The following is a 55,996-nucleotide window of genomic DNA, read 5'->3' on the forward strand; positions in this document are numbered from 1 at the left end:
GGCTGCTGGAGGAGTTCGTGGTCTTCTGGCGCGAGCACGGCGAGGTGCTCATCCGTCAGGAGAACTACCACGAGGCCGCCTGCCAGATCATCCTCATGGCCTTCCTGCACCGCCTGGTCAACGGCGGAGGCTATCTCGATCGCGAGTACGCCGCCGGCACCAAACGCCTGGACGTACTCGTCCGCTGGCCCTACACCGGCCCCGGCGGCGAGCGGCTGATGCAGCGCGAAGCGATGGAGCTCAAGGTCTGGCGAGCTGGCAAGGACGACCCGCTGACCGAAGGGCTGGCCCAGCTCGACGGCTACCTGGACCGGCTCAGCCTCACCACCGGCGTCCTGGTGATCTTCGACCGGCGCCCCGAGGCCCCGCCGTGGAACCAACGAGGCGCCTTCGAGGAGGCGACCACCCCGTCCGGCCGCCAGGTCACCGTGCTGCGGGCCTAGGACGTGCTCCGCGATCACATCGCCGAGCCGGAGCGGCGCGTCGCCCGCGCACAGGCGGCCGAGGACCTGATCGAGCAGGCGCTCGACTGCCCGCTCCCGATCGACGAGTACCCGCGAGCGCATCGAGGCCTGGGTCCCTCCTGCCCGGTCAGTCGGGGCGGGGTGACGGGTCGGTGGTGACCGCCACCAGCAGCGGCCTGCTCAGCGCCCCGGCCCCGAGCACGCCCGCGAAGCCCAGCGCCACGCAGATCCCCAGCATGACCGCCCCGCTCAGGTTCGGGGCGCCCAGCATGAACGGCGTCGCGCAGAACACCCCGGCCGCGATCGTGCCGCCGCCCATCACGGTGAGCGGGATCAGCGTCTCGGCCCGCCGTGCCCGGTCCAGCACGGTCAGCGGGGTGCCGGCCAGCCGCAGCAGTCCGTACGTCTGACGCCGGTCGAGGACCGACGAGGCCGCGGTGATGCCCGCGCTGGCGATGGCCACCAGGAACGACACCGACAGCACCACCACCGTGCCCACCCGGACGTCGTCCAGCAACTGGAAGCCGAACCGCTGGTCGTCGGCCTCACTGGTCGGCGTCCGCCCGGGAACGAGCCCCGCCAGAGCGGTCCGCGCCCGATCGACGACCACCACCCCGACACCGCCCCCGTCACCGGCGACCGCGTCGCCCTTGCCCGCGTCACCGGCAGCCGCGTCACCTGCGGCCGGGGCGGCGTCGCCGGTCACCGTCACCGTGACGAGCTTCTCCGAGTGCTCGACCCGGGCGGCGAGCCCGGCGTCCCGCATCTGCTCGCGCGCCTGCTCGGCGACCACCGCCGGCCGCCCCTCCACCACGGCGAGCCGGAACTCCGCGTGGGACGCCCCGCTGGAGAACGCCCCCGGGCTGAGCATCCCGAGGAACCCGGCGACGAACCCGGTGAGCGCGACCCCGCTGACCGTCCGCCAGGCCGAGCGCGGATCGTCCACGAGCCTGCGCCCCGCCAGCAGCAGAGCGGGCGTCCGGGCGAAGGCGGCGGCGACGCGGCCGATGAGGCCGACCACCCACGGCCCGGCCAGGTTGAGCGAGAGCAGGGCCAGCGCGATCGCGACCGCGATGACCGTCACACTGGCCTCCAGGCCCAGCAGGGGGAAGGCTGCCAGCACCACCAGCAGCGCGAGCACCCGCAGCGCCCGCATGCCGGGCGGCGTCTGGCGCCTGGCCACGCCCAGCGGGCTGACCACCACCCGCCGCAGCCCGGCCACCGCCGACAGCCCGACCAGCAGCGGCACCGCGACGAGCGCGCCGGCCAGCACCAGCGGGTGCGGCCACAGGTCGGCGGCGAACCACGGCCCGCCGCCGATCTCGATCCGCGTCAGCAGCGGCACGGCCGCCGCGTACGCCGCGGTCCCGGCGACCGCGCCGGCGAACGCCACGATGACCGCCTCGGCCACCGTCATCCCGACGACCTGCCCGGGCGTCGCGCCGACCAGCCGCAGCGCGGCCAGCCGCTGGTCGCGCCTGGCGACCGTGAGCCGGGCCGCGGCCCCGCCGAACACCAGCAGCGGCACCACCATGAGCACGCTCGCGATCAGCGCCAGCACCTGGTACGCCTCCGCGTCCTCCGACACCCTGCCGGTGAAGTCCGCGACGGGGGTGGGCGGCCGGCCGGCGATCCAGTCGTCGCTGCGCTCGGCGGTCATGACGGGCGCGTCCGGCCGGTGCCCGACGACGGCCACCAGCTCACCGGGGTAGGCCAGCGCCTCCTCGCCGAGCACGCCGGTCACGGCGGGAAAGCGGGCCGCGAGCTGGTCGGCGGGCAGTTCGCGAGCCAGCTCGGCCAGCGCGGGCGACAGCCACGCCTCGCCCGGCGCGGGGAAGCGGTCCAGCCCCGGCGGCGGCGCGGGGGCCTTCCCGGGCAGCGCCGCCACGTCCACGACCGTCATCCGCTCGTCCCGTACGTAGTCGAACCGGGCGGCCTCCACGGCCGTCGCGCCGCTCCCCGCCGCCACCGGGTTGCGCCACGCGTCCCGGTCGCCCCTGGCCTGGAAGGCGAAGTTGGCCGTCACCGCGAACAGCAGCAGCGCCGTGGCCACCGCGACCGCCCCCAGCGTCAGCCAGGTGCCGAGCAGGCCGCGGCGACCGCCGCCCTTGAGCAGCCGCCACGTCAGATCGAGGTTCACGCCGGCACCCCGCCCGCCAGCAGCCTGCCGTCGCGGACCTCGACCGTGCGGTCGCACCAGGCCGCCACGTTCGGGTCGTGGGTGACCACGATCAGGGAGGCGTCGTTGTGCTTGGTGGCCTCCACCAGCAGCCGCATCGTCTCGTGGCCCGTGGCCTGGTCGAGCGCCCCCGTGGGCTCGTCCGCGAACACCACGGCCGGCCTGGTCACCAGCGCCCTGGCGATGGCCACCCGCTGCGCCTGACCGCCGGACAGCTCGCCCGGCCGCCTGCCCTCCATGCCGCCCAGCCCGAGCGGGCCGAACCACTGCCGGGCGGTCCGCACCGCGTCCTGGCGGGCGACGCCGCCGAGCATGAGCGGGAGCGCCACGTTCTCCTCGGCGGGCAGCTCCGGCAGGAGCTGGCCGAACTGGAACACGAACCCGAACCGGGTGCGGCGCAGCGCGCTGCGCTTCCGTTCGCCCAGGTCGTCGATGCGCTGACCGAGCAGGTGGACCTCGCCCGCGTCCGGTTTCATGATCCCGGCCAGGCAGTGCAGCAGCGTCGACTTGCCGGAGCCGCTCGGCCCCATGATCGCCACCGCCTCCGCGGCGCGCACCGCGATGTCCACCCCGCCCAGCGCCACCGTCTGCCCGAACCGTTTGGCGAGAGCCCGCCCCACAAGCACGTCGTTCATGGCTCCGAGCCTGCCGGGACGGACGGGGGCGGCGGATCGGCCATGCGTACGGTCCGCATCGGCCGTTCGGTTGACTCTAGAGTTTGGGCGTGACTATTCGGGTTCTCATCGCCGATGATCAGGAATTGGTACGCACCGGATTTCAGATGATTCTGGATGCGCAACCGGACATGGAGGTGGTGGCGGCCGTCGCCGACGGCGCCGACGCGGTTTCCGAGGCCAGGCGGCTGCGCCCGGACGTGTGCCTGCTCGACATCCGGATGCCCAGGCTCGACGGCCTGGAGGCGACCCGGGCGCTGGCGGGACCCGGCGTCGAGAACCCGATGCGGGTGGTCATCGTCACCACCTTCGACCTGGACGAGTACGTGTACGGGGCGCTGCGGGCGGGCGCCACCGGGTTCCTGCTCAAGGACAGCGGGCCGACGCTGCTGGTGGAGGCGGTCAAGGCGGCGGCCGGCGGCGAGTCGCTGGTGTCGCCGTCGGTGACGGTGCGGCTGCTGCGGCACCTGTCCGGGCCCCGCCGCTCCCCCGCGCCCCTGCCGGAACCGCTGACAGACCGCGAGCTGGACGTGGTGCGGCTGGTCGCCAGGGGACGCACCAACCAGGAGGTGGCGGCCGAGCTGTTCGTGTCGCTGTCGACGGTGAAGACGCACCTCGGGAGCATCTTCACCAAGCTGGGCACCAGGAACCGGGTGGAGATCGCCGCGTGGGCCTGGGAATCGGGTGTCGTGAGCTGATTAGCGGGTCAGCCTCCGGGATACAAGTGAATCAGAACCCACCGTATGGCCCGGGGGAGAACATCGTGCGCTTTGCCCAGGCACCGCCCACCAAAGCCGCTACCACGTCCGCCAGCAAGGTCGTCGGCAAGGCCGCCACCACCGTCTACGTGACACTCGCCGCGCAGGTACTCTCCCTGGGCGCTCTGGTGGTCTTCGAGCAGGTGCGCGGCAGACAGCTGGCCGCCGAGCTGGCCGAGTTCGGCGGGCGGCCGTCGGGCCCCGACGCCGACGCGCTGGCCGGCGCGGCGACGGTGTTCGCGGTGCTGCTGCTGATCGCCCTGGCCACCACGATCGCCGCCGCGGCCGCCCACACCACGTGGCTGGTGCGTGTCCGCCAGGCCGGCGCCCTGCCCGCGGCCCGGAGCACGGTCGCCGCCGCCTGGCTCATCCCGGGCGTCAACCTGGTAGCGCCGGCGGTGCTGGTGTACGAGACGTGGCGGGCGACCGGCCCGGCGGAGGAGAGCCGGCGCGGCCGGGTGGCCCTGGTGACGGGCTGGTGGCTGAGCTGGCTGGCGACGCTGGCGGTGTTCACCATCGTCCTCCCGCTCGACGCGCTCGACAGCCTCACCGGGCTGGGCTTCCTGGAGCTGGCGTGCCTGGCCCTGTCGGCCGCCCTCTGCGCCGCCACGGTCCGCCGCGTCACCCCGCAGCGCTCCCCCGCCGTCCGCCCCAGCGCCGGGTCCTCCGGCCGACCGGCCCCCGTCACCGCGGTCACCCGCCTGGGCCGGGCCTCCTGACGAGGATCAGGCCGCGGTGGGGCCGGAGCTGCCCGGGCTGGCGTGCCAGAGGCGGCGGGGCGGGTCGGTGACGGCCGGGCCCAGGTCGGCGTAGGGCGACAGGCGGAAGCCGTTGCCGTACTCGATGGCGCGGCCGCCCACCGGGCCCTGGTCGGCCGGGGGCCGGGCGAGCTCGGCGCGGACGGCGTCGAGGCCGCGGGCCCGCCACAGCGCGTCCAGGTCGGCCAGGTTCCAGCAGTCGAGGGCGCGGATCGAGACCGCGCGGGCGCCGGTGCGGCGGACCGCGCCGCGCACCAGCAGCAGCCACGACCCGAACACGGTGGCCGCGCACCGCCCCTGCACCGACTCGAAGAAGGTCAGGTCGACCGGCCCCGTCGAGTCGTCCAGGGTGGCGAAGATGATGCGCTGGCCGGAGCGGATCGCGGGCGTCTGGGTGGCCACCTTGACGCCGGCCACCAGCACCTCGGCCCCGTTGCGCGGGCCGAGCAGGTCCTTGGCGCGGGTCACGCCGAGCGCGTCCAGCAGCTCGTCGTGGAAGCTGACGACGTGCCGGCTGATGTCCATGCCGAGGATCTCCAGCTCGGCCTCGACCATCTCCGCGTCGGTCATCTCCGGCAGCTCGCCGGGGGTGACGTGCTCGGTGAAGCCGAGGGGCAGCTGGACGGCCGCCAGGTGGCGGCTCTCGGCGGGCGGCGCGGGCGCGTACCGCCTGCCGCGGCGCGGCCCCGCCCGCACGCCGATCGACGAGGCCCGCTCCAGCGCGCCGACCTGGGCGATCAGGTCGCGCCTGGTCAGCTCTCCGGGCCGCCACCGCTCGCCGTCGCCGGGCCGCAGCCCGTGCACCGCGTCCAGCCCGCCGACCTGCACGATCCGTTCCATCGTCGGCCGGGACGGGCGGGCCCGGTCCCAGAAGTCGGCGAGCGAGGTGTAGGGCCGGCCCGCCACCATGCGCTCCACCTCGGCCTCGCTGACCCCCTTGACGGCCGAGAACGGCACCCGCAGCGCGTACCCCTCGCCGATCTCCCCCGCCTCGAACGCGCGCCGGGGCCGGCCGGAGCCCTCCAGCCGGGCCGGGTCGACGCGGACCCGCACCCGCGGGCCGAGCCGTTCCACCCGCCAGTCCTTGGCCGACTTGTTGATGTCGAGCGGCAGGATCCGCACCCCGCACTGCCGCGCCTCGTCGATGATCACCCGTGCCGGGTACATGCCGGGGTCGTGGGTGAGCACCCCGGCGAAGAACGCGGCCGCGTGGTGCCGCTTGAGCCACGCCGACTGGTAGGTGGGCAGCGCGAACGCCGCCGCGTGCGCCTTGCAGAACCCGAACCCGCCGAACGCGTCCAGCACCTTCCAGGCCCGCTCCACCTCCTCGTCGCCGAACCCGTTGGCCCTGGCCAGCGGCACGAAGTGGTTGCGCACCCGGTCACGGCCCTCGGGCGTGCCGAGGGTGCGGCGGAGCATCTCGGCGAACGACAGGTCGCGGCCGGTCATCACCTGGATGATCTTCAGCACCTGCTCGTGGAAGACGACCACGCCGTGCGTCTCCTTCAGCGCCTCGCGCAGCCGCTCGTGCGGGTAGTACGGCTGCCGCCAGCCGTGCCTGGCCTCCAGGTACGGGGTCACCATGTCGGAGTTGACCGGCCCCGGCCTGAACAGGGAGATGTCGACGATCAGGTCGTGCATGGTGCGCGGCTCCAGCTTGGAGACCAGCTCGCGCTGGCCGGGCGACTCGATCTGGAAGCAGCCGAGTGTCCGGCCGGCCCGGATCATGTCGTACGTCTCCTGGTCGTCGTGCGGGACGTACCGTACGTCCGGATCGTCGCCGCTCTGGGCGTCGAGCTCGACCGTGACGCCGTCGACCCGCTTGATCTCGCCGAGCGCGTACGCGAGCGCGGACTGCATCCGCACCCCGAGCACGTCCAGCTTGAGCAGCCCGGCCTCCTCCACGTCGTCCTTGTCGAACTGCGACATGGGGAACTCCAGCAGGCTGCGCTCGACCGGGGTGAGGTCGCGCATCCCGGAGTTGCCGACCAGCACCCCGCACGGGTGCAGCGCGATGTGCCTGGGCAGCCCGTCGAGCTTCTCCGCCAGCCGGAACACCCGCTCCAGACCGGCGTCGCCGAGCCGGCTCTCGCGCAGCTCGGGCAGGTCGCGCAGGGACGCGGTGATCTGCATGGCACGGATGTGCGGGAACGCCTTGGCAATGGCGTCGATCTCGTGCGGCGGCAGCCCCATCGCGCCCGCCACGTCGCGGATGGCGCTGCGCGCCCGGTAGGTCTCCATCATGGACACGCACGCCACCCGCGACTCCCCGTACCGGTCGAAGATCGCCCTGTAGCAGTCGAGGCGGCGCGCGGACTCCACGTCCACGTCGATGTCGGGCAGCCCGATCCGGCCCTCCGACAGGAACCGCTCCATGAGCAGGCCGTGGTCGATCGGGTTCACCTCGCCGATGCCGATGAGGTAGTTGACCAGGCTGCCCGCGCCGGACCCGCGGATGGCGCAGCGCACCCCCATCCCGCGGATCATGTCGGTGATGCCGGACACCGCGACGAAGTAGCCCGACAGCCGCTTGCGCTCGATGACGTCGAGCTCGGCGGCCGCCCGTTCCCTGGCCTCGCGGGAACGGCGCAGGCCGCGCTCGGCCAGGCCGTCCGCGACGCGGTGGCGCAGCAGCGGCACCGGGTCGCCGCCGATCTCCGGGAGGTGGAGGCGGGGCGGGCTCTGGCGGAGCGCGAGCAGCTCCACCGGGTCGGCGGCGCACGCCTCGGCGATCTGCCGGGTGGTGCGCAGCAGCCTGCCGATCCGGTCCCCGTCGTGGCCGCAGATCTTGGCGGCGACCTGGGCCATCTCCTTGCCGCTCTTGAGGTAGGCGTGGGAAGTGGTGCGTTCCAGGTGGCGCGGGTGCAGCGGGACGAGCTGGCGGGCCGCGTCGAGCACGTCGCCGACCTGGTGGTCGGCCGGGTCGAGGTAGCGGACGGCGTTGGTGAGCACGGCGGGCACGTCCATGGACTCGGCCAGGGCGAGCATCCGCAGCGCCGTGGCGGCGTCGTGGAACGCGTACTGGTCGACCAGCTCGATCACCACGCCCGGCAGCGCCTCGCGCCACCGGCCGAGCAGTGTCCGGGCGTGGTCGTCGCGCCGCTCGGCCACCGCGCGGCCGACGTCGGAGCGCGGGCCGAGCAGCACCGCCAGCCCGCCGTCGCCGGCGGCGTCCCACTCGGCGGCCAGCCCGCGGGTGATGCGGGGGTCTCCGCGCTCGCCCGCGTAGTGCGCGGCCGTGACCAGCCGCGCCAGCCGCGACCAGCCGCGCGAGCGCGCGAGCACGGTCACCCGGTCCTGCGCCCCCGGCCCGGTCCGCGGCCGGGCGTCACGCCCGCTCGTCCGGCTCGGCGGGGCGATCGGCCACATGTCCGGTTCCGGATCGCCGAGGGCCAGGTTGACGCCGAACACCGGCGCGATCCCGGCGGCCGCGCACGCCTGCGCGTGTTTGACCGCGCCGTACAGCCCGTCGCGGTCGGTCAGCGCCAGGATGTCCATCCCGTGTTCGAAGGCCCGCTCCGCCAGCGCCTTCGGGAACGCGGTGCCGTAGCGCATCGAGTAGGCGGAGCTCACGTTGAGGTGCGGGAACGGCCCCGCCGTCCGGCCGCCCATCAGTCCCACGCCCGCAGGAGCAGCCAGCCGCCGCTGGCGGTGTCGAACCTCAGCTCGTACGTGCCGGCCTCGCGCCCGGGGCTGGCCTCGACCCGCCAGAACCGGCGCTCACCGGGGTCGCTCTCGCTGATCTTCCACCATTCGCGGGCCACCACCCAGTGATCGAGCACCTGGCGGACGAGATAGAGCCGGTCACGCCAGACGAACTGGGTCGGCTCCCCGTCTCTGGTCCACACCTCTATCGGATCGCCATAGAGTCTGCTCAAGTCGCTTCTCCCCGCGGCTCTGGTGCCTATGCTGAGCCACCCGGGGGAAGGCGGGCGCTATGACTCGAACATATGTTCTTACGCGCCGAAACGCAAGTCGCCCGCGTGCCGCACGAGCGGGTTCGCCCCGATCGAGTTGCGGATGCTGAAGGCCACGCTCCCCGCCCGGTAGCGGTCGTCCGAGCACTCCACCGCCCTGCCCTCGTGCGTGGTCGTCACCCGGCGCTGGCGCAGCAGCGGGCTGCCCCGCCTGACCCCGAGCAGGCGCGCGTCCCGTGTGCTCGCGGGCACCGCGTCGATGAGGTGCTCGCCGTAGGCGAACACCAGCCCCGCCGACTCGTACAGCGCCTCGGTCACGGACCCGCAGCCGGGCGGCAGCCTCTCGACGGCGCCGGCGATCCACTCCGCGTACGCGGTCCGCTCCAGCAGCACCGGCTCGTCCTCCAGGGTGCGCAGCCGCAGCACGTCGAGCACCTCGCCGGAGCCGAGCCTGGCCGCCTCGGCCGGGGTGGGCGGGCGGCGGCGCTGGGCGATCACCTGGCCGCCGTACCGGTAGCCGTTGGCCCGCGCCCACTCGGCGAAGCTGTGCAGCTCGGCGAAGCTCTGGCTGCGCGCGGTGCCGAGCACGATGCGCCTGGCCCCCTGCCGCGACCCGACCAGGCCCTCGGCGGCCAGCACGGCGACCGCCTGACGGACCGTCCCCCTGGCGGCGCCGTGGCGGGCGGCCAGCTCCGACTCGGACGGGAGCTGCGAGCCCACCGGGTGCACGCCCGAGAGGATCTCGCCCCGCAGCTCATCGGCGATCAGTTCATAGCGCGCAACCATTACCGACCACCCCAGTTCATGAAAGAGCAACGTATATGCGACTTACTGGTGCTCGCTTGTTTGTACAAGTTCCCCTACATTCCTCCCACACCCCCGGAGTGGAGGCCACGTGTTCACACCTCGCGCTCGTGCGGCAGGCGTCATCGCCGCCCTTACGGTAGTCACCGCGGCGTGCGGCGCCGCGCCAGGAACCCAGACGTCGACGGCCGCCGAAGGCGGGGTGGACGCGCGCACCGCAACCTCGGCGGCCGACTTCGGCGGCTTCGACAAGCTCGTCGAGGCCGCCAAGAAGGAAGGCGACCTGCACGTCATCGCCCTGCCGCCGGACTGGGCCAACTACGGCGAGATCATCAAGACCTTCGAGGCCAAGTACGGCATCAAGATCGAGAGCGAGGACCCGGACGCCGCCAGCGCGGACGAGATCAACGCGGTCAAGACCCGCAAGGGCCAGGACCGCGCCCCCGACGTGCTCGACCTGGGCCAGTCCTTCGCGATCAGCGGCGCCGCCGAGGGCCTGTTCGCCCCGTACAAGGTGCAGACCTTCGACAAGATCCCCGAGGGCCAGAAGGAGCCGACCGGCCTCTGGGTGAACGACTACGGCGGCTACATCTCCATCGGCTGCGACGCCAAGAAGATCACCACCTGCCCGAAGAGCTTCGCCGACCTGCTCAAGCCCGAGTACAAGGGCAAGGTGGCGCTCAACGGCAACCCCACCAAGTCCGGCTCGGCCTTCGCCGGCGTGTACGCCGCCTCGATCGCCAACGGCGGCTCGTTCGACGACATCCAGCCCGGCATCGACTTCTTCAAGAAGCTGAAGGACGCGGGCAACTTCAACCCGGTCGAGACCACCCCCGCCACGATCGAGAAGGGCGAGACCCAGATCAGCATCGACTGGGACTACAACAACGCCGCCTATGCCCCGCAGATGGCGGCCAAGGGCCTCGACTGGCAGGTCAACGTGCCCTCCGACGGCCAGTACTTCCAGATGTACGCCCAGGCGATCAACAAGGACGCCCCGCACCCGGCGGCGGCCCGCCTGTGGCAGGAGTTCCTCTACAGCCCCGAGGGCCAGAACCTCTACCTGAAGGGCTTCGCCCGCCCGGTCCTCATGCCCGCCATGCAGGCCGACGGCAGCATCGACAAGGCGGCGGCCGAGGCGCTGCCGGCCGTCGAGGGCGAGCCGGCGTTCCCGACCACGGAGCAGGTCGACGCGGCCAAGAACAAGCTGGCGAGCGGCTGGGACGCCGCGATCTCCGGATGAGACGGTCCCCGGGGTGGCTCGGCACGCTGCCCCTGCTCGCCTTCTACGCGTTCGTGTTCGGCATCCCGCTGGCCGCGCTGCTGGCGGGGGCCTTCACCTCGCGCGGCGAACCGACGCTGGCCAACGTGCGGCAGAGCCTGGAAGGCGGCAACCTGACCGCCATGGCCGGGAGCGTGCAGGTCTCGGCCGTGGTGGCGCTGTCGGGGGCCGTGCTCGGCACGTTCCTCGCCTACGCGGTGGTCACCTCCCGGTCCACCGCGCTGCGCAACGCGGTGCTGACCGCCTCCGGCGTGCTGGCCAACTTCGGCGGCGTCCCGCTGGCCTTCTTCTGGGTGGCCACGCTGGGCAACTCCGGCGTGGTGAGCGGGCTGCTGGGGCTGCCGTCGGGGTCGCTGTACTCGTTCTGGGGCCTGGTGATCGTCTACCTGTACTTCAGCGTGCCGCTGATGGTGCTGGTGATGGCGCCGGCCCTGGACGGGCTGCGGCCGCAGTGGCGGGAGGCGGCGGCCAACAACGGCGCCACCGCCTGGCACTACTGGCGCTACGTCGGCCTGCCCGTGCTGACGCCCGCCCTGCTCGGCGGGGTGGTGCTGCTGTTCGGCTCGGCCTTCGCCGCCTACGCCACGGCGGCGGCCATGGGCGCGGGCACGGTCGTGCCGCTGGTCACCCTCAAGATCGCCAACGCGCTCACCAGCGACGTGCTGATCGGCCAGGAGAACGTGGCGCTCGCCCTGAGCCTGGACATGATCGTGATCGCGGGCCTGGTCATGCTGATCTACCTGCCGCTGCAGAGGAGGACCACCCGATGGCTGCAGTGACGGGCCTGGAGCAGCCCCTCGTCACCGCCCCCGCCCGGCCGGCCCGCCCGCGCGCCTGGCGGGCCGCCGTGTTCGTGATCGCCGGGCTGTACTTCCTGGTGCCGCTCGGGGCGTCGCTCTGGTACACGATCTACACGCCCACCACCGGACTGTCCTTCGAGCCCTACGCCGAGTTGCTGACGGCGGAGGGCTTCGCGTCCAGCCTGTCGCTGTCGCTGGCGCTCGCCCTGGCCACGATCGCGCTGGTGCTGCTGCTGACGCTGCCCGCGATGCTGGCCGTCCGGCTGTTCGCGCCGGGGCTGCGGCCCCTGATGGAGGTGCTCTGCACGCTCCCGCTCGTGGTGCCGCCGATCACGTACGTGGCCGGGCTGAGCACCTCGCTGCGGGTCGGCGCCGACGTGCTCGCGCCCACCCCGTTCTGGGCCACGCTCATCGCCGTCCAGGACCCGGGCTTCCCCGTCGTGCTCGTGCTCGCGTACGTGGTCCTCGTCCTGCCGTTCGTCTACCGCTCGCTGGACGCGGGGCTGCGCACCATGGACGTGCGGACGCTGGTGGAGGCCGCGCGCAGCCTCGGCGCGTCGTGGCCGCACGTGATGTTCCGCGTGATCATCCCCAACCTGCGCTCGGCCCTGGCCAGCGCCTCGTTCCTCACGCTCGCCCTGGTGTTCGGCGAGTTCACCGTGTCCAGGCTGCTCGGCTACCAGCCGTTCGCGGTGTGGATCGTGACGATCTCCGGCTCGCGCGGTCAGGTGTCGGTCGCGGTCTCGATCCTCAGCCTGCTGCTCATCTGGCTGCTGCTGCTTGCGGTCTCCACCGCTTTCGGGAGGGAGAAGAAGTGACGTCCAAGGTGGAGTTCCGCGGCCTGCGCCGGGTCTTCGGCAAGACGGTGGCGCTGGACGGCCTGGACCTGACCATCGAGCCCGGCCAGTTCGTCGCCCTGCTCGGCCCGTCGGGCTGCGGCAAGACGACGGCGCTGCGCTGCGTGGCCGGGTTCGAGCGTCCCGACTCCGGGGCCGTGCTGGTCGACGGCAAGGACATCACCGACGTGCCCGCCAACAAGCGCGACGCCGGCATGGTGTTCCAGTCGTACTCGCTGTTCCCCAACCTGAACGCGCGCGACAACGTCGCCTTCGGCCTGCGCGTGCGCGGGGTGCCGACCGCGACCCGGCGGGCCAAGGCGGACGAGCTGCTGGAGCTGGTCGGCCTGCCCGGGCACGCCGACCGCTACCCGCACCAGCTCTCCGGCGGCCAGCAGCAGCGCGTCGCGCTGGCCCGCGCGCTCGCCCTGGAGCCGCGCGTGCTGCTGCTCGACGAGCCGCTGTCCGCGCTCGACGCCAAGGTACGGGTCGCGCTGCGCGAGGAGATCCGCCGGCTCCAGCTCGGCCTGGGCATCACCACGATCTTCGTCACGCACGACCAGGAGGAGGCGCTGTCGATCGCGGACCGGGTCGCGGTGCTCCGCGACGGCCGCCTGGAGCAGGCCGGCCCGCCCGCCGAGGTCTACGACCGGCCCGCCACCCCGTTCGTCGCCGAGTTCGTCGGCACCATGAACCACCTGCCCGGCCGGCTCGCCGGCGACGGCAAGGTGACGGTCCTCGGCCAGACGCTGCCCGTCGACGGCACCGCCCCCACCGGCCCCGACGTCACCGTCCTCATCCGCCCGGAAGCCATCCAGGTGACCCTCGCCGCCCCCGACCCCGGCCCCGGCCCGGACTCCGCCCCCAGCCCTGGCCCCGACCTCGGCCCCGACCTCAGCCCCGGCTCCGGCACCGGCTCCGGCACCGGGTCCGGGTCCGGTCTCGGCGAGGTGGTGACGGCGTCGTTCCGCGGCGCGTCCGTCCGTCTCCGCCTGTTGCTGGACGGTCACGAGGTGCTCGCCGACGTGCCCGGCCACGAGGCGGCGCGGCTCGCCCCCGGCACCCGCGTCGCGATCCGCCTCGTGGAGCGTCCCGTCCTGGTGGCCGCGCGCGCCGCCCCCGTGCCCGATGCCGTCTGAGGTGCCCGCGGCCGTCCTGTTCGACCTGGACGGCACCCTCGTGGACACCGAGCCCCACTGGTGGCGGGCCACCGCGACGGTGGCCCGCGGCCTGGGCGTCGACCTGGGCCCGGACGACGAGCCGGACGTGCTCGGCCGCACGGTCGAGCACACGGCCGCCCACCTGCTCTCCCGCGCCCCCCGCTACCACGACGCCGGGGACGCCGGGGACACCGGCGACGCCCTCACCCGCGCGTTCGCCGGCGAGCTGGCCCACAGCTTCGACGTCATGCCCGGCGCCACTCCCCTGCTGCGGGAGCTGACCGCCGCCCGCATCCCCACCGCCCTGGTGACCGCCTCGCCCCGCAGCATCGCCGCCCTGGTGCTCCCCCGCCTCGGTCACCGCTTCGACGAGGTGGTGGCCGCGGAGGACACCCGCCGCGGCAAGCCCCACCCGGACCCGTACCTCGAAGCCGCCCGCCGCCTCGGCGCCCATCCCTCCCGCTGCGTCGCCCTGGAAGACAGCCCGGCCGGCGTCACGGCCGCCAGCACCGCCGGCTGCCACGTCGTGGTCGTCACCCGTACAGGTCTCCCGACGCTCCGCGAGATCCGGTCGATCGCGTGAAGATCAGTCGACCGCCAGCCGTACCCCGAAGCCGACGATCACCACGCCCGTGACCCGGTCGAGCAGACGGCGCACGGACGGCGACCGCAGCACGCCGCTCATCACCCCGGCGAAGACGATCAGGCCCGCGCTCCACACCAGCCCCTCGGCCACGTGCACGCCCGCCAGCAGCAGCCCCACCGCCGCGTGCGGCGCGTCCGGCGGGATGAACTGCGGCAGCATCGCCACGTAGAAGGCGCCGACCTTCGGGTTGAGCAGGTTCGTCACCAGCCCGCGCCGGAAGCCGGTGCGGAAGCGGACCTCTCGCGCGTCCGGCTCGTCCACGTGCGCGTCCTTCTTGACCAGCAGCATGCGCAGCCCCAGCCACACCAGGTAGGCGGCCCCGGCGTAGCGGAGGACGTCGTAGGCGAGCTGCGAGGCGGCCAGCAGCGTGGCCAGGCCGGCCGCCGTCAGCAGGCCCCAGACGAGCGTGCCGAGCTGGATGCCCAGCGTCACCCCCCACGCGGGGCGCTTCCCGGACAACAGGGACGTACGGAGGATGAGCGCGGTGTCCAGTCCCGGCGTGATCGTCAATAACGCGACGACGGCGGCGAACGAGACGACCGAAGTGGTCAGGTCCATGCCGTCGAGCGTAGCCGTCACGGGATCAGCAGCAGCTTGCCCGTCGTCCGCCGCGAGGCCAGGTCCTCCTGCGCCTTGGCCACGTCAGCCAGCGGGTAGCGGTGCGACACGTTGACGCGCACCCGGCCCGAGCCGATCCACTCGAACAGGTCGGCCGCCCGCCACAGCAGCTCGTCACGCTCGGCCGTGTAGTCGGCCAGCGTCGGCCTGGTGAGGAAGAGCGACCCGGCCCGGTTGAGCCGCTGCGGGTCCACCGGCGGCACCGGACCGCTCGCGGCCCCGTACAGGACCATGAGCCCGCGCCGGCGCAGCGCCTCCAGCCCGCCGTCGAACGTGGTCGCGCCCACGCCGTCGTAGACCACGTCCACCTTGCCGCGCAGCCTCTCGGCGAAGTCCTGGTAGGTCAGCACGTCGTCGGCGCCCGCCTCCCTGGCCAGCTTCTCCTTCGCCGGGGTGGAGGCGGTCCCGTAGACGGTCGCCCCGAGCATCTTGCACACCTGGACGAGCAGTTGCCCCATGCCGCCCGCGGCGGCGTGCACGAGCACCGTGTCGCCTTCCTGCACCCGGTAGGTGGAGTGGGTGAGGTAGTGGGCGGTCATGCCCTGCAGCATCACGGCGGCGGCCACGTCCGGCGCGACGCTCTCGGGCACCGGCACCACCAGGCGGGCGGGCACCACGGCCTTCTCGGCGTAGCTGCCGAGCGCCATCGCCCACGCGACCGTCTCGCCGACGACCACGCCCTCGACGCCTGGCCCGACCGCGGACACCACGCCCGCGCCCTCGGACCCGATCGTGCAGGGCAGTTGCAGCGGGTAGGCGCCGGAACGATGGTAGATGTCGATGAAGTTGACGCCGCTCGCGGCGACGTCGACCACCACCTCGCCGTCACCCGGCTCCGGGTCGGGCCGCTCGACGTACTCCAGGACTTCGGGGCCGCCCTGGGCGGCCAGCACGATTGCACGCATGCCCCTAGTCAACTACGAACCGTCCGGCGAGCCGGTCCGGCATGACCCTGGCGAGTCCGCCGGACTCCATCGCCACCCAGATCGCGCCGTCGGGTCCGGTGGCCAGGCCGTGCGGCTCCGACCCGGGCAGCTCGAACTCACTGATCGCGCCGTCGACCGTGATGCGGCCGAGCCGGCTCGCCGCCCACTCGGTGAACCAGAGCGCGCCGTCCGGCCCGGTGACGATCGCGTGCGGCCGGCAGGCGCGGTCGGGCAGCGGGTGCTCGGTGACCTTCCCGGCCGGATCGACGCGGCCGACCTGGCCCGCGCCGATCTCCGCGAACCAGAGCGCGCCGTCGGGCCCCGCCGTGATGTGCACCGGCGCCGCGCCCTCGGTGGGCAGCGGGTGGACGGTCACCTCACCGCCCGGCGTGATCCGGCCGACGGCCCCGGCCTGGTTGAGCGTGAACCAGAGCGCCCCGTCGGCCCCGGCCGCGATGCCTGACGGCATCCCGCCCTCGACCGGCACCGCGAACTCGTCCCGCTCCCCGCCGGCGCCGATGCGGCCGATCTTGTCGGAGCGCATGCACGTGTACCACATCGCGCCGTCGGGACCGGCCGCCATTCCGTACGGAGCCTCGGCCTCGTACGAGGTCACCTCGAACTCCGGGGTGATGCGGCCGACCCGGTCGCCCTGGTACTCGGTGAACCACATCGCCCCGTCGGCCCCCGGCGCGATCACCGTCGGCCCGCCGTCGGCCGGGTCGAGCCGGTGGAAGCTCGGCTCCTCGCCGGGGACCAGCCGCCCGACCATCCCCTGGTGCACCAGCGTGAACCAGACCGCCCCGTCGGCGCCGGTCGCGACCCCGTACGGGGCTCCTTCGGAAATTTTGATCAACATGAGGGTCCCCCGTGAGTTCCGAGCCGCGACGCTCCAATCGCAACCTGTGTTGCTTTAGTGTGGCATGGGTTCTAAAGTAAACGCAACGCCAGTTGCCTTAGGAGTGGCCGTGGAGCCCAGTAAGCGACCCGGCGGGCGCAGCGCCCGCGTCCGCGACGCCGTACGGCAGGCGACCCTCGCCGAGCTGGCCGGGAAGGGGTTCCGGGGGCTCACCGTGGACAACGTCGCCGAACGGTCGGGCGTCCACAAGACCACCGTCTACCGGCGGTGGGGCAGCGTCGAAGGGCTGATCTCCGACGCGCTGGAGCTGGCCCGCGACGAGCCCTGGCCCGTCCCCGACACCGGCGCCGTCGAGAGCGACCTGCGCGGGGTGGCCAGGCTCGTGCAGAGCGGGTTCGCCGATCCGGAGCTGGGTCCGGTGTCGTCGGCGTTCGTGGCGGCGGCCATGCAGAGCCCCGAGGCGGCCCTGGCGCTGCACGACTTCTTCCAGGCCCGCCACGAGCAGTCGGCCCAGGTGGTGCGCCGCGCCGTCGACCGCGGCGAGCTGCCCGCAGCGGTCGACGCCCACGAGGTGATCAGGGCCGCGGTGGCCCCGATCTACTACCGTCTCTTCGTCACCCACGAGCCGGCCACGGCGGCGGACGCGGACCGGGCGGCCGACGCCGCCCTGGCCGCCGCCCGGGCCGGCATCCTCTGACCCGTCGCCCGCTACCGGAAGGCGGCGGCGTTGCGCCGGGCCCACTCGGCGAACGTGCGCGGCGTCCGGCCGAGGAGCCGCTCGACGTCGGGGCTGACGCGCCGCTCGGCCGGGGTGGGCTCGCCGATGATGGACAGGGTGGTCTCGACCACGGGCTCGGGCATGAACCGCAGCATCTGCGCGCGAGCCTCCTCGCGGGTCTGCTCGGTGAACCGGATCGGCTCGCCGAGCGCCTCCCCGATCGCCTCGGCCCGTTGCCGCGGCGTGGTGAGGGCGGGTCCGGTCAGCTCGTAGACCTGGCCCGCGTGACCGTCCTCGCGCAGGGCCACGGCCGCGACCTCGGCGATGTCGTCCGGGTCGATGAACGGCAGGCCGACGTCCCCGAACGGCGCGGCGACGGCGCGCCGGGCGCGGACCGACTCGGCCCAGGCGTAGGCGTTGGAGTCGAAGCCGCCGGGCCGCAGGATCGTCCAGTCCATGCCCGACCGCCGGACGGCGTCCTCGATGGACCGCGCCGTGCTCCCGAGGGAGGACGAGCCGGGGCGGGTGGCGACTCCCTGGGAGGACAGCAGCACGACCCGCCCGGCTCCAGCGGATCTGGCGTCGTCGAGGACGCGGCCGATGACGCCGCCCGGGCTGTCGGCGGCCGCCACGAAGTCGCCGGAGATCAGCAGGAACAACGCGCCGGCGCCGTCGAGGGCGGGCCGGAGACCGGCCGGGTCGGCGAGGTCGGCGGCGAGCACGCGCACTCCCCTGGGCACGTCGGACTCGGTGATCTTCCGCGACACGGCCGTCACCGGCTCGCCCGCCTCTGTCAGCAGCCGCACCAGCGTCCGCCCGACGTTTCCGGTGGCTCCCGTCACCACGATCATGAGAATCTCCCGTTAGTTAGTTGACTGACTAACAACGACCCTAGCATGGCCCGTCTATAGTCAGTCGGGTGACTGACTCAAAGGCGCGAGCGCGAGGAGCCGACAAACGGCGGCGCCTGATGACCGCGACCGCCCGGGTCCTGCACCAGCAGGGCGTGGAGCGCACCACCATCGCCGACATCGCGCACGCCGCCGAGGTCCCCGTCGGAAACGTCTATTACTACTTCAAGACCAAGGACGAGCTGGTCCGGGCCGCCCTGTCCGAGCACGCCGACCACCTCGACCGGCTCACCGGTGAGCTCGACCGGATGCCCGACCCCCTCGAACGTCTCAAGGCCCTGGTCGCCGGGTGGATCAGCCAGCGCGACATCGCGGCCCGGTACGGCTGCCCCACCGGCACCCTCGCCGTCGAGCTGGACAAACGCGCCGAGGGAGACATGGACCTGGAGGCGGGCAAGGTCATCCGGTCGCTCCTGGACTGGGTGGAACGTCAGTTCCGCGAAGTGGGGCTGCCCCACCCGGACGACCTCGCGCTCACGTTCGTCGGCGCCTACCAGGGCATGTCCCTGCTGGCCAACGCCCTGCGCGACCCGGAGATCATGACCAGGGAGGGAAACCGCCTCATCCGCTGGCTCGATGCCCTGCCCGAGCACGGACAGCGTGGCGGCTCGGACCCATGTTGCAGATGAGTATCTGTTCTCTTCCTTCCGGGCCGATTCCTGATCCGGTTGCCGAAAATGACGGCAGAGGTCATGGGGAGGGGCGGTGGCGGACCGCGAGGATGCTCGACGCTCGACAGCCACGAGACTGGCGGTGTGGGCACGGCGACACCTGACGATCTGGATCACCGTCGCGACCACCACCCAGGCCGCGCTTCTCGCCATCACCACCATGCTGATGCAGCTGCCCGGTCAGTCCGACTCGGTGATCACCGCTTGCATCGGGATCGTGCTCCTCCTCGCCGCCCTTTCCGTCGTTCTCCCCCTGATCGGGGCGCGCGTCGAGCGGAAGGCCCGGACGGCGGAGGAACTCGACGACAAGCGGCGGTACGTCACCACCCGGGTCCTGCGAGGAAGCGCCGGCGAGCTTCCCCGGCTCGGTCAGCTCTCGGCCACCGACTTCGGAGTCACCCCCACCCAGTACACCACCAGCGGGCGCGACCCCTATGTCCCCCGCGAGCCTGACGACACGCAGATCCGTGACGCCCTCAGCGCGCCCGGCCCGCCCTATCCGTTCGTGCTGGTGTGGGGGAACACCAAGGCGGGCAAGTCCCGTATCACCGCCGAAGCCATCCGGGCGGTGTTCCCCGAAGACACCGTCGTCTTGCTGCCTGCCAGCGGAGCCGCTCTCGCGGAACTCGCTCTCTCCGATAAAGCTCTCCCCTCCGGCGAGGGACCGGCCGTGGTCCACCTCGACGACATCACCGTCGCCGACCTCGAAGTCCTGACGCCTGCCGTGCTGGACGCGGTCGCCCGCCAGGCCGTACTGGTCGCGACCATGACCGCCGGAAGGCGCGGTCAGATCCTCAAGTCCGGTACCGACAGCACGCGCGTCGCCCGAACGGCGTTGAGCCGCGCGCACCGCGACGGCCAAGGCCACGAACTGGTCTTCCGCCCGCCCACCGACGCCGAGCGTGAGCAAGCCGAAGCTCTCTACCCTGGGGAGACCTTCCGAGGCAGCATCGCCGAGACCCTCGTCGGCGCGATCGAGCTCTTCGCCAAGTACAAGGCCGGGCCCGATGACGATCCGGCCGGCTGCGCCATCGTCCAAGCAGCGGTCGACTGCCGCCGTGCGGGACTCACCCGTCCTGTCACCGACGCTGAGCTCTCGCGGCTGTTCGCTCTCTATCTACCGGCGATACGGGCAGGCGTGCCCGCCACTCCGGACACCTTCCAGCAGGGCCTCCGCACCTGGGCGGCCGTCCCCGTCTCCTCCCAGGTCGCTCTGCTCACCGCGGACACCGGCGACGGTGAGGCAGGGTGGAAGGCTCTTGACCACATCGTGTCCGCCGACGAAGGAGCCCGGCCGATCCATCCGGGCCTCTGGGCCGAACTCATCTCGATCGTCAACCCGTCCGATGCGCGCGCGATCATGTACGGAGCCGAGAACCGCGGGGAGCGAGAGCACGCCATCGCGGCAGGGCGCAAGGCGGCCACCTCACCTCACCTTGAAGAGGCGGCCGTCTCCGCGGGCTATCTGGGCATTCTGCTCGCTGGGCAGGGAGAGGTGGAAGCCTCCGCGGACGCCTTCCGGCAAGCGGCCCGCTCGCAGAACGCCGATCGTTCGTCCATGGCCACCCTTCAACTGGGAATAGCGCTTTCCAATCAGGGGAAGATCGAAGCCGCCACAGACGCCTTCCACCAAGTGATCCATTCGCGTAATCCCCACACCGCACCGCTCGCCGCACTCGTCTGCGGGAAAATGCTCGAAGAGCACGGAGATCTGGACGCCGCGCAAGACGCCTACTGGCAGGCGATCCGCTCCTACCACCCCGACCATGCGCCCAGGGCCGAACTGAACCTGGGTGCCCTGCTCGCCCATGCGGGGGAGCTGAGCGCCGCCGGAGAAGCCTTCCGGCGGGTGATCGCTTCGAACCATCCGGACAGCGCGCCTCATGCCGCCTTGAACCTGGGGATAGTGCTCGCCAGCCGGGGGGAGCTGGAAGCGGCCGAGCAAGCCTTCCGGCATGCCATCGCCTCCGGTCACCCGCGGCACGCGCCACCCGCGGCGCTCGGTCTGGACCAGGTTCTCGCCTTGCGGAGGGGAGAAGCCCCCTTCGGGGCCACCCCTGATGGAGGTTCAGAGGGCGACGAGGTTCCCCCGCCAGAGGGCGGGGTCCCCTCGACTTCAGGGTGAGGGATCAGGACCGGGAAACCGCGTCGGCCGTCCGGCGGGGGACTCTGCCCGCCGCCACCACACCGACCACGGCGATCGCCGCGGCGACGAAGAGCGCGGAACGCAGCCCGTCCACCGTGGCGGCACGCAGCGCCTCGCCGGTCAGGCCGGTGGTGTCACGCCAGGCCACGGCCACCAGCACGGCCAGGCCCGTGCTGCCGCCCGTCTGAAGGAAGGTGGAGGACAGCCCCGAGACCGCTCCCTGGTCATGCGGGGCCACGCCGGTCGTGGCGAGGATGAACATGGTGGTGAACGACAGCCCCGAGCCCAGCCCGAAGACGACGAGCCCGGCCAGCAGGCCGAGATAGGAGCCGTCGGCGGACAGGCTCCAGGCCAGCAGCGCCGTGCCGGCGGCGCCCACGAGCAGGCTGAGGGTCAGCGTGCCGCGCAGCCCGAGCCGGGGGATCAGGCGCTCGCCGATGATGTTGCCCGCCGTGATGCCCAGCGTCGGCCCGAGGAACGCCAGGCCCGACCGCATCGCGTCGTACCCGAGCACGTCCTGGAAGTGCAGGGTGAGGAAGTACGGGACGCACTGCAGGGCCATGCCGTAGACCAGGATGACCCCAGTCGCGGTGCGCGTGTGCGGGTTCGCCAGCAGGCGCGGCGGAAGCAGCGGGTTACGGCTGCGCGCCTCGATCGCGACGAACCCGGCGAGCAGCACCACGGCGGCGGCCAGGGACGCCATCACGCCGGGCGAGGTCCAGCCCCACTGGGCGCCGTGCGCGATGGCGAACACCAGCCCCGTGACACCGGCGGTGCCGGTGACCGCTCCGGGCAGGTCGAAGCCGCCCGGCCGTCGCGTACCGTCCGGGGTCAGCACGGCGAAGGCGGCCACGATCCCGGCGGCGGCCATCGGCACGTTCACGAAGAAGACCGCCTGCCAGCCGAACGTCGCCGTGAGCACGCCGCCGAGCAGCGCGCCGAGGCTCAGCCCGCTCGCGCCGCACACCGCCCACACCGTCATCGCCCGGTTGCGGGCCGGGCCCTCGTCGAACATGGTGACGACCAGCGAGAGCGTGGCCGGCAGCAGCACCGCCCCGCCCAGCCCCTGGAGCGCACGGGCGGCGATCAGCGGGCCGGGCCCCGTGGCCAGCCCGCCGAGCATGGACGCGACCCCGTACAGGAGCATGCCCAGCACGAACATCCGCCGTCTGCCCAGCAGGTCGGACAGCCGGCCGCCGAGCAACAGGAAGCCGCCGAACGGCACCGCGTACGCGCTCACCACCCATTGCAGCGCGTACGGGGAGAAACCGACATCCCGCGCGATGTGCGGGAGCGCGACGTAGACGACGGTGAAGTCCAGGGCGGTGATCATGCTGCCCAGGCCGAGGAGGACGAGGGGGAACGCGAATCTCATGCCGGTCAGCCTCGCCGCGGCCCCGGACGTCAGCCAGCCCCGTGTTCTGCGTACGCAAACTTTGCTTAGGCTGGCGACCTATGGAGCGTGATGTCGAGCTGAGCGAGTTCCTCAAGTCGCGGCGGGCGCGGCTGCGGCCGGACGAGGCGGGGCTGCCCTTCAAGACCAACGGCACCAGGCGGGTGACGGGGCTGCGCCGCGAGGAGCTGGCCCTGCTCGCCGGGGTGAGCGTCGCCCACTACACCCGGCTGGAGCAGGGCCGCAGCCAGAACGTCTCGGCCGAGGTCCTCGACTCGATCGCCGACGTGCTCCGGCTCAGCGATGACGAGCGGTCCTACCTGCACGCGCTCGCCCACCCGGCGCACCGGTGCCGCGACTTCCCGCAGCACCCGATCAGGCCGGGGCTGCAGCGGCTGCTCGACTCCCTGGTCCTCACCCCGGCCCTCGTCCTGGGCCGGCACGCCGACGTGATCGCCTGGAACACCCTCGCCGCCGCGGTCTTCGCCGACCTCGCCGCGATCCCCGAGGAGCGGCGGACGCTCGGGCACCTGATCTTCCTGGACGACGACGTCAGGCGCATGCACGGCGACGGCTGGCACCGGCTCGCCCGGGAGCATGTGGCCCGGCTCCGCGTCCTGGCCGCCCGCTACCCCGAGAACCCGCGGGTCATGGCGCACGTGGACGCGGTCTGCAAGCGGAGCCCCGAGTTCCGCGCCCTGTGGACCGAGCACCACGTCGCCGCCGCCACCCACCGCGACTACGTCCTCGACCACCCCGTGGTGGGCGAACTCCGCCTGTCGGCCGAGCTGGTGTCCCTGCCGGGCGACCCCGAGCTCCAGGGCCTCGACCTGTACGCCGCCGAACCCGGCTCCGCGTCGGAAGCCCGACTCCGCCACCTCGCCGCCACCACCACCCGGCTCCCCTCCGCCCTCCGGCCGTCGGTCACGTGATGGGACAGGGCGGTCCGCCTACGACTGGGCGGGGGTGCCGCGGAGTTCGAAGTCGTCGTAGGCCATCTTCAGCACCGACTTCTCGTCCTTCGGCGTGCGGGCGAACATGCCGACCGAGCCGTTGCCGATGCCGTTCGGGTCGTCGACCGACACGACCTTCTTGCCGTTGACCCACAGGGTGAGCCGCACCGCCTTGCCGGTCTGCTCGCAGGCGGCCTCGATGCGGACCTTGCCCTTCAGCTCGCCGACCTGCGCCGGCTCCGCCATGGTGCCGCCGGAGCCGTTGTAGATGCGGCGGACGCGGGCGTTGCCTGCCGTGTCGAGGCCGAACTCGTAGTAGGTGTCGTCGTCCGCCGCGTGGCAGTAGACGCCGTACTCGCCCGAGCCGGTCACCTGCTTGACCTCGGCGGTCACCGCGACCAGGACGGTCTCGGGGAGCATCGGCGTGGGGGTCGCCGACGGGTCGGGGGTGGCGGTCGGCGTCTTGGTCAGGAACGGGATGGCCGCCTCCGCCCAGCGCTCCTCGTAGTTCGGCTCCACGTCCAGCCCGTACGTGCCGTCGGTGCGGTAGCCGTAGCTGGAGCCCGAGGAGGGGTCGTACCTGCCGTTCCAGCCGCCGGACGTCTGGGTGAAATCCTCCCGGTAGAGCACCGACATCTCGGGCGGCCCGCCCGGCATCAGCGCCCACGCGACGACGCCTGCCGTCACCAGCAGCGCCGCCGCCGCGCTGGCGCCCGCGATGAGCTTGGCCCTGCCGGGGCCGCGTGGCGCGTACGAGGTCGCGGCGGTGACCGGCGTGGTCGCCTGCTGCCAGGCCACCTGGACGGTGTGCGCCACCTGCTCCGGCCCGGCGGCCCGGCCCACCAGGTGGTCGAGGAGCTGCTGCGCGGTCGGGCGCATGGCGGGGTTCTTGTGCAGCGCGGCCCGGACCAGCTCGCGCAGGCCCGGCTCGACCTCGTCCAGGCTCGGCTCGGTGTTGAGCACCTGGTAAACGATCGCGGGCAGGGTGTCGCCGGGGAACGGCGACCGCCCGCTCGCGGCGTACGCCACCAGGCAGCCCCACGAGAACACGTCGCAGGCCGGCGAAACCGGCTCGCCGCGCAGCACCTCGGGCGCCATGTATCGGGGCGTGCCGATCAGCTCCCCGGTGCCGGTGACGCCGCCCAGGGTGTCGAGCGCCCGCGCGATGCCGAAGTCGATCACCCGCGGCCCGACGGGCGACAGCAGCACGTTGGACGGTTTCAGGTCGCGGTGCACGACCCCGGCCCCGTGGATGGCGGTCAGCGCGGTCGCCACGCTCACGGCCAGCGCGTCGAGACTGGACCCGCGGAGCGGCCCGGACTGCCGCACCGCCTCCTCCAGGTTCGGCCCCGGAACGTACTCGGTGACCACGTAGAGCTGGTCGCCGTCGAGCGCGGCCTCCAGCACGGCCGCCGTGCAGAACCGCCGCACCCGCCGCGCGGCGTCCGCCTCCCTGCGGAAGCGCATGCGGAACTGCTCGTGCTGGCTCAGCTCGGGGTTGATCACCTTGATGGCGACCTGCTGCCCGGAAGGGTCCTCGGCGAGATGGACCGTGCCCATCCCACCCCGGCCCAGCACACGCACCAGCCTGTAGCGCCCGATGTGGGAGGTTTCACCGCTCACGGCGCGTAAGCTTACCGACTTCGGCCCCGCCGTCGAATGTCACTCGCCGCCCGGCTGTTCCCAGGGCCAGTCGAGCAGGCGCGCGCCGAGCACGGCCGTCTCCAGCGTGAACCGCTGGGTGGGATCGTCAGGGGAGAAGCCGGTCAGGCGGTTGATGCGCTGCAGCCGGTACGTGACCGCGCGGGCGCTGACGCCCAGCCGGCGCGCGGCGGCGGTCTGGTTGCCGTGCGCGGCGAAGATCGCCTCCAGCGTCTCCAGCAGCGGCTCGTGCCCGCCGCGCGCATGCAGCAGCGGGCTGAGGACGCTCGTCACCAGGTCCTCCATCGCGCTCCTGTCACGCAGCAGTACGGGGAAGACGAGCAGGTCGGCGGCCTTGACCACGTCGTGCTTCAGGCCGAGCCGGTCGGCCAGGTCGAGGGCGCCGGCCGCCTCCCGGTAGGAGGCGACGATGCCGCCGGGCCCGCGCTGCGGCCTGCCGACGCCGACCCGCCAGCCGGCGGGGAAGCGGGAGCGTACATGGTGGGTGAACTCGCCGACCGCCGCCGGGAGCGTGGCCGGGACCACGCACACCAGCAGCCCGTCCCGTACCGCGACCAGGATGTTGTGCGAGCCGAACCGTTCGGTCAGGTCGCGTTCGATGCCGTCGGCGCCGGTGCCGGCCAGCCCGCGGGCGACGGTCACCACGTACGACTCGGCCAGGCGCAGCCCGAAGTGCTCGGCCCGTTCCGCCAGCCGCTCGGCCCTGCCGTGGAGCAGGTCGTCGACGAACGCGCGGCGTTCCCGTTCGGCTTCGCGCAGCGCGGCGAGCTGTGCCTTCTCGTACCCCTCCATGAGAGCGGCGACGGCCTTGCGCAGCGCGGGCAGCACCGACGGCGCGGCCAGCCCCTCGGCGGCTGCCAGCGCGGCGTCGACCAGGTGCCGTAACGGCACGCCCAGCTCGGCGGCGCGGCGGCCGCCGGCGCGGTAGGCGTCCAGTTCGTCCCTGCCGGGCAGCCGGCCGGTGCCGGCGGCCTCCCGCAGCGTGCGGAGGTGCCCGCCGAGCAGCTCGGCGGGCACCCGCGGCGACATCACACCCCCACGTCGCGCCGGTCGAAGGCCAGCACCGCGGTGAGCCCCAGCACCGCGGCGGCCCCGGTCAGCACCAGGTACTCCCCCACCGGCAGCCCTTGCTGCAGCGGCTGGCCGGAGGCGTAGTAGTGGAACGGCGACAGCCACTTCAGCCAGGCGATGGCGTCCACGCTCCGCCCGACGGTGACGACGACGTAACCGAGCACCGCCCACACCCCGGTGACCGCCATGGCGGGGCCCTTGCGGCCGGTGGCGGCGCCCACGGCCAGGGTGACGGCCCCGAAGAACAGCCCGACCAGCAGGACCCCGGTGTGCGCGGCGAGTATCCGGTCGAACGGCACCCCCATCTCCATCGTCTCCGCCATCACCCAGGTGACCAGCAGCGTCATGGCCGCCACCGCCCCCAGCCCGATCACCAGGGCCGCGAACCGCTCCAGGACGAGCCGCTTGCGGTCGATCGGCAGCGTGACGACGAGCTCCAGCGTGCCGTCCTCCTCGGGCTGGGCGAGCGCCCGGTTGGCGATGAGCATGGCGCAGGCCAGGAAGAGGAACGGCACGAAGAGCTGGTAGACGACCGACTGCAGGTAGCCGGCGCCGCTGGTGAAGTCCTCCATGCCGCCCATGAGGTCCTTCAGCGCGCCGGGGAACTTCGCCATCGCCTGCGGGCCGTACACCTCGGGATTTTCCTTCACGCTTCCGTACACGGCCAGGTAGAGGCCCATGAAGGCGCTGATCCCGATCGTCCAGCCGATGAGGGCCCGCCGGTAGTCACGCAACGTCTTGGCGATCATCGTGTCTCCCCTCGTCGCTGTAGTAGGCGAGGAAGATCTCCTCCAGGTCCGGCTCCTCGCTGGCCAGGTGCACCACGGTGAACCTGGCCGCGGTCTTGATCAGCGCGTCCGGCCGGCCGTCGATCGTGCAGCGCACGCTCGCGCCCGCCACCCGCAGGTCCCGCACCCCCGGCAGCCCGTCGAACGCCTCCGCCGGCACGGGCGCGTCGAAGTGCAGCTCCACCCGCCGCACCGCCTTCTCGCGCAGCGCGGACACGTTCTCCACCGCGACCAGCCGCCCGGCCCGTACGATGCCGACCCGGTCGGAGACGTGCTCCACCTCGGCCAGCACGTGCGAGGACATGAGCACGGTCCGCCCGGAGGCGCGCACCTCCCGCAGCATGGTGAGGAACTCCTGCTGCACCAGCGGGTCGAGGCCGCTGGTCGGCTCGTCGAGGATGAGGAACTCGGGCTCGTGCATGAACGCCTGGATGAGCCCGACCTTCTGCTTGTTGCCCTTGGAGAGCTTCCCCATGGGCACGCCCAGGTCGGCGTCGAGCCGCTCGGCCAGCGCGCCGATCCGGCCGGCGGGCACCCCGCCGCGCACCTTCCCGAGGAACTCCAGGTAGTCGCGGGCCTTCTCCCTGCCCTCCAGGGCGAGCTCGCCCGGCAGGTAGCCGATCCTGGCCCGTACGGCGGCCTCCCGCGAGCCGGCGCCGAGGACGCTCACCGTGCCGCGGGTGGGCCGGATGACGTCGAGCATGAGCCGGATCGTGGTGGTCTTGCCGGAACCGTTCGGCCCGAGGTAGCCGAAGATCTCGCCCGGCTGGATCTCCAGGTCGAGGTCCTCCAGCCCCCGGCGCTTACCGTAGTACTTGGTCAGCCCTTCGGCCCGCACCACTGCTGTCATGCCCGCCATGGTGCCCGCCGAGGGCCGCCGCCGTCACCGGCGGGCTCCGGAAGGTTCGGCGCCGGTTCGCTTCCGGCACCCGGCAACCGCTGACTCCGGAATTCCGGTTTTCCGGGGTATCTTTCGCTTGTGACGACGATCGAGGAGCGCGTGGCCGCGCTGGAGGCCCGGGTCGCCGCCCTGGAGGGCCGGGCGCCCGAGCCCGGCGGCGAGGTCGAGGAGTCCGGCAAGCTGGTGTACGGCGGGCATGCCAGGTTCGGCGGCTACCGGTGGAGCTGGGAGATGGCCCGGCCGCCCGGCTGGCTGGTCGAGCAGCCGGCCGGCCCGATGGCGGCCGTGCTGGCCGCGGCGGGCCACCCCGCCCGGCTGCGCATCCTGCAACTGCTCGTGCGGGGCCCGCGGCCCGCGGCCGAGCTGCAGACCGAGCTGTCACCGGCCTCGCAGGGCCAGCTCTACCACCATCTCAAGACGCTCAGCTCGGCCGGGCTGGTCGAGCAGCCGGAGCGCGGCGTCTACCGGGTGCCGCCCTCGGCGATCTTCCCCGTGCTGGCCATGATCGCCGCGGCGACGGACGTGGTCCACCCCCGCTGACGGTCACCGGGCCCCGGGCGGCAGGCCGGGCACCTGCGGCGGGCCGTTCTCGATCAGGTCGAGCAGCGCCCCGGTGTCCAGGTTCCGCTCCACCAGGTCCCCGAGCGCGTCCAGGCGCCGCTCGCGCAACCGGCCGAAGTCGGTGGCCGGGTCGGGCTCGAACGCGCGGCCCGCCCGCCCGGCCACGTCCGCCAGGAAGGCCCGACGGAACGCGTCGTTCTCCAGCGCGCCGTGCCAGGTCGTGCCCCACACGTTCGCGGCCCGGCAGCCGTCCAGGAACGGCTCGCCGCCCTCCACCGTGACCCGTCCGTGGTGGATCTCGTACGCGTCCACCGGATGCCCGTACGCCTGACCGGACGGCCTGCCGAGCACCTTGTCCGGCCCGAACGTCACCCGCGCGGGCAGCAGCCCGAGCCCGTCCACCCGGCCGGCGCCCGACTCGACCTCGTCCACGATCTCCCTGGCCAGCATCTGGAAACCGCCGCAGATGCCGAGCACCGGCCCGGCGCGGGCGGCGAGCGCGTCGGCCAGCCCGCGCTCACGCAGCCAGGCCAGGTCGGCGACGGTGGCGCGGGAGCCGGGCAGCACCACCAGGTCGGCGTCGTCCAGCTCGGCCGGGCCGGTCACGAACCGCACCACCACGCCCGGCTCGGCGGCCAGCGCGTCCACGTCGGTGAAGTTGGAGACGCGCGGCAGCCGCACCACCGCCACCCGCAGCGTCTGCCTGCCGTGCGGCTTCCCGGTCACCACCCGGCGGCCGTCGAGGGCGAGCGAGTCCTCGACGTCCATCCAGAGCCCGTCCAGCCAGGGCAGCACCCCGTACACGCGCCGCCCGGTCAGCTCCTCGATCATGTCCAGGCCCGGCCTGAGCAGCTCCCGCGCGCCCCTGAACTTGTTGACCACGAACCCGGAGACCAGCGCCTGGTCCGCGGCGTCCAGCAGCGCGACCGTGCCGTAGAAGGCGGCGAACACTCCGCCCCTGTCGATGTCGCCGACCACGATCACCGGCAGGTTCGCGGCCCTGGCCAGGCCCATGTTGGCGAGGTCGCCGGCCCGCAGGTTGATCTCGGCGGGGCTGCCCGCGCCCTCGCACACCACCACGTCGTAGGCGTTCCTGAGCCGGTCCAGCGACTCCAGCGCCGCCGTCCGCAGGCGGTCCTTGAGCGCGCCGTACTCCGTCGCGTCCACGTCGGTCAGCGGGCGGCCCATGAGCACGACCTGGCTGCGGCGGTCGCTGCCCGGTTTGAGCAGGATCGGGTTCATGTCGGCCACCGGCTCCAGCCCGGCGGCCCGCGCCTGGACCTCCTGGGCCCGGCCGATCTCGGCGCCGTCCGCGGTCACGTACGAGTTGAGCGACATGTTCTGGGCCTTGAACGGGGCGACGCGCACGCCCCGCCGGGCCAGCCAGCGGCAGATCCCGGCGGTGACGACGCTTTTGCCGGCGTCTGATGTGGTGCCCGCGACGAGCAGCGCCCCTCTCACGCGCACCACCGTAACGGTGACTCGCCTGAAATCGCCCATTTACGAATCCTGTGACTTCTGCCACTCTAACTAGAACGCGATTCTAGAGTTATCTACTGGAAGGTGGGGCATGGTCGGAACGCTGGGCTCGCCTCGTACCGGCAGGATCGACGCCACGTCACAGGCACCGTTCGGCTGGACGCCGCTCGTCGTGCTCTTCATCGTCGGCCTGGTCGACCGCATCGAGGCCAACCTCCTGTCAGGGGTCCTCCCGCACATCATCAAGGAGTGGGGAATCAGCGACGTCGCGGCGGGCGCGATCCCGACCGCCGCCGCGATCGCCGGGGCCATCGTCGCCATCCCCGCCGGATACCTGGCCGACCGCCGCAGCCGCACCCGCATCATCGCCATCGTCGTCTTCATCTGGGCGATCGCCACGGCGGGCTCCGGCCTGGCGACCGGCTTCGCGATGTTCTTCGGCATGCGGGTGCTGCTCGCCGCCGCCGAGAACATCGACAACCCGGCCTCGGGCAGCCTGCTCGCCGACTGGTACCCGCCCTCCAGCCGGGCCAAGGCGTACGGGCTGGTCCGCGTCACCACCTACCTGGGCGGCGTCGGCACCCTGATCGGCGGCGTGCTCGCGGCGCAGCTGGGCTGGCGGCAGGCGTTCCTCATCATGGTCATCCCCGGCGTGCTCACCGCCCTGCTGGTGTGGTTCCTGCGCGAGCCGCGCCGGGGCGAGCTGGACCGGCTCGTCGCCACCGGCTCCGCCCCCGAGGCCCGGGCCACCGTGCACGCCGAGCCCGTGCCCGAGCCGACGCCCGACAAGGTGCCCGTGCACGACCCGGTGCCGTTCGGCACCCAGCTCCGCCAGGTGATCCGCATCCCCACGCTGATCTTCGTGTGCGTCGGGCTCGGCCTGCTCACCCTGGGCCTGGCCGGCGTCTTCTACTGGATGACCACGCTCATGGTGCGCTCGTTCGGTGTGGAGACCGACGTCGCCGGGTCGCTGAGCGGTCTCATCACGGTGGCCGGCACGCTGAGCGGCACCCTCATCGGCTCCTGGCTGGGCCGTAAGTGGCACGGCACCCGCAAGGGCGGCCGCCTGCTCGCGGGCGGCGGCGGCATCACGATCGGCGCGCTCATCCTGGCGCTCGCCCTGTCGATGGACTCGCTGGCCTGGCTGACCGTGCTGACCGTGCTCGCCAGCACCTCGATGTCGATCGCCATCCCCAACATGACCGCCTGCCTGGCGGACGTGGTGCCGGCGAGCGCCCGGGGGCTCGGCTTCGCCGTGCTGCAACTGCTGATGGCCGGCTTCGGCGCGTTCGGCTCGCTGATCGTCGGCATCGTCTCCGAGCGGACCGGCTCGCTGCTGACCGGCATGTACGCGCTGGTCCCCGTGATGGTGATCGGCGGCCTGCTCACGCTCGGCGCCCGCGCCTCCTTCGAGCGGGACGCGCGGAAGGTGCTGGACGCGGCCCGCGCCTCCTGACCGGTCAAGGGCGGGAGGGTGCCACACCCTCCCGCCTTACTCTTCTCCAGATAGGAAAGAAAAGTTGCGCAATTAATCCTTCCCATCTAGGCTGACGCCATGGAGAGCAGGCGCATCACCGACCTGGACACGCTGAAGGCCATGGCCCACCCCCTGCGCCTCAAGCTCTACCGGGCCCTCTTCCAGGCCCGCGTCGCCACCGCGTCCCAGCTCGCCGACCAGGTCGACGAGGCGGTCTCCCTGGTCAGCTACCACCTGCGCAAGCTCGCCGCCCACGGCGTGATCGAGGAGGCCGAGCCGCAGAGCAGCGACGGCCGCGAGCGCTGGTGGCAGCTCGTCATGCGCCACTACAGCGTCCAGGACAAGGACTTCCGCGACGCCCCCGAACGGGCCGCCGCCTACACCGCGTTCACCCGCACCGCCTTCCACGACCACGTCGAGCTGTACGAGCGCTACCTCGACGAGCAGTCGGCCTGGTCCCCCGAGTGGCGCGCGGCCGCCTTCAGCTCGCAGTCGCTGCCCCGCCTGACCGCCGCCGAGCTGAACGGGCTCAACCAGGAGCTCCTGGAAGTGGTCAGGAGGTGGCAGCGCCACAGCGAGGCCGCCATCGAGGCCGGCGACACCGAAGGCCGCGAGAACGTCAACCTCCACCTGTACGGATTCCCCGCCCGCCGCCCCTGACCGAGGAGGTCACGGCCATGCACCCCGACATCCACCTGCGGCTCATGGAGATCCGCGACGCCGAGTTACGGGAACGCGCCGACCACTGGCGCGCCACCCGCGACAGCCGCCCCACGATGAGCTGGCGCGTCGGCTGGACCCTCGTCGAGCTGGGCCTGCGTCTCGTCCACCGCGCCCCCGCGAACATCCAGCGGATCTGATCGCCTCACGGGTGTATCAAGCTGCGGAGCCCTCACTCCATGTGGATGTCGAAGGAGGCTCTCGTGGAAGCCGCAGACGGCCGCGTCATCTTGTTCCTCGTCATCGCGATCGCGCTGTTCATCGCCGGGCGCCGCTACCAGACGCTGGTCGCCACCCGCCAGGCGTGGCGTGACGCGATGAGACTGGTCATCGCGCGCAGGCAGGTGGCCGCCAACGCCACCAGGTCCATGCTGTGGATGGCCGTCGTCACCGGGTTCGTCCTCTGGCTGGTGGCCAACCTCAACCGGCTGATGTGACCCGCCGCCGCGCCATCCCCCACGCGGCGAGCACCGCCGCGCCGGCCGCCACCATGCTCACCGCCCGGGTCAGCCGCACCGCCCGCCGGATGTCGCCCACGCCCGGCGGCGGCCCGTCACCCATGGCCGGCCGGTGCTCCACCCTGCCGGCGTACACGTTGGCGCCGCCGAGTGTGACGTCGAGCGCGCCCGCGAAGGCGGCCTCGCACCGCCCGGCGTTCGGGCTCGGATGACGGTGCCCGTCGCGCGCCAGCACGGCCAGCGCCCGCCGCCGGTCCGGCGCGGCCAGCACGGTGATCAGCCCCGTGAGCCGGGCCGGCACGTAGTTGGCCACGTCGTCCAGCCGCGCCGCCGCCCACCCGAACCGCTCGTACCGCGGCGACCGGTGACCCACCATGGCGTCCAGCGTGTTGATCACCCGGTAGGCCAGCAGCCCCGGCACCCCCGCCACCACCCCCCAGAACAGCGGCGCCACCACCGCGTCGGAGGTGTTCTCGGCCAGCGACTCGACCGTCGCCCTGGCCAGCTCCGGCGCCTTCAGCCCCGACGGGTCGCGCCCGCACAGATGCGGCAGCCGCTCCCTCGCCGCCCCCAGATCTCCGGCCTCCAGAGCGGACGCCATGCAGGCCCCCTCCCGCGCCAGCGTCGTCGCGCCCAGCACCGCCCAGGTGGCCGCCGCGGTCGACACCGTGCGCGCCAGCGGGCTCCGGGCCCGCTCCGCCACCAACCCGGCCCCGGCCGCCACCCCCACGCAGACCGCCACGTACCCCACGCCGTTCGCCCGCGCGTCCCCGTACACCCTGCCCTCGAACCAGGACGCGGCCCGCCCGAACAACGCGACCGGATGCCCCCTCCTGGGGTCGGCGAACACGGCGTCGAGCATCACCCCTAGCGCCAGCCCGGCGGCACGACCAGATCTCATGGAGGACATCCTGACGGACAGCCTTCGCGAAGGGTTCCGGGGGGTTCTGGCGGAGGTTCCTTGGCGGAGTCCCGGCGAACGGTCCTTTCGGAAGGTGCTTGCGGGGTCAGACCAGGTGCGCCCGCAGCCTGTCCTCGTGCGCGTCCAGCCAGGCCGACGCCCGCCGGATCCGCTCACCCGCACCACCGTCCCACAGCGTCGCCCAGCTCCCGCCGCCCGCCGCCCGCGCCTTCATCACCTCGTACGAGCGATGGAACCGCAACCGCGCCACCTCCAGCAGCCGCCGCCGCTCCCTCGGCCGCAACCCGTACGCGTCACAGAACAGCCGCAGCCGCTCCCCCACGTCCACCCCGCGCAGCAACGGATGCCGATCGACCGGATCCGCGATCGGCGCCCAGTGACGCAACGTCGTCACCACGTCGAACACCCGCGTCGTCGGCCGCGCCTGATCGAAATCGATCATGGCGTACGGGACCCCGTCCGCGAACACCACGTTGGCCGGCGTCAGATCGCAGTGACCGATCACCTCCGGCGGCGCGTCGTCGTTCGACCCGCCGTCCCACCCGCCACGCGCGAGCGGAAACCCCTCGCCCGCGTCGTGGAACCCGCGAACAACCGCGCCAGATCAGCCAGCGCGCCGTCGGAGACCGACACCGGACTCACCCCCGTCGCACCCGGCAGGTAGGTGAGCACCTCACGCCCCAGCGCGTCGAACCCGAGTACGCGCGGCGCTCCCCGGAAACCTGCGGCTTCCAGATGGCGGAGCAGGGCATGCACGGCAGGCGTCGACGACCTCGCCGGCCTGCGCACCGTGTCACCGACGCGCACCACGCCATCGGTCACATCCCCGCCCTGCAAGGGGATCTCATGCAGGAGCGTCGCGAACATGCCACGACAGCTTAGACCCTCCCCCACCCCCTCGCGTGGGGTTTTTCATGCAGTTCAGGGTGATGGGAGAGGGGATCTGGGGATGAGGAGGTGACGGACAGGAGCGCACGAGGGCGGTGAGGGCGGGCTGACACGGTGGAAAACGTGTGCATGACACGTCGCCGGATCATGCACAATAAGGCGAGAGCGCCCTTAGCTCAGCTGGACAGAGCATCGGACTTCTAATCCGACGGTCGCAGGTTCGAATCCTGCAGGGCGCGCTTATCGCGAGGCTATGACCTGCGAGTATTCGGCGCCTCTGGATCTGGCAGGCCAGCGGAGCCGCTTGGGGGACCGAAGGGGGACCGCCAGTTTCGGACGCCTCCCCCACGCGAACGCTCCGGGGAGCCAGAGCCGCCCTAGCCTCCGCCGCCGCCCGAGCCATCTCCGGCAACACACTGGTGTAGATATCCGACGTGATCGCCTGACTGGAGTGCCGCGTCATCGCGCTCGTGGTCTTGTCATTGCCCGCCGCCAGAGCCCAGCGTTGCCGTGCCATGCCGAAGATCATGCCGAATCGGAGGCAGTCCGGCGGCGAAGGTCAGCCGCTCGAAATACTCCGACACCCAGTCCGGCTTCAGCTCGCTGCCGTCCTCCCGGGTGAAGATCCGTCCCGACTCACGCCATGCTCCCGCCGACGCCGACCGTTCTTCATGCCAGCGCCGGTGGTGCGCCCGCAGGACGGCCAGGGTCCCCGGGTCGAGAGCCACCGGCGCGTCGCTGCCCTCGGTTTGGCCCGCCCTTCCTGTCCACACACGTACGCATTCGCGGCGCGACGGGCCGTTTGCATGCGACCTCGACGCCTCAAGATCGCCAAGTGTCAACTGGAGTACTAGGCGGGGAAGGTGACGCCGACGTGCATGGATCGCATCCATTCTTCATCGACAGAAGCTTCCACCAATGCTTCGGCCGTGACGAGTACGGCGCGGCCCCAGCGATTGTCCCATGATTCCTTGCCGCCAGGTGTGGTGGCGATCCACCGTTCGACACTGGCGAGATCGGGGTTCGGGTACCAGTCGCGACTTGCCGCGTCGAACTCGATCATGCGGCCGTCTTGATGGTGATAGGACACGATCGCCGGGACTTCGTCGCACCACGCAGCCCTCAGGCAAGGCCCTTGCCGCGCCAGGGCGGGAAGAGCACCGGGCGTGGGGCAATCGACGCTGTAGTCCAGGATGACAGTCCCTGTGCCGAGACGCCCGATGAGCATGTCGATATCGCCACCCAGGAATTTCATCGGCTCCGTGATCTCGGGCGGGATACGGCAGGCCGCCAGGACGTCATCGACCGTCGCGGCGGAGCACCATGTGAGCGCGAGGACGTTATTGGTGTACCCATTGAACCAGCGATAGTAGCTCTTATCGATCAAGGGGTTCCTTTTGGACTATTGGCGGACCGCCCGCCGCCGAGATGATGAAGCCGGCGGCGAAACCTGTGGATCTGACGGGAAGGGGTGTACCTTCCCGAATCATCTGATCAGAGTTTCGGGATAAGGCCGACGCGCCAACGTCGGTCGGGAAGCGCACCCGTGCCGCTTACCGTAGTGCCCGAGTTGCCCGCTGACGACCACGACGGCTCGGCCGCCCTCGTTGATCGACCAGTTTGTTCGTGAGGGCGCCCGCAAGATGCTCGCGACCGCATTGCAGGCCGAGGTCGAGGGCTACATCGCCGCCTTCTCCGGCGAGCGTGACGAGAAGGGCCTCCGGCTGGTCGTGCGCAACGGCCACCAACCGCAAAAGATACTCACCGCGGCCGACGCAATCGAGGTCACGGCCCTACGCCTCAACGACAAGCGCATCGACGAGGCCAGCGGCGGCGGTTCTTCTCGGCGATTCTGCCCGATTGGGCCCGCAAGTCCTCCCCCATCGGCGAAGTGCTGCCGCTGCTGTACCGGCACGGCCTGTTGCGGCTCACTACTATTCCGCCATGCTTTTCGATCTTGCTGGGTACGCCTTCCTGACCGCGTTCTTCGTCCTGTTCGCGGGCCTTCCCGCGGCCGGGGCCATCCCTGCCGCGATGCTCACCGCCCCGCCTGACCGCCACAAGGTCATGCGCTTGCGCTTCGTCGTCGTGGGACTGTTCGTGTCAGTCGCCGGCATCTTGTTGATGGGGCTCGGCGCCTGGCTGGGGCGGGAGGATTCGCGCTACGGCGCCATCGAATTCTTCGGGATGCTGCTGATCTCCCTCATAGGCGCGGGCCTGCTTGTCGCCGGTCTCGGCCCGCTGCCTTCGTGGCTGCTGCAGCTCTCAGGTCCGTACGGGGAACGGCTGCCGCTGCCCCTCCGCCTGGCGGCCCGCGACCTGGCCCACCGTCGTGGCCGCGCGGTGCTCGCGATCACGCTGACGATGATGGCGACAGCCTTTGGCATCGCACTGACGATCATCGCGGTCGGCGAAACAACGCAGAGCAGGGCCGAATACTCCCCCCAGGCCCGGCCGGGCAGCTTGTTGATCCGGCCAACCGCCTTGTTCGTGCAGCAACCTTTCTCGGCGGCCGATGCGAACACCGTACGAGCGGCGATCGAGCAGGAATTACCCGGGGTGCCGATCGCCCAGAGCGAGCGCCCCTCGGGCGAATCCTGGTACTTCGACGCGAGGGCGGAAAACGTCGAAATACCAGAGGAGGCCGTCTACTGGGACTATGCCATCGGCAACGAGAAGCTGCTGCGGTACATCACGGGCGATCAGTCGACACCGTACGACGAGAGCATGGCCGTGGTGATCACGTCAGCCGAGGTGAAAGTCGACTCGGTCGAACTCTTCTACGAGATCAACGAGAACGATGAGACAGCGACGACCAGGACCGTCCCGGCGGTCATCACCAGGACCGCCGACCCGCACATGCAGACGATCTTCATCCCCTCGAAGATCGTCCAGGATCTCGGCTACCAGCTCCAACCAAACGAACTGATCGTCGACCCCACCCTCCGCCGGGTCACGGTGCAGGAGCAGGAGCGCCTCGACGACCGCCTGGATGACGCGGTCGCGGAAACTTACGTCGAGCGGGGCTTCGAAGCTTCGACCTGGTGGATGCCCGTCGTCGCCGTGGCGCTCCTCATCGCCCTCGCGTGCACGCTGGCCACCGGATTCGGAAAGGCCGCCAACGCGCGCCAGGCCCGCGTCCTGAAGCGAGCCGGCAACGGATCAGCCACGGCCTTCCGGTGGTTCTACGCTTTCCGCGCGGGTCTGAGCACCCTGTACGGCACGGTGCTTGGCGCGGTCGCCGGATGTCCCGCCGGGATGTTGCTGCTGTGGCCCCTGACGGTGCGTATCACGTGGGAAGAACCGGTACGGGTGCCGTTCGAGACTCCCTGGCCGGCGATCGTGGCCGTCGTCGTCGGCCTTCCCCTCCTCGCCTCCACCCTCGGTGCGATTCTCGCCCGCGAGCAGTCGTCGCGCTAGCGCCCTTCCCGCTCAGTATGGTGGCCGCGCTTGCCCTACTGGCCGGCTGTCGGTCTGGTGGCGCCCTTCGCCATGCTGGCAGTCTTCTTCGTCCAGCCGACGTATGGCTCTTGGGTGTCCCGGCCGCAGGTTCGAGTCCTGCAGGGCGCGCCGTCCAGACCAGCTCAAACACCGTCTGAGCTGGTCTTTTGTCCGGGCGGGACTCGCGGCCCGCAGGATGGGGCCCGGCGGCGAACCGGGACCCTGGGTAGCGTGCGATCGAGGGCGTTGACGCGCATAGGTGGAAATGCCGCAGTTCCTCGCGCTCTGCCGGCTGACCCCTCTCCGACATCAGCAACACGTTCAGCGGCCTGGGCGCGTTATTCCGAGCGGAGCGACGGCGGGAAGCGCAGCACCCAGCGGCGCTGCCAAGGGGTTTCGACGGCCCGACGGTGGTGGTGCTCGCGTGTCCAGGCGACGGCGTCGGCCGGGGCGAGGCCGGCCAGGATGGCCAGGCAGGCGACGACCGTGCCGGTGCGGCCGATGCCGCCCCCGCAGGCGACCTCCACCGCGGCGCCCGCCCGCGCTCGCTCGTACAGGGCACGGATCTGCTGGACGGCCGCGTCGCGGTCGCGGGGCAGCAGGAAGTCGGGCCACTGGATCCACGCGCGCGGCCATGGCAGCTCGCTCTCGTGGTGGCGGCGGAGCTTGTCGGAGCCCAGGTAGAGGCCGAAGTCGGGTCTGGGTCCCGACGGCAGCGGATGGCGGAGGCCGCGGCCGCGGATCCAGGTGCCGTCGGGGAGCTGGAAGGCGCCTGCGAGGGGCGGTCCGCCCACCGCAGGGGTGTCCATGGGGTCGCTCATGGGGTTCTCCTTGTGTTCTTCAGTGGGCGGCGCTGTCGGAGCGCCGCCGTTCGCGGTGTTTCGCGACATTGATCCGGTTACCGCACACGTCGGGCCTGCAGTAGATGCGACGCCCTCCGCGGCTGATGTCGACGAACACCCCGCGGCAGCCCGGGGCGGCGCAGGCGCGGAACCGGTCGTGTCCGAGCGCCCGGACCGCGCCGAGCAGCCCGATGCCGATGAGCGCGGCCAGTTCCTCGGCCAGCGGCGCGCCCGGCCTGGTGGGGACGTACCACTGCCACCGCCCGCCGGGATCGCGCTCCAGCACCGGCCGGAGCCCTGCCCGCCCGGCCAGCACGGCGCCGCCCGCGACGGCCTGCTCCTCCGTCTCGGTCTCCACGACGCCGCGGGCCTCCCGGCGCAGCAGGTGGACCTCGCGGAGGTCGTCGTCGGTCGGCGGCCGGCCGTCCGCCACGGCGTCGAGCCGCAGCCCGTGCCCCGCGAGCAGTTCCATCAACGCGCCGGGGGTCGGCAGAGCGTCGCCCGCCGGGGCCTGCACGGTGGGCGAGGTGTTGGCCAGATCGCCGGCGAGAGTCGCCCCGACCGCGTAGTCGGTGATGGAGATCCGCATGTCGCACCTCGTTTCAGTAACCGAATAAACGAAACTATACCCCTTACATAGATCACGCGGGGTGCGGTAAACCGCAGGTTCAGACGGGCGGGTGCCTCATTCCGCCAGGTGAGCGGCCCGGCCTACCGTTCTTGGCCATGATCGGAAAGTTGTTCGACGTGCCACGCCGGCTGCTGGCCGGGCTGGCGGCCCTGCTCACCCTGGGCGCGGTGGTCACGTTCACTGCCATGGCGGACAGCACCATGCAGCCCCTGCCGGCCACCGCGCCTGACGACCAGTTCAGCGCCGGACGCGCGCTGGTGCACCTGAAGAAGTTCGCCGCCGGACCACGGCCCGTCGGCAGCCCGGCCGGCGACCGGGCCCGGGACTATCTGGCCGGTCAGCTGCGCGCGGCAGGGCTCGAGGTGGAGATCCAACGCTCGGTGGGTGCCCGCTCCGCGGCGGGGCTGGCGACGTTCGGCCAGGTCGACAACATCGTGGGACGGCTGCGTGGAACGGACTCGACCGGCACCGTGCTCATCGCCGCGCACTACGACTCCGCGGCCATGGGACCGGGCGCCTCCGACGACGGCGCCGCGGTGGCCGCGATGCTGGAGACCGTCCGGGCGCTGCGCGGCGGCCCCGGCCCGCGCAACGACATCGTGCTGCTCATGTCGGACGGTGAGGAGGACGGCGTGCTCGGCGCCGAGGCCTTCGTCCGCGAGCACCCCCTGGGCAAGGCCGGCGGCGTGCTGCTGAACTGGGAGGCCCGCGGGGTCAGCGGCCCCTCGCTGATGTTCGAGACCTCCGCGGGCAACGCCCGCCTGGTCGAGACCTTCGCGGGAGCCGTGCCCGCGCCGCGCGGCCACTCCGCCATGGTGGAGGTGTATCGGCTGCTGCCCAACAACACGGACTTCACCCCGCTGACGAAGGCGGGCTTCACCGGCATGAACTTCGCCTACATCCAGCGTTCCTCGCTGTATCACACGGCGGGCGACACCATCGCCAACCTCAACCCGGGCAGCCTGCAACACCACGGCAGCAACATGCTGGCGCTGGCGCGCGCCCTCGGCGGCGCGGACCTGCGGACGCTGGACTCCGATCACGACGCCACCTACTTCCGCGCGCTCGGCACGATGATCACGTATCCCGGTCAGTTCGTCTGGCCGCTGGCGGTGCTGGCCGTCGTCGCGGTGGCGGGCCTGGCGCTGCTGGCCCGCGTCAGGCGGCTGCTGAGCCTGCCACGGCTGATCGTGGCGACGGCCTCGGCCGTGGTGCCGTTGGCGGCGTCGGCCGTCTTGGCGCAAGGGCTGTGGGAACTGCTGGTGTCCTGGCGGCCGGCCTACGACCTGATGGGCGGGCTGCTGCACCGCCCGCAGCCGTACCGGGCGGCGATCGCGGTCCTGTGCGCGCTGACGGTCCTCGGCTGGTACCTGGTGCTGCGTCGCAGGCTCGGCCCGGCGGCGCTGGCGGTCGGGGCGCTGACCTGGTTCGCCGGGCTGGGCGTGCTGTGCGCCCAGGTCGCTCCCGGGGCGTCTTTCCTGTTCGCCCTGCCGGCGCTGACGGGCGCGCTCGGCTGGCTGGCCGCGGTCCTGCTCCGCACGCCTGCCTGGGCGCGGACGGTCGTGGCGATGCTGGGCCCGGTCACGGCCGCCATGCTGCTGCCGTCCCTGGCCGGGAACGTCTTCGACGGGATGGGGCTGGCGCTCGGCGGGGCGAGCGCGCTGGTGCTGGCCCTGTCCGGGATGATCGTGGTGCCGATCGCGGAGCTGTTCCTGCCCGATCCCGCCACCCGGCCGAAGCGGGCCCCCGTCCTCGCGGTGCCCCTGACGGCTGTTCTCCTCGCGGCGGGGCTGGTCGTGGCCGGGTTCGTGGTGGACGACTTCGACGCCGACCGGCCGCGGCGCACGCATCTGGCGTACGTCATGGACGCCGAAACTCGTCGTGCCCACTGGGTCAGCGCCGACGTGGACCCGGCGCCGTGGACGAAGCGGTACGTGTCCGGCCATGACGCCTCCGCGCTGCCCCCGGGGTACGCACGCGGCACGCTGCGGACCGGACCGGCACCGGCGATCGCCGCCGAAGGCCCGCGAGCCGACGTCCTGGCGCACAGCGGGGACACGCTGAAACTGCGGGTGACCGCCGGGGAGGGCACGCGCTCGGTGACGCTACGGCTCGACCAGCCGATCAGCCACGCCACCGCGTCGGCCGGCCGGTTCGGGTCGGTGAGCGTGCCCGTCACCGGCACCCGAATCGGCACCTGGCCCTCGGAGATCCGCTTCCGCGGCCTTCCCGCCCGGGGAGTCCAGATCACCCTGCGCGTACCGGAGAAGGACCGGATCCGCCTCACGGTGATCGCCGAGACCGACGGGCTGACCGCGGTGCCGGGCTTCGTCCCCCGACCTCCTGACCTGGTCGCCGCCACCAGGGAGGACGGTGACCTCACCGCGGTCACGCGTGGTTACACCCTGACCAGGGGCTCCGCACGCCTGCCGCGTTGAAGACGAGGGGCACATCGCCAGGCCCCCGGCCGTGGTGACCGCTGGAAACGTCGGCGATGCCGAGGAGGCCGGCCGGTGACGGCGGCGTCATGGCGGACGCCGCGCCCGCATCGCCACCTGGCGCGGCTCCTCGGGGACCCACCGAGTCGGGACGCGCTGCCGCCTAACGGGCGGCGGCGACGTACGGCTCGATCCGCGCGCCGAACTCCGCCGTGTCGGCCCCCGTCACCACGGCCCCCAGCAGCACCGCGGCCGCCCCGGCGTCCCGCAGGGACGCGAGGTCGTCCGGGACCAGCGCGTGCTGGCTCGGCACGACGACGGGGACGTCGACCGCCGACGCCACCGCCTCCAGCCTCGCCAGGGTCGCCAGGCTCAGCGGCGTGCCGTACCTGTCGGGTTCGAGCGTGGACAGTTCGAGCGCCCCGCACCCCCGCCGCACCATGGCCCGCGCCTGGGACGGGCCGTCGCCCGGCCCCAGGGCCACCATGGGCGTCACCGGCCCGCACGCCTCGACGTACCCCGCGGGCGCGTCGGCGGCGTAGACGTCGAAGTAGTCGAACCCCATCTCCCGCGCGGCGGCCATCTCCGCGATCGACACCGATCCGGCCGCGCCCACGACGAGGCCCGTCGGGACGCCGAGCGCGAGGATGCCGCGCAGCGCCTCACGCTCGGCGTCCAGCGGCCCGAAGTCCGTCCCGGAGGCGCGGTGACGCACGTTGGTGTGCACCTTCAGGCCGTCGGCTCCGGCATCCGACGCGGCCTGCGCGAGAGCGGTCTCGTTGCGCGGCAGACTGACCAGCACGGCCAGTCGCGACTGGGGCAAACGCATTCGAGGATCCCCCGCCTCAGTAGTAGGTGACATTCGGCCAGCCCAGCTCCATGCCTTGGGCGGCCATCGATTCCTGGACCTCGGCCAGCAAGGCCGGCGTCGCGGTGACCTGCTGCGGCTCGGTGTCCCTGGCCACGCAGAACGACGCCAGGTGACCGGCCGCCTCGCCCACGGTCCACTCGACCGGGTGGACCCGGTAGCACCCGTTGGTGATGTGCGTGGTGCTGATGTTCTTGCCGGCGGCGATCACGTTCCGGACGCGCTCGGGAACGAGCGCGCGCATCGGGACCTGGAACGGCCAGGCCGGCACGTCGATGTAGTTGTCCCCGCCGGTCGAGGGGTGCAGGTCGATCCGGTACGAGCCGATCCCGACGCTGTCGTGGTAGGAGACGGGCCCTTCGGGGCGTACGGCCACCGCGAGGTCCTGCTCCACGATCCGGTACTGGCCGAGGATCCGCCGCGACTCCCTGATGTACGGGCGCATCGCGAGGCCGTCGGCGGTGCCGGTGACGTCGGGCCGCGGCCTGAGGCCGGGCCAGCCGGTGCCGCCGTCGGGCCGGGGCGCCTCGGCCTGCAGCCAGTAGAGGAAGCTGAGGCTCTGGGCCCGCGCCGCGGCGGTGTGGGCGGCGTTCTGCTCGGCGGTGCCGCCGATGACAGGACCGCCCAGGTAGTCGATCATCGGCCAGTTCACGATGGTGATGTCGCTGTCGAACGCGCCCGGCCGGAAGTGGTTGCGGGCCAGGATCCGCCGGAACGTCCACAGCTCGTCCGACCCCGGGTCCTTGCTCTGGTCGGCGACGATGCGCGTCGGGTCGTCGTCCGGGTTCGGGGTGAAGACGTGGCGGCGGGGTTCCAGCGTGTGCGGGTGCGGGGCAACCCAGCCGAACTGGGGACCGTGCCACCACTCGGGAGCCAGCGCCCGCCATGCGGCGTAGTCGTCCGGCTTGTCGATCGTGTGGTCCTCCCCCGCGTGGTGCGAGAGCGCGAAGCACACCGACACCGCCTGCATGTTGTCCGGCCGCGCGGTGGCCGCGGCGTGCGGCTCGCCCGTGTCGTCCTGCGACTCGGCGCCGGTCGCGAACTCGGTGCCGGTGATCGGCAGCACGTCCCCGGCCTCCGTGGCGTCCAGGACGAACCTGGCCGTGACGGTGACGTCGCCGCCCGTCTCCAGGTCGTGGAAGCCCATCGCCGTCACGTGGTCGCCGTCGACCTGGGCGGTCGCCGGGACGTGCCGGCGCAGCACGGTGATCTTCCCGGCCGCCTGCCACGGAGCGAGCATGGCCTCGATCACCGCCAGGGCCACCCGGGGCTCGTGGCACAGCGGGCCGACCCGGCCGGCGCCGGGGTTCAGGTGGGCCAGCGACCTCGACGCGGACCGCAGCGGGTATTCCCTCCTGTAGTACTCACGGATGCCGTCACGCAGCCGCCGGTAGCTCGCGGTGCTTCCGAAAGCCTCGATCCAGGGATGTTCGTCGGGCGGGACGAGCTGCGTGGTGAGCTGTCCGCCCAGCCAGGCCGTCTCCTCGGTGAGCACCACCTGCGCACCGTTCCCGGCGGCGGCCAGGGCGGCCGCGACGCCGCCCAACCCCCCACCGACCACCAGGACGTCCGCGCGGAACTCGGTCACTCAGGATTCCTTTCGATTGGAGCCGCTGGTCTGTCCAGCGACGAAGGTGCATGACAGCGCCACGGCCTGCGGCTCGACGTTCTCCTCCGACTCGAGCTGCTGGACCAGCAGCTCGACCGCGCGCATCCCCATCTCCCGCCGCGGTATCCGGAAGCAGGTGAGCTCCGGGCCCGGCACGGCGTCCGGCGGGTCGCTGAGCGCGGCCACCGAGCACTCGCCCGGCACGTCGACGCCCATCCCGGCGAGGAGGTCGAGCACCCTGAGCGCGACCACCGACTCGTGGGCGATGAACGCGGTGGCCCCGGCCTCCAGCAGCCGCCGTACCTCCTCGGCCGACGGCCCCTCCTCCTTGCGGACCGACAGGACGAGCCCGCCGGTGTCGAGCCCGTGCCGGCTCTGGGCGGCCAGGAATCCGGCGTCACGGTCGGCGGACGGTTCGCCCGGATCGGCCGCCGTCAGGTAGGCGATGCGCTCGTGTCCGAGCCCCACCAGGTGGTCGACGACCTCGCCGGTCGCGGTCGCGTAGTCCGCGGTGACGTACGTGATCGGGCCGGGCACGTCACGACGGCCGATCAGCACGAACCTGAACCCCTCGTTCCGCAGCCGGACGAGGTCGTCCCGGTTGGTCTCCTTGCCGAGCAGCACGCACCCGTCGGCGAGCCCCAGCCGGTTGACGCCCTCGCGGTAGATCGACCTACCGCCGTCCGAGCCGGTGGCGCTGGTGAACATCAGCATGTCGTAGCCGAGCGCCTCGGCCGCGGCCTCGATCCCCACCAGGAACGGGTAGTAGAAGTCGTGGTGGTCCATCGGGAACAGCGACTCGAACGTGTAGACGCCGATCAGGTGGTTCATCCCGCCGGCCAGGCTGCGCGCCACCGGATCGATGGTGTAACCGAGCGATCGGGCCACCTCGAAGACGTGCCGTCTGGTCTCCGGGGGGATCCGGATGGTGTCCGAATGCCTGCCGTTGATCACGATGGAGACCGTGGTCTGCGAGACGCCGGCCAGCTTGGCGATGTCGGACTGACGCGGCCTGCGGTGAGGGGTGTCTTTCACCGGCGATCGTTCCCTTCCTCAAGGTGCTCCAACGCAAAGGAGATCTCGAACGGACGATCCCACGGAAAGCAGACGCTGCCGGGCGCAATGCCGAACTTGTCGGCCGGTGGGCCGAGGTCGGCGAGAAGCTCGCCCAGCTCCCGCTCCACCTGGTCCGGCCGCAGGGCCGTACCGGCTGCGAGGAACCCGCGCCGCGCGGAGGTCTGGTAGCCCCAGTCGTCGAGCAGACGATGGGTGAGAGTCCGGGCGTGCTCGGCCAGTCGCCTGTCCCCGGTGGCCAGCAGACGGCTGCACCCTTGCGCCAGCGCGCTGCCGATGGTGTTGCCCGCGGTGTTCCACGCGGCGTACCCGGCGAGGCGCGGGAGCAATCCGGCGCCGCGCAGCGCCATGACCAGCGCGGGGTCGGCGCCGTTGGCGTCGGCGACGTCCGCCACCGCGACCGGGAGCCCCGCCTCCAGCAGCTCTCGCGCCCGCGCGGCGAGGCGCACCGCGTCGCCGGACGGCCGCTCCGGCTGGTCCGGACCGGAGCACCAGTCGCGCGGGGGCAGGCCGGGAGGGTGCACCGCGAGCACCAGGTCGGCGTGGGCGGCGTCCTCGACGAGGACCGCGCCGATGGCGGCGACCTGGTCCGCGATCGTGTCGCGGACGGGCACGTCCTCGTAGGCCGCGATCCGTCCGAGCGCGTCCGGGTCGAGGCAGGCGAGCGCCACCTTCGGGCGCAGGCCGGCGTGCTCCAGCGCGGCCCGGGTGGTCAGCACGGCGCCGGCCTCGTCGGCGCCCGGGTAGCAGCCGATCCGGTCGCCGAGGCCGAGGCGGCCGATCCAGGACTCCAGCCACTCCCGCTCGCTCGTGGACACGCTCTCGACCGTGCTGTCCTCCACCAGGATCGCCAGCGTGTCGACGACTCCTTCCGCCACCAGCTCGACGCAGGCCAGGTGCATGGCGTGCAGGCGCAGCCGCCGGGTGAAGAGGTCCGCGACGAACGGTTCGGGGATCTCCGCCCTGGCCTGCGCCACCGCGGCGGGGCGTCCGTGTTCGGCCCGGTAGAGCTCCTCGGATAGGGCGAAGAACCGCCGCCCGTGCCGGTCCCAGTACTGCGGCTCGGCCCCGGCGCCGTCGGTCTTCTTGGTACGCATCAGCGTCACGGAGGCGTGGACGGGCAGGTCCGGCCGGTCGGCCCGGATGCGGCGCAGCACGTCCAGCCGGGCCAGCGTCCGGGCCAGCGGCTCGGTGGTGCGCCGCGAGGCGACGAATCCGCCGTGGGCGAGCTGGTTGACGCTGACCACGACGGCGTCGCTGTCGCCGGCGGCGTCCTCCAGCCACCGGGATGTGCCGTCCATGTCCGCGGGCACGCCGCCGGCGGGCAGGAGCCCGGCCGGCGGGAGCCGCAGCCGGGTTCCGGCGGTGGCGGCCAGCCCGGCGACGTGGCCGGTGTTCACCGGCCGGTCGTCGAGCGGGAGCAGCGTCACGATCGGTCCGCTGTCACTCATCCCTTCACCCCTCCCGCGCCCAGGCCCTGCACGAAGTGCCGCTGACCGGCAGCGAAGATCACCAGTACGGGCACGATGGCGATGAACGTCCCGGCCATCAGCGGGCCGTACTGGGTCACGCCGCTGCCCGCGAACGAGCTGAGCGCCAGCGGCAGCGTCTGCATCTCCGGCGACGACACCGCCACCAGCGGCCACAGGAAGTCCTCCCAGGCGCCGGTGAAGGAGAGGATGGCGATGGTGGCGACGATCGGCCGGGCCAGCGGCAGGTAGATCTGCCAGAAGATGCGCAGCTCTCCGGCGCCGTCCAGCCGCCCGGCCTCCGCCAGCTCGCCGGGCATGTCGAGGAAGTACTGGCGGGCGAGGTAGATGTTCAGCGGCTGCACCAGCATCGGCAGCACGAGCCCGAGGTGCGAGTCCAGCAGCCCGCTGCCGCCCTGGCCGAACAGGTCGTTGCCGCCGGCCAGCGGGAAGCCCTTGACGATGAGGAACAGCGGGATCAGCTGCACGATGGACGGCACCATGGCGCTGCCCAGCACCGTGGTGAACAGCAGGCGCGAGCCGCGGAAGTCGATCCGCGCCAGGGCGTAGCCCGCCGCCGTCGTCGCGACGCAGTTCCCCGCGACCGTGAGCGTCGCCACGATCAGGCTGTTGGCCATCGCTCCGGGGATGTTCGTGGAGTTCCAGACGTAGGCGAAGTTGTCCAGCGTCGGCTGGTCGGGCAGCAGCTTCGGCGGGTAGCTGAACACCTCGGTCGCCGGTTTGAAGGCCAGCGACACCATCCACACGAACGGCATCGCCACCAGCAGGGTGACCACCCCGGTGAGGAGCGCCCTGCGCCGGCCGGCGCCCGGCCCGGCCGTAAGCGCGGTCACCGCCGGCCTCCTCTGGCCATCGTGCGGATGCTGAAGTAGGCCAGGGCGAAGATCAGGCAGAACAGCAGGAACGCCATGGCGCTCGCGTTGCCGAGCCGGTAGTGCTCGAAGGCCTCGTTGTAGATCAGCATGTTCAGGACGGTCGTGGAGGACAGGGGACCTCCTGAGGTCAGGACGTAGATCTCGGAGAAGGACTGGGCGAGGTAGATGAGGTCGACCACGACCACGTACGTCGTGATCGGCACGAGCAGCGGCAGGATCACGTGCCGCAGCGTCCGCCAGCGCCCGCAGCCGTCCACGGACGCGGCCTCCATCAGCGAGACCGGGACCGCCTGGAGCCCCGCCAGGAAAATGATCATGCTGCCCCCGAGCGCCTTCCAGGCGCGCATCCCGATCAGCGACAACAGGGCGGTGTCCTCGTCGGTGAGGAAGTCCACCGGTGGCAGCCCGACCAGGTCCAGCAGGTAGTTGAACAGTCCGTCGTGGGAGTACAGCCACAGCCAGATCATGCTCACCGCCACCAGCGGCACCACGCGCGGCAGGTAGAGCACCGCGCGGAACAGGGTCACGCCGGGGAACCGGCCGTTGACCAGGAGCGCCAGGGCGAGGGCCGCCGGCACGGCCAGGATCAGCGTGCCGAACGCGTACTGGACGGTGATCCAGATCGCGTGCCAGAACTCGCCGGACTGGAGCACGGCGAAGTAGCCGTCCAGGCCGTGGAACCTGGGCCCGCCCCGTTCGACGGGGTTGTACGAGGTCAGGCTCAGGTAGAAGCCGTACCCGATCGGCACGATCGTGACCAGCGACAGCGCGAGGGCGGCGGGCAGGACCAGGATCCAGCCCGCTCTGCGCTGGGCCGAGCGGAGCGGGCTCCGCCTCGGCCGGCGTGCCGTCGCGGGCTCGGGCCCGGAGGACGTTCCCGGCGGCCGGGTCTCAGTCACCATGATGGAGCTTCATCCGTTGGGAGATCCGTTCGAGTCGGCCGATCAGTTCTGCTTCGCCAGGGCCGCGGCCTCCGTCGCCGCGCGGTCGAGCGCCTCGGCGGCAGCCGTCTTGCCGCGCAGCACGGCCTCGATCTCCTTGGCCAGCGCCTCGCGCTGCTGCGTCCACGTCGCGATGTTGGGGTTCCCGCGGAACAGGGCGGCGGCGTCCATGTAGGGCTTGATGTACTGCTGGGCGGCGAGCTCGGGGTCGGCGGCCAGGGTGGCGCGCGCCGGGATGCCGCCGACGGCCTGGACGTACGCCTTCGCGTTCGCCGGCTTGAGCAGGAACTCGATGAACTTCCAGGCCTGGTCCTTCTGGCCGGAGTCGGCGCTGATGAACAGCCCGTTGCCGGCTCCGCCGAACGACGCCGCGGTGGTGTCCTTGAGCGGCGGGGCCAGCTTGATCTTCGCGGCGACGTCGGGCGCCTGCTCGTGGATGCTCTTGAACGTCGCCTCGTCGATCACGGCCATGGCCGCGCGCCCGGTGACCAGCGGATGCTGCGCCCCCGCCCCGCTCGTCGCCTCGCCCAGGCCGGTGGAGACCGCCTTCGGGCCGTTGTAGAACCCGGCGAGGAACTCCAGCGCGCGCTTGCCCGCGTCGGAGTTCCAGGTGACCGTCTGGCCGCTCTCGTCGGCGAAGTTCCCGCCGGCCTGGAACAGGAAGCTGCCGAACGCCTGTGACATGCTCGTCGGGTCGTCGGCCGGGAAGATCACGCCGGAGCGGGTGATCCTGTCGCCGTCGCGGACGACGAGCTTGTCCGCCGCCGCGCGCAGGTCCTGCCACGTCGCGGGCGGGGAGTCCGGGTCGAGACCGGCCTCCTGGAACAGGTCGGTGCGGTAGGCGAGCAGGTGGCCGAAGCCCCGCAGCGGCATGATGATCTGCTTGCCGCCGACCTTGCCCTGGTCGAGGAAGGTCAGGTCCTCCACGTCGGAGGCTGGCATCTTGGCGAGGTAGTCGTCCAGCGCGATCACCCGGTCGTTGGCGGCGTATCCGGCCGCCGCGGCGTTGCCGTGCCCGAAGACGTCGGGCGCGGTGCCGCCGGCGAAGGCGGTCGACAGCCGCGTGGCCAGGTTGGCCCAGTCGACGAACTCGACCTGGACGTCGACGTCGTGCTCCGCCTCGAACGCGGGGACCAGCTTCTCGTTGACCCAGGAGACCTCCTCGGCGAGATTGCCGGGGAACCAGACCCGCAGGGTGCTCGCGCCGTCGCCGGAGCCACCGCTGCCGGCGCCGGAGCCGCCGCCGCACGCGCTCAGCGCCATCACCGCGATGAGCCCGGCCGCCAGCCGCGAAGCGCCACGCGATTTTGTGATCATCCGTACCTCCTGAGGGCTACCCCCGGCTTGATAATGCGCAACATCATGGTGGTGTTGCGCATTATCAGTCAATACCGAATCTTGACAGGCACTGATCGGCTCGCAACACTTGCCGACACTTGCAGCCGCGATAATGCGCAACACCAGAAGGAGGAGCCATCCGTGGTTCCCGATAGCCGAGCAGCCCGCCCGGACACCATGCAAGCCACCCCCCGCAGCACGACCACCCGCCGACGCCGTAGCGCCCGCCTCTGGTGCGTGAGCCTCGCGACGGTGGCACTGCTCGCCCCCGCCACCGCGGCCGGCGCGTCGCCCGTCGAGGACAACCGCAGCGGTCCTCCCTCGGGCATCAGCAACATGGTGGGAACGCCGATCCCCCCGCACGCCACGCCGGAGAACAACCCGCGCCTCGCCGCGCAGTTCCACGTCGAGATCGACAACTCCACCGGCGGCGCCATCGAGCACGTCGCGCTGGACGGCACGCGTACCGTGCTCGGGCACGTGCAGCGCCCGGCGACCGCCACCGTCAAGGCCAACGACGGTTTCTGGGCGTCGAAGTACTCGCGCGCCGTCGACGGCACCACGGGACACCTGCTCGCCACGTCGGTCTACGTGCTGCGCTCCAAGGTCTGGCCGGAGGAGAGCTACGACCCGCTGCGCTACGAGAACTTCGACCCGGCCACCGGCGAGCGCGACTGGACCACCAGCCTGCTCAACATCCGGCCCGACCGGTACATCGGCGCGGACTGGGGCAACTGGCTGGCCGACACCATCTACACCGACATCCCGGGCGGCTCGGGCATCTTCGGAGGCAAGAGCTCGCTGCCCACCGGCGCGCCGCTGTCCTACTTCGACGAGGCGAAGCAGGCCTGGCGCCCCATCGCCGAGCATTTCCGCGCCGATCCGGACGCGGCGCCCCCCGCCAAGCTGCGCTTCACCGCGTACCAGCCCCTGGTGCGTAACGCCTCGCCGACCTACCTCGAGTTCGAGAACTGGGCCGCGGGCGACACGGTCGCGGGCAAGACGCACGAGAAGAACGGCGGGATCTACGTCGGCTACGCCCGGGGCGAGAAGCGCAAGGTCGCCGACGTCGTCCAGCGGGTCCAGGGCACCGGGCGCTTCGGCGGCACGGAGTTCGCCCACATCGGCCAGATGGACACCAACCACCCCGGCGCGCTGACCTTCTCGACCTCACCGTTCGTCGGCTTCAGCTGGGACGAGAACGTCCGCGGCGGCTTCCAGATCGTCCCGGCGAACCACGTGAAGTTCCTCAGCAACGACCTCGGCCAGAACTCGTTCATCGGCCGGCCCCAGTGGCTCATCGTCGGCCCGGTCGGCGCCGACCCGAAGCGGCTGCTCGACCGGCGCTACATCATCGACGGCAAGACCTCGTTCTCCCCCGGCTGGGAGGCGATCGCGCCGGTGTTCGGCATGTACGCCCGGACCACGTTCGACCCGGCCGATCTCGGCGAGTCCACCTACTTCGAGGTCTCCTACGACTACGGCAAGACCTGGCAGCTGAGCCCGGAGTTCACCGGAGTGCACGACCCCAGCACCTGCCAGGCGGCGAACTGCCTGCAGAACTGGACCAACATCCGCGTCCACCTCGCCTACCCCGACGGCCCCTGAGCGATCACAGGCCCGCCGGCCACGCGGCCGGCGGGCCCCTCATCCCCACCCCCTGAGACGAGGAGACGTCGTGTCCGCGAGGATGCACCTGAGGTCCTCGGTCATCGCGCTGCTGACCACCGCCCTGCTGACAGCGAGCCATCTGACCGCGCCACCGCTGTCGGCCGAGACCACCACCCAGAACTCCACCCAGGCGTCGGACATCGCGTGCACCGGCCATCGGGCGATGGGGGCGACCGTCACGGCGTCCTCGACCTTCAGCTCGGCCTACGGCGCGAAGAACGCCGTCGACGGCGTGTGCGCGGAGTCCTCCCGCTGGATGTCGTCGGCCGCCGACACCACCCCCACCCTGACGATCACCTTCCCGGCCAGGACCCCGGTCGGCACCGTCGAGATCTACAGCGGTTCAGGCTGGCCCAGCCCGTACGCCGACACGGTCCTGGTGGACTTCACCGTCGAGGCCCGGACCGATGACGGCTGGGTGACCGTCGGGAGCGCGGCCGGCAACACCAAGCCGGTGGTCACGTTCACCACCGACCTCGTGACCGACACGCTCCGCCTGGTCATCACGAAGAAGTCGCGGCACAGCACGGACACGGCCCGCCTGTACGAGATGGTCGTCAGGGCGCCCGGCGAGGGACCGCCCACGCCGCGTCCCACCGCCGCCGACGACTTCCGCACCGTCACGGAGGGGACGGAACTCGTGGCCGGCGCGCCCGGCGTGCTCGGCAACGACCGCTTCCCCGACGGCGTCACGCCCGCGGTGGCGGCGTGGTCCGAGCCGGCCCACGGCACCCTGACGACGTCCGAGGACGGGTCGTTCCGCTACAAGCCCGACCGGGGGTACGTCGGCGTCGACACGTTCACGTACGGGATCGGCGACGACTCCGAGCGCTCGACCGCGACCGTCACGATCACGGTGACCGCCGCGCCCGACGAGTCGGGGCCGGACGAGCTCGGGATCTCCGCGATCTCCGGCAGGCCCGACATGGTGACCGGAGGCGACGCGCTGCTCCGGATCGAGCTGCCCCGCGCCGTCCAGCGCGAGAGCCTTCAAGTGACGTTGAACGGCGAGACCGACGTCACACCGGCGTTCCGGACCGGGGCGGGCACCGGCGAGCTCCTCGGGCTGGTGACCGGGCTGCGGGAGGGCGAGAACACGGTCGAGGTCACCACGCGGGCGCCCGGCGGGCCGCACGCCTCGATCACGCTGGTCGACCACCCCGCCCAGGGCCCGGTGTTCTCCGGCCCGCACCAGCGGCCGTTCGCCTGCGAGACCGCGGCGTTCGCGATCCCGGTGATCGGCGGCAGGCTCGGCGAGCCGCTCGACGCGGACTGCACGATCGCCCCCCGGGTCGACTACTTCTACCGGACCACCGCCGACGCCTACAAGCGCTGGCCGGCCGGCGCCACCGCCTACCCCGCCGACCTGGCCACCACGACCAACTCGCTCGGCGTCACGACCAAGTTCATCGTCCGGATGGAGACGGCCACCGCCAACCGCGCGGTGGTCCAGATGAGCATGCTGCACGACCCGCTGACCGAGCCCGCGCCGTCCCCCACGGCGCGTCCCGCGGGCTGGAACGGCCGGGCCGTGTTCACCCTGGGCGGCGGCTGCGCGGGCGGGTGGTACCGGTCGGGCAGCGGCACCGGCACGGTCACCGACGCGTTCATGCTCGGCCGCGGATTCGCGCTGATGTCGTCCTCGCTGAACGTCTTCGGCAACAACTGCAACGACGTCACGGCGGCCGAGACGGCGATGATGACGAAGGAGCTGTTCGTCGAGAGGCACGGGCCGGTCGAGCACACGATCGGCTACGGCTGCTCGGGCGGGTCCTACCAGGCTCACCAGATCGCCGACAACTACCCGGGCATCTTCGACGGCATCGTCGTCGGCTGCTCGTTCCCCGAGGTCGGCATCGGCACGGTCAACTTCCTCTCTGACGCGCGGCTGCTCGACACCTACTTCACCTCGTCCACGACGGTTCCGTGGACGGACGAGCAGAAGCGCAAGGCCTCCGGCTTCGCGACGGCGGCCATGGTGTCCGCCATGTCGCGGGGCGCCAACCGGATCGACCCGCGGCTGGACTGCGACATGGTGCCCGAGCAGCAGCGCTACAACCCGGACACCAACCCTGCCGGCGTCCGCTGCGGCGTCTACGACCACATGATCAACATTTACGGCGCCGACCCGGCCACCGGCTTCGCCCGCAGGCCGCTGGACAACGTCGGCATCCAGTACGGGCTCGGCGCCCTGAAGGACGGCTCCATCACGCCGGAGCAGTTCCTCGACCTCAACGAGCGCATCGGCGGTCTCGACGCCGACGCGAACGTCGTGCCGCGGCGGACCGAGGCCGACCCGGCGGCCACCAAGATCGCCTACCGCACCGGGCGGGTGATCAGCGCCGGTCGCGGGCTGGCCACGACACCGATCATCGACTACCGCTCGTACTGGGACGACGTGTCCTGGGGCGACATCCACGTCCGCTACCACACCTTCTCCATGCGGGAACGGCTGAAGGAGGCCAACGGGACGGCGGCCAACCACGTCAGCCTGCTGGAGGACGCCCGATACGGGCTGTTCAGCACCGAGAGCGCGCTGGTGCGGCACGCCGTGACCCAGATGGACCACTGGCTGACGAACCTCGCCGGCCTCCGCCCCGGGGGCAAGCCGATGCAGCGGATCACCACCGCGCGGCCGAACACCCTGGTCGAGGGCTGCAACACCCGCGACGAGCAGCCGCGGTTCGTGGCCGAGACGCTCGAGCGCGACCCGGCGAGCGAGTGCGAGCGGCTGTACCCGACCGCGTCCTTCCCCCGGGAGGTGGCGGGAGAGGACGTCACCGCCGACATCATCACGTGCCGGCTGACCACGCCGAAGCGCGACGGTTACGCGGTGAAGTGGACGGACGAGCAGTGGGACCGGCTGCGGACGATCTTCCCTCGGGGGGTGTGCGACTACACCAGGCCCGGAGTGTCCCAGCAGCGCACGAAGAACACCTGGCATCGCTTCTGACGATCCCGGCGGCCGGGCACATATAGATCTGCATGACCTGGGAAAGCGAGTGGCGGAGCACACCAGGGCTCCGCCACTCGCTCTTTCCAGGTGCACCCACGTCGATCGCCCGACTTCGTCACATTCGGGTGAAGGCGAGCGGCACTCCATGGGCGTCGTCAGCGGTGACGTAGAAGCCGCCGGGGGTGGTGTGGGTGGGGATCAGGTTGCCTTCGATGAGCGTTCGGGCGGCGGTCAGGTCGCGGACCGCGACGGTATGGGCGGCCAGCAGAGGCAGGGCGGGCACGGCGTGTCCGGGAAGGAAGTCGTCGAGCGAGGACTGCGGGATGATCTCCACTCGTCCGTGCCGCATGGGGAGCACCCGCTTGGGGCCGTCGATCCACACGTCGGCGTCCAGCATGCGGGCGTAGCGCTCTTCGTGGCCGTCCATCTCGTCGTCGGGCACGACGAGCAGCACGCTGTGCAGTCCGATCGCGCCGTTGGGGTGATCGAGGTAGCGCGGCTGGTGGACGTACTGCGGGGTGAGATGCCGGGTGGCCTGAAGCGCCCCCTCGGGGGTGTGGGCGGCATCGATGCGGACGCTGTCGGCGCGGACGGTCCGCGGGCCGTCGGGGGTGGAGACCTCCCGTTCCAGCGCGCGGATTCCGGTGGAGACCAGGCCCGCGGCGCGCAGCCGTGCTTCGGTGGCGGCCACGTCCCGCGAGCCGAGGGTCATCAGCAGACCGCGGTACGTCCGGCGTAGCTTATGGACGCCCCAGGGGTCGGGAGCGGCGGGATCGACGATGCCGAGCAGTTCGATGAACGACTGCCCGAAGTAGGCGCACCGGTTGGCTGTACAGGTGGGCAGGAGCGGACCCCCGGGCCGTTCGGCGAGTCGGTGGGGCGAGACGGGGCTGAGGGTGAAGCCGAGGGCCTCATAGCGGGCGCAGGTCGCGGCGAGGTCGGTGGTGATGAGCACCGTGTGGTCGATGTAGTCGATGTCGGCGGTGTGTTCGGTCGTCATGCGTCGTCCTTGCTCGGTTCCTGATGATGTCGCGAGGGGTGTCACGCGGCCGCTGCGAGGGCGGCGGCGATGAAGAGCACTTGAAGGGCTGTGCGGGCCGGCAGCGGGGTCACGGGTTTCCCGGCCAGGGTGAGGCCGCGGCGGGCCGCCGAGACGTTGGCGGGAAACATGGCGATCATCAGCAGCGCCAGCCCGATCGCCGCGTACGGCGCGACCGGCGCGAACAGCAACCCCACGGCGCCGGCCAGCTCCAGCACACCGGTGAGAGTGACCAGCAGGGCCGGGCGCGGGAACGACGACGGGATCATCGCGACGAAGCCGCCGGTGAGGGCGATGAACGGAACCATCCCGTCCTCCAATCTTGTCACCGGATAGATTGGAGGAGGTTCGCCATCTTGTCAATGTCAAGCTAGGGTGTGGCC

General features: G+C 72.0%; 52 protein-coding genes, 2 tRNA genes and 1 pseudogene. 24 read left to right on the forward strand and 31 right to left on the reverse strand.

All coding sequences use genetic code 11. The annotated features are described in order from the left end of the window. The coding region (locus ABD999_RS30385; protein ID WP_345483012.1) for a hypothetical protein at window positions 1–443 on the forward strand (443 nt) is incomplete at its 5' end. Between the two features lie 148 nt (window positions 444–591). Here ABD999_RS30385 and ABD999_RS30390 read toward each other — a convergent pair. Together ABD999_RS30390 and ABD999_RS30395 are read right to left on the reverse strand one after the other, a co-directional pair. Continuing rightward, window positions 592–2,604, reverse strand: coding sequence for an FtsX-like permease family protein (locus ABD999_RS30390; protein ID WP_271279836.1), 2,013 nt, complete (start codon window positions 2,602–2,604; stop codon window positions 592–594). After that, window positions 2,601–3,278, reverse strand: coding sequence for an ABC transporter ATP-binding protein (locus ABD999_RS30395; RefSeq protein WP_271279837.1), 678 nt, complete (start codon window positions 3,276–3,278; stop codon window positions 2,601–2,603). Before ABD999_RS30395 ends, ABD999_RS30390 begins: the two co-directional genes overlap by 4 nt. An 89-nt stretch (window positions 3,279–3,367) precedes the next feature. On the opposite strand from ABD999_RS30395, the gene ABD999_RS30400 reads away from it, so the two are divergent. After that, window positions 3,368–4,015 (forward strand): response regulator, encoded by a 648-nt coding sequence (locus ABD999_RS30400; protein ID WP_148029865.1) that lies wholly within the window; start codon window positions 3,368–3,370, stop codon window positions 4,013–4,015. Window positions 4,016–4,080: 65 nt separating this feature from the next. Next, on the forward strand, window positions 4,081–4,794 hold the full coding sequence (locus ABD999_RS30405; RefSeq protein ID WP_271279838.1) for a DUF4328 domain-containing protein: 714 nt from the start codon (window positions 4,081–4,083) through the stop codon (window positions 4,792–4,794). 6 nt (window positions 4,795–4,800) lie between these two features. Here the strand turns inward: ABD999_RS30405 and ABD999_RS30410 are convergent, their stop codons facing one another. From ABD999_RS30410 to ABD999_RS30420, 3 genes are all read right to left on the reverse strand, one after another. Further along, a complete protein-coding gene (locus ABD999_RS30410) occupies window positions 4,801–8,445 on the reverse strand; it encodes a DNA polymerase III subunit alpha (RefSeq protein ID WP_345483040.1) in 3,645 nt (1,214 codons plus the stop codon). Next, entirely contained in the window at window positions 8,445–8,711 is a 267-nt protein-coding gene (locus tag ABD999_RS30415; RefSeq protein ID WP_148029863.1) for a DUF6504 family protein, read from the reverse strand. The genes ABD999_RS30410 and ABD999_RS30415 overlap by 1 nt, the downstream gene beginning before the upstream one ends. Before the next feature lie 78 nt (window positions 8,712–8,789). Next, window positions 8,790–9,536 carry a GntR family transcriptional regulator gene (locus ABD999_RS30420; RefSeq protein WP_148029862.1) on the reverse strand — a complete coding sequence of 249 codons (747 nt, stop codon included), beginning with the start codon at window positions 9,534–9,536 and terminating at the stop codon, window positions 8,790–8,792. Between the two features lie 109 nt (window positions 9,537–9,645). Between ABD999_RS30420 and ABD999_RS30425 the strand changes: the two genes are divergently transcribed. The 5 genes from ABD999_RS30425 to ABD999_RS30445 are packed head-to-tail and all read left to right on the forward strand — an operon-like array spanning window position 9,646 to window position 14,215. Next, window positions 9,646–10,797 (forward strand): ABC transporter substrate-binding protein, encoded by a 1,152-nt coding sequence (locus ABD999_RS30425; RefSeq protein ID WP_148029861.1) that lies wholly within the window; start codon window positions 9,646–9,648, stop codon window positions 10,795–10,797. Next, window positions 10,794–11,615: an ABC transporter permease gene (locus tag ABD999_RS30430; RefSeq protein ID WP_148029860.1), complete on the forward strand. Its 822-nt coding sequence runs from the start codon at window positions 10,794–10,796 to the stop codon at window positions 11,613–11,615. Before ABD999_RS30425 ends, ABD999_RS30430 begins: the two co-directional genes overlap by 4 nt. Then, the gene (locus ABD999_RS30435) at window positions 11,603–12,454 is read left to right on the forward strand and encodes an ABC transporter permease (protein ID WP_148029859.1); all 852 of its coding nucleotides are present in this window, start codon (window positions 11,603–11,605) and stop codon (window positions 12,452–12,454) included. The genes ABD999_RS30430 and ABD999_RS30435 overlap by 13 nt, the downstream gene beginning before the upstream one ends. Continuing rightward, window positions 12,451–13,611: an ABC transporter ATP-binding protein gene (locus tag ABD999_RS30440; RefSeq protein WP_345483013.1), complete on the forward strand. Its 1,161-nt coding sequence runs from the start codon at window positions 12,451–12,453 to the stop codon at window positions 13,609–13,611. Before ABD999_RS30435 ends, ABD999_RS30440 begins: the two co-directional genes overlap by 4 nt. Window position 13,612: 1 nt before the next feature. Then, window positions 13,613–14,215: an HAD family hydrolase gene (locus tag ABD999_RS30445; protein ID WP_345483014.1), complete on the forward strand. Its 603-nt coding sequence runs from the start codon at window positions 13,613–13,615 to the stop codon at window positions 14,213–14,215. Between the two features lie 3 nt (window positions 14,216–14,218). On the opposite strand, the gene ABD999_RS30450 is transcribed toward ABD999_RS30445, so the two are convergent. Genes ABD999_RS30450 through ABD999_RS30460 form a run of 3 tightly spaced genes read right to left on the reverse strand, consistent with a single transcriptional unit; the run spans window position 14,219 to window position 16,681 of the window. Beyond that, a complete protein-coding gene (locus ABD999_RS30450) occupies window positions 14,219–14,836 on the reverse strand; it encodes a LysE family translocator (RefSeq protein WP_271280511.1) in 618 nt (205 codons plus the stop codon). Between the two features lie 17 nt (window positions 14,837–14,853). Beyond that, entirely contained in the window at window positions 14,854–15,801 is a 948-nt protein-coding gene (locus ABD999_RS30455) for a quinone oxidoreductase family protein (protein WP_148029856.1), read from the reverse strand. A 4-nt stretch (window positions 15,802–15,805) separates the two neighbouring features. Next, the gene (locus ABD999_RS30460) at window positions 15,806–16,681 is read right to left on the reverse strand and encodes a Vgb family protein (protein ID WP_271280510.1); all 876 of its coding nucleotides are present in this window, start codon (window positions 16,679–16,681) and stop codon (window positions 15,806–15,808) included. 109 nt (window positions 16,682–16,790) lie between these two features. Between ABD999_RS30460 and ABD999_RS30465 the strand changes: the two genes are divergently transcribed. After that, window positions 16,791–17,378 carry a TetR/AcrR family transcriptional regulator gene (locus tag ABD999_RS30465; RefSeq protein WP_148029854.1) on the forward strand — a complete coding sequence of 196 codons (588 nt, stop codon included), beginning with the start codon at window positions 16,791–16,793 and terminating at the stop codon, window positions 17,376–17,378. An 11-nt stretch (window positions 17,379–17,389) separates the two neighbouring features. Here ABD999_RS30465 and ABD999_RS30470 read toward each other — a convergent pair whose 3' ends face one another. Beyond that, on the reverse strand, window positions 17,390–18,250 hold the full coding sequence (locus ABD999_RS30470; protein ID WP_271278116.1) for an SDR family oxidoreductase: 861 nt from the start codon (window positions 18,248–18,250) through the stop codon (window positions 17,390–17,392). 68 nt (window positions 18,251–18,318) lie between these two features. Between ABD999_RS30470 and ABD999_RS30475 the strand changes: the two genes are divergently transcribed. Together ABD999_RS30475 and ABD999_RS30480 are read left to right on the forward strand one after the other, a co-directional pair. Then, on the forward strand, window positions 18,319–18,939 hold the full coding sequence (locus ABD999_RS30475) for a TetR/AcrR family transcriptional regulator (protein ID WP_271278115.1): 621 nt from the start codon (window positions 18,319–18,321) through the stop codon (window positions 18,937–18,939). Between the two features lie 76 nt (window positions 18,940–19,015). Further along, window positions 19,016–21,106: a tetratricopeptide repeat protein gene (locus ABD999_RS30480; protein WP_271278114.1), complete on the forward strand. Its 2,091-nt coding sequence runs from the start codon at window positions 19,016–19,018 to the stop codon at window positions 21,104–21,106. Between the two features lie 4 nt (window positions 21,107–21,110). Here the strand turns inward: ABD999_RS30480 and ABD999_RS30485 are convergent, their stop codons facing one another. Further along, a complete protein-coding gene (locus tag ABD999_RS30485) occupies window positions 21,111–22,502 on the reverse strand; it encodes an MFS transporter (RefSeq protein WP_148029851.1) in 1,392 nt (463 codons plus the stop codon). 80 nt (window positions 22,503–22,582) lie between these two features. Here ABD999_RS30485 and ABD999_RS30490 point away from each other — a divergent pair, with 80 nt between their 5' ends. Next, window positions 22,583–23,452, forward strand: a complete 870-nt coding sequence (locus ABD999_RS30490; protein WP_271278113.1) for a helix-turn-helix domain-containing protein — start codon at window positions 22,583–22,585, stop codon at window positions 23,450–23,452. An 18-nt stretch (window positions 23,453–23,470) separates the two neighbouring features. Here ABD999_RS30490 and ABD999_RS30495 read toward each other — a convergent pair whose 3' ends face one another. From ABD999_RS30495 to ABD999_RS30510, 4 genes are read right to left on the reverse strand one after another with little or no spacing between them, the layout of a single operon-like run. Next, the gene (locus ABD999_RS30495; RefSeq protein ID WP_271278112.1) at window positions 23,471–25,096 is read right to left on the reverse strand and encodes a serine/threonine-protein kinase; all 1,626 of its coding nucleotides are present in this window, start codon (window positions 25,094–25,096) and stop codon (window positions 23,471–23,473) included. 39 nt (window positions 25,097–25,135) lie between these two features. Continuing rightward, window positions 25,136–26,164, reverse strand: a complete 1,029-nt coding sequence (locus ABD999_RS30500; protein WP_271278111.1) for a PucR family transcriptional regulator — start codon at window positions 26,162–26,164, stop codon at window positions 25,136–25,138. Next, the gene (locus ABD999_RS30505) at window positions 26,164–26,955 is read right to left on the reverse strand and encodes an ABC transporter permease subunit (protein WP_271278110.1); all 792 of its coding nucleotides are present in this window, start codon (window positions 26,953–26,955) and stop codon (window positions 26,164–26,166) included. The genes ABD999_RS30500 and ABD999_RS30505 overlap by 1 nt, the downstream gene beginning before the upstream one ends. Further along, on the reverse strand, window positions 26,933–27,844 hold the full coding sequence (locus ABD999_RS30510; RefSeq protein WP_271278109.1) for an ABC transporter ATP-binding protein: 912 nt from the start codon (window positions 27,842–27,844) through the stop codon (window positions 26,933–26,935). Before ABD999_RS30510 ends, ABD999_RS30505 begins: the two co-directional genes overlap by 23 nt. A 129-nt stretch (window positions 27,845–27,973) precedes the next feature. Here ABD999_RS30510 and ABD999_RS30515 point away from each other — a divergent pair, with 129 nt between their 5' ends. After that, window positions 27,974–28,435 (forward strand): ArsR/SmtB family transcription factor, encoded by a 462-nt coding sequence (locus tag ABD999_RS30515; protein WP_219548003.1) that lies wholly within the window; start codon window positions 27,974–27,976, stop codon window positions 28,433–28,435. A gap of 3 nt (window positions 28,436–28,438) precedes the next feature. On the opposite strand, the gene ABD999_RS30520 is transcribed toward ABD999_RS30515, so the two are convergent. Then, the gene (locus ABD999_RS30520; RefSeq protein WP_378525172.1) at window positions 28,439–29,956 is read right to left on the reverse strand and encodes a cobyric acid synthase; all 1,518 of its coding nucleotides are present in this window, start codon (window positions 29,954–29,956) and stop codon (window positions 28,439–28,441) included. Between the two features lie 70 nt (window positions 29,957–30,026). Between ABD999_RS30520 and ABD999_RS30525 the strand changes: the two genes are divergently transcribed. The 4 genes from ABD999_RS30525 (at window position 30,027) to ABD999_RS30540 (ending at window position 32,569) form a co-directional block, all read left to right on the forward strand. Then, a complete protein-coding gene (locus ABD999_RS30525; RefSeq protein WP_271278107.1) occupies window positions 30,027–31,391 on the forward strand; it encodes an MFS transporter in 1,365 nt (454 codons plus the stop codon). A gap of 99 nt (window positions 31,392–31,490) precedes the next feature. Continuing rightward, on the forward strand, window positions 31,491–32,072 hold the full coding sequence (locus tag ABD999_RS30530) for a winged helix-turn-helix domain-containing protein (RefSeq protein ID WP_148029843.1): 582 nt from the start codon (window positions 31,491–31,493) through the stop codon (window positions 32,070–32,072). A gap of 17 nt (window positions 32,073–32,089) precedes the next feature. Continuing rightward, window positions 32,090–32,272, forward strand: coding sequence for a hypothetical protein (locus ABD999_RS30535; RefSeq protein ID WP_148029842.1), 183 nt, complete (start codon window positions 32,090–32,092; stop codon window positions 32,270–32,272). Between the two features lie 63 nt (window positions 32,273–32,335). Continuing rightward, window positions 32,336–32,569 (forward strand): hypothetical protein, encoded by a 234-nt coding sequence (locus tag ABD999_RS30540; RefSeq protein ID WP_148029841.1) that lies wholly within the window; start codon window positions 32,336–32,338, stop codon window positions 32,567–32,569. Here ABD999_RS30540 and ABD999_RS30545 read toward each other — a convergent pair. From ABD999_RS30545 to ABD999_RS30555, 3 genes are all read right to left on the reverse strand, one after another. Further along, complete coding sequence (locus tag ABD999_RS30545; protein ID WP_378525173.1) at window positions 32,553–33,491, reverse strand: cobalamin biosynthesis protein; 939 nt, start codon at window positions 33,489–33,491, stop codon at window positions 32,553–32,555. The genes ABD999_RS30540 and ABD999_RS30545 overlap by 17 nt on opposite strands. 106 nt (window positions 33,492–33,597) lie before the next feature. Next, window positions 33,598–34,017: a phosphotransferase gene (locus tag ABD999_RS30550; protein ID WP_345483017.1), complete on the reverse strand. Its 420-nt coding sequence runs from the start codon at window positions 34,015–34,017 to the stop codon at window positions 33,598–33,600. Then, window positions 34,014–34,379, reverse strand: coding sequence for a hypothetical protein (locus ABD999_RS30555; protein WP_345483019.1), 366 nt, complete (start codon window positions 34,377–34,379; stop codon window positions 34,014–34,016). The genes ABD999_RS30550 and ABD999_RS30555 overlap by 4 nt, the downstream gene beginning before the upstream one ends. A 186-nt stretch (window positions 34,380–34,565) precedes the next feature. On the opposite strand from ABD999_RS30555, the gene ABD999_RS30560 reads away from it, so the two are divergent. Next, window positions 34,566–34,639 (forward strand) — tRNA-Arg (locus ABD999_RS30560). A 240-nt stretch (window positions 34,640–34,879) separates the two neighbouring features. Here ABD999_RS30560 and ABD999_RS30565 read toward each other — a convergent pair. Both ABD999_RS30565 and ABD999_RS30570 read right to left on the reverse strand, forming a co-directional pair. Next, complete coding sequence (locus ABD999_RS30565) at window positions 34,880–35,128, reverse strand: hypothetical protein (protein ID WP_271278104.1); 249 nt, start codon at window positions 35,126–35,128, stop codon at window positions 34,880–34,882. A gap of 122 nt (window positions 35,129–35,250) precedes the next feature. Beyond that, window positions 35,251–35,787: a hypothetical protein gene (locus tag ABD999_RS30570; RefSeq protein ID WP_271278103.1), complete on the reverse strand. Its 537-nt coding sequence runs from the start codon at window positions 35,785–35,787 to the stop codon at window positions 35,251–35,253. Between the two features lie 159 nt (window positions 35,788–35,946). Between ABD999_RS30570 and ABD999_RS30575 the strand changes: the two are divergent. From ABD999_RS30575 to ABD999_RS30585, 3 genes and pseudogenes are all read left to right on the forward strand, one after another. Further along, a pseudogene (locus ABD999_RS30575) lies at window positions 35,947–36,321 on the forward strand (IS256 family transposase); the annotation flags it as partial. A 23-nt stretch (window positions 36,322–36,344) separates the two neighbouring features. Continuing rightward, on the forward strand, window positions 36,345–37,820 hold the full coding sequence (locus ABD999_RS30580) for a hypothetical protein (protein WP_271278102.1): 1,476 nt from the start codon (window positions 36,345–36,347) through the stop codon (window positions 37,818–37,820). Window positions 37,821–37,880: 60 nt separating this feature from the next. Next, a tRNA-OTHER gene (locus ABD999_RS30585) sits at window positions 37,881–37,970 on the forward strand. 209 nt (window positions 37,971–38,179) lie between these two features. Here the strand turns inward: ABD999_RS30585 and ABD999_RS30590 are convergent. Together ABD999_RS30590 and ABD999_RS30595 are read right to left on the reverse strand one after the other, a co-directional pair. Next, window positions 38,180–38,662 carry a protein-tyrosine phosphatase family protein gene (locus tag ABD999_RS30590; protein WP_271278101.1) on the reverse strand — a complete coding sequence of 161 codons (483 nt, stop codon included), beginning with the start codon at window positions 38,660–38,662 and terminating at the stop codon, window positions 38,180–38,182. A 19-nt stretch (window positions 38,663–38,681) separates the two neighbouring features. Then, a complete protein-coding gene (locus ABD999_RS30595; RefSeq protein WP_271278100.1) occupies window positions 38,682–39,272 on the reverse strand; it encodes a CGNR zinc finger domain-containing protein in 591 nt (196 codons plus the stop codon). A 137-nt stretch (window positions 39,273–39,409) separates the two neighbouring features. Between ABD999_RS30595 and ABD999_RS30600 the strand changes: the two genes are divergently transcribed. Next, a complete protein-coding gene (locus tag ABD999_RS30600; protein WP_271278099.1) occupies window positions 39,410–41,752 on the forward strand; it encodes a M28 family peptidase in 2,343 nt (780 codons plus the stop codon). Between the two features lie 163 nt (window positions 41,753–41,915). Here ABD999_RS30600 and ABD999_RS30605 read toward each other — a convergent pair whose 3' ends face one another. From ABD999_RS30605 to ABD999_RS30635, 7 genes are read right to left on the reverse strand one after another with little or no spacing between them, the layout of a single operon-like run. After that, on the reverse strand, window positions 41,916–42,581 hold the full coding sequence (locus ABD999_RS30605) for a hypothetical protein (protein ID WP_271278098.1): 666 nt from the start codon (window positions 42,579–42,581) through the stop codon (window positions 41,916–41,918). A 16-nt stretch (window positions 42,582–42,597) separates the two neighbouring features. After that, the gene (locus ABD999_RS30610; RefSeq protein ID WP_148029832.1) at window positions 42,598–44,208 is read right to left on the reverse strand and encodes an FAD-dependent oxidoreductase; all 1,611 of its coding nucleotides are present in this window, start codon (window positions 44,206–44,208) and stop codon (window positions 42,598–42,600) included. Beyond that, the gene (locus ABD999_RS30615) at window positions 44,209–45,264 is read right to left on the reverse strand and encodes a LacI family DNA-binding transcriptional regulator (protein WP_148029831.1); all 1,056 of its coding nucleotides are present in this window, start codon (window positions 45,262–45,264) and stop codon (window positions 44,209–44,211) included. It abuts the gene before it with no gap. Next, complete coding sequence (locus ABD999_RS30620) at window positions 45,261–46,754, reverse strand: DUF4127 family protein (protein ID WP_271278097.1); 1,494 nt, start codon at window positions 46,752–46,754, stop codon at window positions 45,261–45,263. The genes ABD999_RS30615 and ABD999_RS30620 overlap by 4 nt, the downstream gene beginning before the upstream one ends. After that, on the reverse strand, window positions 46,751–47,626 hold the full coding sequence (locus ABD999_RS30625; protein ID WP_271278096.1) for a carbohydrate ABC transporter permease: 876 nt from the start codon (window positions 47,624–47,626) through the stop codon (window positions 46,751–46,753). Before ABD999_RS30625 ends, ABD999_RS30620 begins: the two co-directional genes overlap by 4 nt. Then, complete coding sequence (locus tag ABD999_RS30630) at window positions 47,623–48,570, reverse strand: carbohydrate ABC transporter permease (RefSeq protein WP_148029828.1); 948 nt, start codon at window positions 48,568–48,570, stop codon at window positions 47,623–47,625. The genes ABD999_RS30625 and ABD999_RS30630 overlap by 4 nt, the downstream gene beginning before the upstream one ends. A gap of 42 nt (window positions 48,571–48,612) precedes the next feature. Next, the gene (locus ABD999_RS30635) at window positions 48,613–49,926 is read right to left on the reverse strand and encodes an extracellular solute-binding protein (protein WP_271278095.1); all 1,314 of its coding nucleotides are present in this window, start codon (window positions 49,924–49,926) and stop codon (window positions 48,613–48,615) included. Between the two features lie 258 nt (window positions 49,927–50,184). Here ABD999_RS30635 and ABD999_RS30640 point away from each other — a divergent pair, with 258 nt between their 5' ends. Further along, complete coding sequence (locus tag ABD999_RS30640) at window positions 50,185–51,555, forward strand: hypothetical protein (RefSeq protein ID WP_271278094.1); 1,371 nt, start codon at window positions 50,185–50,187, stop codon at window positions 51,553–51,555. Window positions 51,556–51,625: 70 nt separating this feature from the next. Next, window positions 51,626–54,571, forward strand: coding sequence for a DUF6351 family protein (locus ABD999_RS30645; RefSeq protein WP_271279899.1), 2,946 nt, complete (start codon window positions 51,626–51,628; stop codon window positions 54,569–54,571). 118 nt (window positions 54,572–54,689) lie between these two features. On the opposite strand, the gene ABD999_RS30650 is transcribed toward ABD999_RS30645, so the two are convergent. Further along, window positions 54,690–55,574, reverse strand: a complete 885-nt coding sequence (locus tag ABD999_RS30650) for a VOC family protein (RefSeq protein ID WP_271279898.1) — start codon at window positions 55,572–55,574, stop codon at window positions 54,690–54,692. A 41-nt stretch (window positions 55,575–55,615) separates the two neighbouring features. After that, entirely contained in the window at window positions 55,616–55,942 is a 327-nt protein-coding gene (locus ABD999_RS30655; protein ID WP_271279897.1) for a DoxX family protein, read from the reverse strand. Window positions 55,943–55,996: the final 54 nt, after the last annotated feature.

Origin of the sequence: Nonomuraea ferruginea, from assembly GCF_039540635.1 — a bacterium.
Taxonomy (GTDB): domain Bacteria; phylum Actinomycetota; class Actinomycetes; order Streptosporangiales; family Streptosporangiaceae; genus Nonomuraea; species Nonomuraea ferruginea.

What these genes read in the sequence shown, in the direction of transcription:
- ABD999_RS30395 (WP_271279837.1), bottom strand. Translation starts at nt 3,278, where the DNA reads ATGAACGACGTGCTTGTGGGGCGGGCTCTCGCCAAACGGTTCGGGCAG.
- ABD999_RS30410 (WP_345483040.1), bottom strand. Translation starts at nt 8,445, where the DNA reads ATGGGCGGCCGGACGGCGGGGCCGTTCCCGCACCTCAACGTGAGCTCC.
- ABD999_RS30420 (WP_148029862.1), bottom strand. Translation starts at nt 9,536, where the DNA reads ATGGTTGCGCGCTATGAACTGATCGCCGATGAGCTGCGGGGCGAGATC.
- ABD999_RS30430 (WP_148029860.1), top strand. Translation starts at nt 10,794, where the DNA reads ATGAGACGGTCCCCGGGGTGGCTCGGCACGCTGCCCCTGCTCGCCTTC.
- ABD999_RS30435 (WP_148029859.1), top strand. Translation starts at nt 11,603, where the DNA reads ATGGCTGCAGTGACGGGCCTGGAGCAGCCCCTCGTCACCGCCCCCGCC.
- ABD999_RS30450 (WP_271280511.1), bottom strand. Translation starts at nt 14,836, where the DNA reads ATGGACCTGACCACTTCGGTCGTCTCGTTCGCCGCCGTCGTCGCGTTA.
- ABD999_RS30455 (WP_148029856.1), bottom strand. Translation starts at nt 15,801, where the DNA reads ATGCGTGCAATCGTGCTGGCCGCCCAGGGCGGCCCCGAAGTCCTGGAG.
- ABD999_RS30460 (WP_271280510.1), bottom strand. Translation starts at nt 16,681, where the DNA reads ATGTTGATCAAAATTTCCGAAGGAGCCCCGTACGGGGTCGCGACCGGC.
- ABD999_RS30470 (WP_271278116.1), bottom strand. Translation starts at nt 18,250, where the DNA reads ATGATCGTGGTGACGGGAGCCACCGGAAACGTCGGGCGGACGCTGGTG.
- ABD999_RS30485 (WP_148029851.1), bottom strand. Translation starts at nt 22,502, where the DNA reads ATGAGATTCGCGTTCCCCCTCGTCCTCCTCGGCCTGGGCAGCATGATC.
- ABD999_RS30490 (WP_271278113.1), top strand. Translation starts at nt 22,583, where the DNA reads ATGGAGCGTGATGTCGAGCTGAGCGAGTTCCTCAAGTCGCGGCGGGCG.
- ABD999_RS30500 (WP_271278111.1), bottom strand. Translation starts at nt 26,164, where the DNA reads ATGTCGCCGCGGGTGCCCGCCGAGCTGCTCGGCGGGCACCTCCGCACG.
- ABD999_RS30505 (WP_271278110.1), bottom strand. Translation starts at nt 26,955, where the DNA reads ATGATCGCCAAGACGTTGCGTGACTACCGGCGGGCCCTCATCGGCTGG.
- ABD999_RS30510 (WP_271278109.1), bottom strand. Translation starts at nt 27,844, where the DNA reads ATGACAGCAGTGGTGCGGGCCGAAGGGCTGACCAAGTACTACGGTAAG.
- ABD999_RS30520 (WP_378525172.1), bottom strand. Translation starts at nt 29,956, where the DNA reads ATGGGCGATTTCAGGCGAGTCACCGTTACGGTGGTGCGCGTGAGAGGG.
- ABD999_RS30525 (WP_271278107.1), top strand. Translation starts at nt 30,027, where the DNA reads ATGGTCGGAACGCTGGGCTCGCCTCGTACCGGCAGGATCGACGCCACG.
- ABD999_RS30530 (WP_148029843.1), top strand. Translation starts at nt 31,491, where the DNA reads ATGGAGAGCAGGCGCATCACCGACCTGGACACGCTGAAGGCCATGGCC.
- ABD999_RS30535 (WP_148029842.1), top strand. Translation starts at nt 32,090, where the DNA reads ATGCACCCCGACATCCACCTGCGGCTCATGGAGATCCGCGACGCCGAG.
- ABD999_RS30545 (WP_378525173.1), bottom strand. Translation starts at nt 33,491, where the DNA reads ATGAGATCTGGTCGTGCCGCCGGGCTGGCGCTAGGGGTGATGCTCGAC.
- ABD999_RS30555 (WP_345483019.1), bottom strand. Translation starts at nt 34,379, where the DNA reads ATGTTCGCGACGCTCCTGCATGAGATCCCCTTGCAGGGCGGGGATGTG.
- ABD999_RS30580 (WP_271278102.1), top strand. Translation starts at nt 36,345, where the DNA reads ATGCTTTTCGATCTTGCTGGGTACGCCTTCCTGACCGCGTTCTTCGTC.
- ABD999_RS30590 (WP_271278101.1), bottom strand. Translation starts at nt 38,662, where the DNA reads ATGAGCGACCCCATGGACACCCCTGCGGTGGGCGGACCGCCCCTCGCA.
- ABD999_RS30595 (WP_271278100.1), bottom strand. Translation starts at nt 39,272, where the DNA reads ATGCGGATCTCCATCACCGACTACGCGGTCGGGGCGACTCTCGCCGGC.
- ABD999_RS30600 (WP_271278099.1), top strand. Translation starts at nt 39,410, where the DNA reads ATGATCGGAAAGTTGTTCGACGTGCCACGCCGGCTGCTGGCCGGGCTG.
- ABD999_RS30605 (WP_271278098.1), bottom strand. Translation starts at nt 42,581, where the DNA reads ATGCGTTTGCCCCAGTCGCGACTGGCCGTGCTGGTCAGTCTGCCGCGC.
- ABD999_RS30620 (WP_271278097.1), bottom strand. Translation starts at nt 46,754, where the DNA reads ATGAGTGACAGCGGACCGATCGTGACGCTGCTCCCGCTCGACGACCGG.
- ABD999_RS30630 (WP_148029828.1), bottom strand. Translation starts at nt 48,570, where the DNA reads ATGGTGACTGAGACCCGGCCGCCGGGAACGTCCTCCGGGCCCGAGCCC.
- ABD999_RS30635 (WP_271278095.1), bottom strand. Translation starts at nt 49,926, where the DNA reads ATGATCACAAAATCGCGTGGCGCTTCGCGGCTGGCGGCCGGGCTCATC.
- ABD999_RS30650 (WP_271279898.1), bottom strand. Translation starts at nt 55,574, where the DNA reads ATGACGACCGAACACACCGCCGACATCGACTACATCGACCACACGGTG.